This is a genomic window from Amycolatopsis sp. CA-128772 (assembly GCF_002904295.1).
Taxonomy (GTDB): Bacteria; Actinomycetota; Actinomycetes; order Mycobacteriales; family Pseudonocardiaceae; genus Amycolatopsis.
Genome location: NZ_PPHG01000084.1, coordinates 1 through 55,144, shown reverse-complemented (window position 1 = coordinate 55,144; position 55,144 = coordinate 1). Strand labels below are relative to the sequence as shown.

Below are 55,144 nucleotides of genomic sequence, written 5' to 3'. Positions count from 1 at the left end.
GGGCCTCGGCGGCATCGGTGCCGAGGACCACCTTCTGCTCCGGGGCCAGCAGCTTGCCATCGCCCAGGATCTCGCGAGCTCCCCGCGTGTGCTCCGGCGTGGTCAGGTACGGGTGCGCGCCCGCCGTCCGGTCGCCGGCCAGCTGGAGGACCTTCGGGCCGAGCGCCGCCAGGGCGCGGCCGGCCACCGGGACGCCCGCCGCGTCCAGGCCGTCGAGGTAGTCGACCAGGGCCGCGTACGGCTTCTTGTACTCCTTGGACGCCTCGGGGTGGCCCGCGCCGACGCCGAGCAGGAAGCGGTCCGGGTACTTGGCCACGATCCGTTCGTACACGCGGGCGATGTCCGCGGGCTCGTCCTGCCAGATGTTCACGATGCCGGTCGCGATGACCAAGCGGTCCGTCGCCGCGAGGAGGTCGTCCACGTAGGCGAGGTCCCCGCTCGGGGACGCCCCGAGCCAGATCGCGCCGTAGCCGAGCTTCTCCGCCTCCGCCGCGAACTGCGCGTCGACGGCCGAGTAGGGCCGCCAGATACCAAGCTTGCCGAGTTCGATAGCCATAGAACACCTCAACACACGAAGTACCGGTTTTCCTCCCGGGTGCCACGACACGGGAAGACTAACGTCGGGAGCATGACCAAGCTGGGCAACACCGACCTCGACGTCTACGGCCTCAACCTCGGCGCCAACGTCTTCGGCTGGACGGCCGACGAGCCGCAGTCGCACGCCGTGCTCGACGCCTACGCCGCGGCCGGCGGCAACTTCGTGGACACCGCCGACCTCTACGGCGGCGGCGGTCGTTCCGAGGAGATCCTCGGCAGCTGGCTGGCCGCGCGCGGCCGGCGGGACGACTTCGTCGTGGCGACCAAGGTCGGCGGCTGGCAGAGCCGGCCGGGGCTGTCGGCGAAGAACATCGAGGCGGCGGCCGAGGACTCGCTGCGGCGCCTGGGGACCGACCACATCGACCTCTACTACGCCCACATCGACGACCGGGACACCCCGCTCGAAGAGACGCTGGGCGCGTTCGACACCCTGGTCCGCGCGGGCAAGGTCCGCTACCTCGGCGCGTCCAACCACACCGCCGAGCGGCTCGCCGAAGCACTGTCCATTTCGGACGAGAACGGGTTCGCGCGGTACGCCGTGCTGCAGCCGCACTACAACCTCGTCGAGCGGGACTACGAGCGCGACCTCGCCCCGATCGTCGCCCGCGAGGGCCTCGCGACCCTCCCGTACTTCGCCCTCGCGAAGGGGTTCCTGACCGGCAAGTACCGCACGAAGGACGAACTCGGCGACAGCCCGCGTGCCGCCCGCGCCGCGTCCTATTTGGACAACGACGGCGAGCGCGTGCTCGCCGCGCTGGACGAAACCGCGCAGGCGCACGGCGTTTCGGTCGCCACGGTGGCGCTCGCCTGGCTGCGGCAGCAGCCGACGGTCGCCGCGCCGATCGCCAGCGCCCGGACGCCCGAGCAGCTCGCCGACCTGACCGCCTCCGTCTCCCTGGAGCTGACTCCGGAAGAAGTAGCGTCACTTTCACGTGAAAGTGACGCTACTTCTGAGTAGCTTACTGCGGGTAAGTTGGGGTACGGTGCCCTCAAGTGACGTCTAGGAGGGCACCGTGGCCAACCCGTTTTCGCTGCTGAGCGGCACCAAGAAGGTCGACGGCAAGGTCGTGCTGATCACCGGCGCGGCCCGCGGCATCGGCGCCGGGCTGGCCGAACGGCTGGCCGCCCGCGGCGCCAAGGTCGCCCTCGTCGGCCTCGAAGCCGACGAGCAGAAGAAGGTCGCCGACCGGATCGGCCCCAACGCGCACGCCTGGGAAGCCGACGTCACCAGCTGGGAGGCCCTCGAAAAAGCGACCACGGGGGTCGTCGAACACTTCGGCGGGATCGACATCGTCATCGCGAACGCCGGCATCGCGACGGCGGGCTTCGTCCGCTCGGTCGACCGGGCCGCGTTCGAGAAGGTGATCGAGGTCGACCTGCTCGGCGTCTGGCGCACGTTCCGCGTCACGCTCCCGCACGTCATCGAGCGCAAGGGCTACCTGCTGGCCATCTCCAGCCTCGCCGCGATCACGCACGCGCCGGGCATGGCGAACTACTCCGCCGCGAAAGCCGGCGTCGAGGCGTTCTCCAACAGCCTCCGCGCCGAGGTCGCCCACCTGGGCGTCAAGGTCGGCGTCGCGCACCCGACGTGGATCCGCACCGACCTGGTCGAGAGCGCCGACGCGCACCCGGTGTTCGGCAAGCTCCGCGCGTCGATGCCCGGCCTGATCGGCAAGACCTACCCGCTCGACGTCGCCCTGGACGACCTCGAGGCCGGCATCCTCAAGCGCGCCCGGACCATCCACGTGCCGCGCTGGGTCGGCGGGCTCAAGCTGTTCCGCGCCTTCCTGCCGCCGGTGATCGAAATCGGCTCCCGCAGCCGGGTACCTTCGGCGGACAAGGCCGCGCTGGCCGACATCGAGGCGCGCGGCGCGTTCGAGTCGGCGGTCACCGGCCACGGCGGCCGGGCCGCCACCAAGGGGTGAAGATGTCCCGTCGCGACCAGATCCGGATGACCGAGGACGAAGTCCGCGCGTACCTCGCGGGCCAGAAGGTCATCAACGTCGCCAGCGTCGGCCCGAACGGCCGCCCGCACCTCGCGCCGCTCTGGTACTTCCCGCACGAGGACGGCGTCGCAACCTGGACCTACGGCACGTCGCAGAAGGCGAAGAACTTCCGTCGCCTGCCGGAGGCGACCGTGCTCGTCGAGGACGGCGACAGCTACGAAAAGCTCCGCGGCGTCTCGTTCGAGGCCGCCGTCGAGCTCGTCGAGGACGTCGACGAGGTCACCCGGATGGGCACCGCGCTGATGCAGCGGTACTCCGGCGCCAAGCCGGGTGACCCGGCGCCGGCCGAGCTCCAGGCCTTCATCGCAGGTCAGGCCGCCAAACGCGTCGGGCTGATCTTCCGCCCGACCAAGGTCGTCAGCTGGGACCACGGCAAGCTCGGCGGGACGTACTGATCAGTAGCCGGTACTTCCAAGTAACTGTTACCTGAGGTAACGTCATCTGGGCAGCAACTCGACGCAGCGGAGGCCGACAGATGACCGAGCGGTTCAAGGTCGTGATCGTGGGCACCGGGTTCTCCGGGCTCGGCCAGGCGATCCAGCTCGAAAAGGCCGGCATCCGGGACTACGTGATCCTGGAGAAGGCCACCGAGGTGGGCGGCACCTGGCGCGACAACTCCTACCCCGGGTGCGCGTGCGACGTCCAGTCGCACATGTACTCGTTCTCGTACGAGCAGAACCCGGACTGGTCGCGGTCGTTCTCGCCGCAGCCGGAAATCTTCGGCTACCTCAAGGGGGTCGCGGACAAGTACCGGTTGCGCGAGAAGATCCGCTTCGGTGTCGAGCTGACCGGCGCCCACTGGGACGAGCGCGAGCGCCGCTGGACGGCGACGACGAAGGACGGCCGCGAGTTCGTCGCGCAGTTCCTCGTCTCCGGCGTCGGCGGCCTGCACATCCCGCAGGTCCCCGAGCTGCCCGGGATCGACGCGTTCGAGGGCCAGACCTGGCACTCGGCGCGGTGGAACCACGAGTACGACCTGCGCGGCAAGCGGGTCGCCGTGGTCGGGACCGGCGCCAGCGCCGTCCAGTTCGTCCCGAAGATCGCCCCCGACGTCGCCGAGCTGACGCTGTTCCAGCGCACGCCGCCGTGGATCATGCCCAAGCCCGACCACGCGATGCCGTCGTGGGCGCAGACGCTGTTCAAGCGCGTCCCGGGCACCCAGCGCCTCTACCGCAACGCGCTGTACTGGCTGCTCGAAGCGCGGGCCATCGGCTTCAACGGCCACCCGGCGATCATGAAGGCCGGCGAGCTGATCGCCAAGCGCAACATCGCGAAGGGCATCAAGGACCGCGCGCTGCGCAAGAAGGTCACGCCGGACTACACGATGGGCTGCAAGCGCGTCCTGATCTCCAACGACTACTACCCGGCGCTGGGCCGGCCGAACGTCGACGTCGTCACCGACGGCATCCAGCAGGTCAAGGCCCACTCGATCGTCGACTCGGCCGGCGTCGAGCACGAGGTCGACGCGATCGTCTACGGCACCGGCTTCAAGGTGACCGACGCGCTGGAGTACCTCGACATCACCGGCGTCGACGGCCGCAACCTCGCCAAGGAGTGGGCGACCGAGGGCATGCGGACGCACAAGGGCATCACGGTGTCCGGTTTCCCGAACCTGTTCTTCCTGCTCGGGCCGAACACCGCGCTGGGCCACAACTCGGTGGTGTTCATGATCGAGTCGCAGGCGCGGTACGTCGTCGACGCCATCAAGCTCGCCGACTCGCGCGGCGCCGCGGCACTCGACGTCCGGCCGGGCGTGCAGGACGAGTTCCAGCGGGAGATCCAGGACAAACTGGTCAAGGGCGTCTGGACCCAGGGCGGCTGCAAGAGCTGGTACCTCGACGCCCAGGGCGTGAACCGGACGATCTGGCCGGGCTTCACCTGGCGCTACTGGCTGGAGACCCGCAAGGTGGACCCGGCGGACTACGAGCTGTCCGGCCGCTCCTGAGCCCGCGGAGCAGCCTCGCGGCGCGGCGGCCCCTCTCGATGCGGCGGGCGTGGGGTGCGCCGGTTGTCGACCCCGACCTGCCGGGGTGGCGGCCGGGCGCGCACGTCGACCTCGTGCTGCCGTCCGGTCCGGCCAGCAGGGTTTCTTCAGAACGTGCGCGGTGCCGACGGCCGATCCATGCGGGTCTGCGTCGACCGCGGCACCACCGTGCTCGACCTATGACTCCGCAGGCAGCCAGGCGCCGATCACCGGCTTGAACTCGCGGATGCTCCGCTCGGCGACGACCCCCTCCAGGAAGTACGGGTCCTGGTCGATCGTCTCCTTGAGGTGCGCCTCGTCGTCGGCCTGGTACAGCGTGACACCGCCGGTCCCGTCGCCGAGCGGGCCGGCGACCGCGACGCGGCCCTCCTCGGCCAGCCTGCTCAGGAACTCGCGGTGCCGCGGGCGGACGTCCGGCATCTTCTCCTGGACGTAGGTGATTTCGACGAGGAACCAGGCCATGTGGATCTCCGGGGTCGGCGCGGGCGGGACGAACCCGACGCTACCCGTGTCACGGTTCTGTACCAGCATCCGATCTGTGGCACCGGCATCCGAACCCGATAGGCTGGGCACGCGTCAGTACCTGTGTGAGCGCTGTGAATACCGTGAACCTGCTGACGCGGCACACCGTGCAAACCGGGGTCGAGAACAGGCAGGGGTTCATGCTCGAGGGCAATGCGGAACGCAGCGTCGAGGCCACCCTCGGCCACCTGCGGGTCATGGACGGTCCGGCCCCGGCGCAGGCGCCGACACCGCTGACCCTCGAAGATCTCTACCGCCAGCACCGCATGCGGCTGGTCCGGCTGGCGATTCTGCTGGTCGACGAGCCCGCGACCGCGGAAGACGTCGTCCAGGAGGCCTTCACCGGCCTGCACCGCAACTGGGGCCGGCTCCGGGACGCCGCGGCGGCCGTCGGCTACCTGCGCACCGCCGTGGTCAACGGGTCGCGCAGCGTGCTGCGCCGCCGCAAGACCGCCCGCGAATACGTGCCGCCGCACGCCGTCAACGCGCGGTCCGCCGAGAGCCTGGCGATGCTCTCCAGCGAGCACCAGGCCGTGGTCAGCGCGCTCTCCAAGCTGCCGCCTCGCCAGCGCGAAGTGCTGGTGCTGCGGTACTACGGCGGGCTGAGCGAAGCCGAAATCTCTGAGGCCGCAGGTATTTCCAAGGGTACCGTCAAATCGACCGCCAGCCGGGCGCTCGAGGCACTCCAGAAGGCCATGCAGACCCCACAGTGACCCGGGTGGACCATTCCGATCACTGAGTCGTATCACCATGCTTGGTCCAGACCAATATATGCTGGGGGGCGTGAGAGGCGCCGGAGATTTCGTGATCATGGGCGGCCGGGTCGCAACCCCGGACCGTTTACTCGACGACGGCTGGGTGGCCGTCTCCGACGGGCGGATCGCCGGCGTGGGTTCCGGGACCCCGCCGTCGGGCGAACACGTCGACGTCGGGGGGGCACTGGTCGTGCCCGGGTTCATCGACACCCACTGCCACGGCGGGGGAGGTGCTTCGTTCACCTCCCTCGATCCCGAGGAACTCGTGACGGCGGTGCGGGCGCACCGCCGTCACGGCACCACCACCATGCTCGCCAGCCTGGTCTCCGACCCGGTGGACATCCTGCGTGAGCAGGTCGCCGCGCTGCGCGAGCTCGTCCAGGACGGCGAAGTCGCGGGCATCCACCTGGAGGGCCCGTTCATCTCGAAGGCCCGCTGCGGCGCGCACGATCCGGAAACCCTGCTCGAACCGGACACCGGCACGGTCGAAAAGCTGCTGCGCGCGGGCCAGGGTGCGATCCGGATGGTCACCATCGCGCCGGAGCTGTACGGCGGCGTGAAGGCGGTCCGCCAGCTGGCCGAGTCCGGCGTCATCGCCGCCATCGGGCACACCGACGGCGTCGAGGAGCAGCTGCGGCCGGCGATCGACGCGGGCGCATCGGTGGCGACCCACCTGTTCAACGGCATGCGCCCGCTGCACCACCGCGAGCCCGGCCCGATCGGCGCGCTGCTGGACGACGAGCGCATCACCATCGAGCTCATCTGCGACCTGGTGCACCTGCACCCGACCGTGGTCCGCCTGGCGGCGAAGCACGCGGGCCGCAACCGGACGGTCCTGATCACCGACGCGATGTCGGCGACGGACGCCGCGGACGGCCGCTACACGCTGGGCCGCCTCGAGGTCGACGTGCACGACGGCGTCGCCACCCTCGCGGACAACGGCTCGCTGGCCGGCAGCACCCTGACGATGGACACTGCCTTCCGCAATCTGGTCGGGGGTGCGAAACTCGGCGTTCTCGACGCGGTGCACGCGACGTCGCAACGGCCCGCGGAGCTGCTCGGCATCGCCGACCGCACGGGGATGCTGTGCTCCGGCTACCAGGCCGACATCGTGGTCCTCGACCAGGACCTGCGGCCGGCGAAGGTGCTGCGCCGGGGAGAATGGGTCGCCGAGGTGGGAACGGCTACCGTGAGCACGTAGTTTCGACGACCGGACGGGCGGAGATGAGCGAGCCGAAGGACCCCGAGCAGCTGCTGGCGGACGCCCTTCGCGCGCAAGCCGTCTTCGCCCCGCAGGCGTCGCCGCCGGCACCGGCTTCGCCCCCGGTGCCCGACGCCGAGCCGGCCACGGACGCCGTCCCGACCAGCGCGATCAACGAGCTGCCGTCGGCGTACGGGCTGCTCTCGGGCGCCGGCGCGGACTCCCTGGAGCGCGAGCGGGCGGCCCTCGACGCGGCTTCGGAGGCCCCCACGGCGTACTCGCCACCGCCTCCGCGCCAGTCGGCGCAGCTGCCCGCGTACTGGATCCTGATGCTGGCGGTGCTGCTGGGACTGGCGGCGGGGTCCGTGGTGGGTCTGCTGACGCTGGTCTGAGACGGGTCTCAGTAACGACTCAGGGTGACCCTGTACCGTTTTCCAGGTGATTCTCGCCCAGAGCACGGTCAACACGATGTCGCTGCTGCCGTCATGGCTGGACCCGCAGCACCTGCTGAGCGGCCTGACGACGCCGGTCATCGCGGTCCTGTGCTTGATCATCTTCATCGAGAGCAGCATCTTCCCGGTGCTGCCGGGTGACTCCCTGCTGTTCACGGCGGGCCTGTTCATCGCCAACGGCACGCTCGACGCGCCGCTGTGGCTGGTCTGCGTGCTGGTGACGGTCGCGGCCCTGCTCGGCAACGTGGTCGGCTACTACCTCGGCTACTTCGCGGGGCCGAAGCTGTTCAACCGGCCGGACTCCAAGTTCTTCAAGCGTGAGTACGTCGACAAGACCCACGAGTTCCTGGAGAAGCACGGCCCGAAAGCCGTGGTGCTGGCCCGGTTCGTCCCGTTCGTCCGCACGTTCATCACGTGGATCGCGGGCATCGGCCGCATGGACCCGAAGCGCTACTTCACGTACACGGTGATCGGCGGCATCCTCTGGGCAGCGGGCATCACGATCCTCGGTTCCCTGCTGGGCAACATCGGCTTCATCCGCAACAACGTCGACGCGATCTTCGTGCTGATCGTGCTGGTGTCGGTGGTCCCGATCGGCCTGGAGTTCCTGAAGTCGCGGCGGGAGAAGAAGGCGCTCGCAAAGGCGGACCCCGAGGTCACGCAGCGGATCCCGCGCATCAAGGACTAAGCGTTCACACCCGGGCTGTCGGTCGGCAGCCCGATCGCTTCGGCCGCGGCCAGCAGGCGCTTGTCGTAGGTGACGAACGACGTGAGCTGCCTGCCGAGCACAGCGTGCGCGGTAGCGAGGTGGACGGCGTCGAGCGAGCTCAGACCCGGCGACGGGTACGCAGCGGCGGTCCGGCGGACCACGTCGTCGATCTCGTACTTGGCCACCCGGGCCAGCACCGCCGGGACGTCGGTCACCAAGGCGGGTCGCTACGCAGGAGAGCCCGCGACACCTCGACTTCGACCAGTGCCGCGCTCTCGGCCTCGTGCCGGACCAGCTTCACCAGGGCGGCCGTGTCCAGGTAGATCATCAGTACCGTTCGTCGTCGCGAAGCTCGCGAACCAGTTCCCCGGCTTCGAGGTCGGGCCGCACGGGCCCGTGCGGGCGCGGCATCGGCCCGTTCACCGAGGCCGGGTGCAGCTTTCCCGAAGCGATCAAAGCCGAGACCGGACTCGGCTGCGCGGGGACGATCCGGGCGATCACCGTGCCGCGTTCGGTGATTTCGACCTCCTCGCCGGCCTTCACCCTGGCCAGCACGCCGGCGGTGTCCTGGTCCAGCTCGCGCACAGCGACTTGGTTCACGCACCCAGCGTGGTACGAGGGTGTAGTACCAATTAGGTCATCGAGAACATCGACCCCGGGTTGAACAGGTTCTCCGGGTCCAGCGCCTGCTTGATCTGCCGGTGCACCCGCATCCCCACCGGGCCGATCTCCCGGGCCAGCCATTCCCGCTTGATCTTCCCGACCCCGTGCTCGCCCGTCACCGTCCCGCCCAGGGACAGGCCCACCTCGAGGATCTCGTCGAACGCCCGCTGGGCCCGGGCGAACTCGTCCGGGTCGTCCGGCTGGTAGACGATCGTCGGGTGCATGTTGCCGTCGCCCGCGTGGCCCACCACCGCGATGCGCAGCCCTACCTCCGCGCTGATCTTCTCGCAGCCGCGGATCAGCTCCGCGATCCTCGTGCGCGGGACGCACACGTCGTCCGTCAGCCACAGGCCATACGTCTCCAGCGCCGTCAGGACCACCCGGCGGGCCTGCAGGAGCATCCGGCCCTCCTCGAGGTCCTCCGTCGTGTACGCCAGGTCCGCTCCGCAGTCCACGCAGATCCGCTCCAGCGCCGCCAGCTCGCGGCGGGCCACTTCGCCGCCCGCGTCGGACTGGCCCAGCAGGAGGGCCTGGCAGTCCGATCCCGCGCCCAGGTCCGTCTTCAGGTACGTCTCCGACGCCTTGATCGATGACGCGTCCATGATCTCCAGCAGGGACGGCACCAGCCCCTCGCGCACCACCCGCGCGACCGCCTCGCCCGCCGCCTCCGTGGTGCTGAAGCCCGCGACCAGCGTGGCCGGCGCCTGGGGCAGCGGCTTGAGCTGGACCGTGGCCTGGGTGATCACCCCGAGCGTGCCCTCGCTGCCCACGAACAGGCGGGCCAGGTCGTAGCCCGCCACGCCCTTCACCGTGCGGCGGCCCGTCTTCAGCAACGACCCGTCGGCCAGGACGACCTCCAGGCCGAGCACCGAATCCGTCGTCACGCCGTACTTCACGCAGCAGAGGCCGCCCGCGTTGGTCGACAGGTTGCCGCCGATCGTGCACCAGTCGTAGCTCGACGGGTCCGGAGGGTAGAACAGGCCGTGCTTCTCCACCGCGGTGCGGAAGTCCAGGTTGACCACCCCGGGCTGGACGACGGCCAGGCGGTTGCCCGGGTCGATCTCGACGATCTCGTTCAGCTTGGTCAGCGACAGCGTGACGCAGCCGTCGATCGCGTTGGCCGCGCCGGACAGGCCGCTGCCCGCCCCGCGCGGCACGATCGGCACCTTGGCCTCGGCGCACGCCTTGACCACCGCCTGCACCTGCTCGACGTTCGCCGGCAGGACCACGGCGAGCGGCGTGCCCGACGGCGCCAGCGGCATCATGTCGCGTGCGTAGGAGGCGGTGACGTCGGTGTCGGTGAGCACGGCGTTCTTGCCGAGCAGGTCGCGCAGCCGGGTGACCAGGGCTTCGTTGCTCATGGCCTCATCGTAAGCCCGCACAGTCCGCAGTGCGGAAAGTTTGTTTCGAATCCGGCCGGATCGGAGCAGCGTCAGCGGACCAGGCCGAGGAGCTTCTCGATCCGGATGGTCAGCAGCACCCGCTGGTCGGTGACCATGGCCTCGCGGTACTCCGCCCAGTCCGGGTGCTCGCCCGCCGCGCGCCGGTAGTAGTCGACGAGGGCCTCGACGGTCTCGTCGTCGCGTGCCGCGGCCGGCGGGGTGAGCGACGCCTGCCCTTCCGCGACGACGTAGCTCCAGCCGTCCTCGCTCCCGACGTGGAACGTCACCCGCGGGTCCCGGCGCATGTTCTTCGCCTTCGCCCGGGTTTCGGTGATCGACGCGGTGATCGTGTTCGTCTCCGGGTCGTACAGGTGGGTGATGGTCGACAGCTGGGGCCGACCGTCGCGGCGGATGGTGGCCAGGACGCCGTGGCGGTGCGCGGCGAGGAAATCCTTGAACGCTGTGTCGTCGGTCATACCCCTTGCAACCGGCGCCGGCCGGCTTTGTTCCGGGAGCAGCCTGGAGGAAATCTGCTTGCATACGGCAACTAAAGTGTGTTGTGCCACATCACGAGGTACTCCGCTTGCAGAACAGCTGATAAAGGCACATCCTTGCCTGAGGCAACTAGTTGCAGCCACCAACCAACGCCTTGAAGGACTCCCATGGCACCGAACAGCTCCGCCACCCGGCCCACGGCCGAGCTGGACCTGGCCGACCAGCTCGGGCACGAGCTCGTCCGCCTCGTCCGGCTGATCAACAAGGCGAAGTCGCAGGTCGCCAAGCAGGGGCCGGACGGCATCGAACGGGCGGCGTACGCGATCCTCTTCACCCTCATCCACGAGGGCCCGCAGCGCACCAGCCGGCTCGCCGAGTCGCTCCACTCGGAGATCTCGACGATCAGCAGGCAGTCGAGCTCGCTCGTCCAGCACGGCCTGGTCGAGCGCCAGGCCGACCCGGAAGACGGCCGGGCCTGCCTGCTCGCGCCGACGACCGAGGGCATGCGGGTGTTCGAAGAGAACCGCAAGCAGCGCAACCAGTGGCTGGCCGAAGTGCTCGGGGACTGGACGGACGGGGAAATCCAGACCCTGAACCGGCTCTTCGCCCGGCTCAACACAGGTATCGAGAACCACTCTCCACAGCTGGCCGACGCGCACGCGTCCGCCGGTGCACCGGCCAAGGGGGCCAACGCATGAGTTCCACCACCGAAGCTCCGGCCCAGCCCGAGGTGGGTCAACCACCCCGGCTGAGCCACCGCCAGATCGTCACGATCCTGAGCGGCCTGATGTGCGGCATGTTCCTGGCCGCGCTCGACCAGACGATCGTGGGCACCTCGATCGTCAAGATCGCCAACGACCTGCACGGCTTCGACCTGCAGGCGTGGGCGACCACGGCGTACCTGATCACCTCGACGATCGTCACGCCGATCTACGGCAAGCTGTCCGACATCTACGGGCGCAAGCCGTTCTACCTCGCCGCGATCGGCATCTTCGTCGCCGGTTCGCTGGCCTCCACCTTCGCGCAGTCGATGTACGAGCTGGCCGCGTTCCGCGCGGTGCAGGGTCTCGGCGCCGGCGGCCTGATGTCGCTGGCCATGACCATCCTCGGCGACATCGTGCCGCCGCGTGAGCGCGCGAAGTACCAGGGTTACATCCTGGCCGTGTTCGGCCTGTCGACCGTGCTCGGCCCGGTGCTGGGCGGCCTGTTCGCCGGCATCGACTCCCTCGGCGGCATCACCGGCTGGCGCTGGGTCTTCCTGATCAACGTCCCGATCGGCATCCTCGCGCTGTTCGTCGTGGCGAAGGTGCTGAACGTGCCGCACCAGCGGCACGAGCACAAGATCGACTGGTGGGGCGCGCTGACGCTGGTCGTCGCCGTCGTGCCGTTCCTCGTCGTCGCCGAGCAGGGCCAGAAGTGGGGCTGGGGCGACCAGAAGTCCATCTGGTGCTACGTCATCGGCGGCGTCGGCGTGATCGCGTTCATCGTGGTCGAGAGGCTGATGAAGGACGCCGCACTGATCCCGCTGCGGCTGTTCAAGAACTCGACGTTCACCGTGGCGATCATCGGCGGTGTCATCGTCGGTGTCGCGATGTTCGGCGCGATCACCATGATCCCGCAGTTCATGCAGGTCGTGCAGGGTTACACGCCGACCGAGTCCGGGCTGCTGATGCTGCCGCTGATGGCGGGCATCATGCTCAGCTCGATCGTCTCCGGCCGGATCACCGGGAAGACCGGTCGCTACAAGGTCTTTCCGATCGTGGGCACCCTCATGATCGCCGCCGGCGCGTTCTTCTTCGCGCAGGTCGACTACAACTCGGCGCTGTGGCACCCGCTGGTCGCGGCCGCCATCATCGGCCTCGGCCTCGGCCAGTGCATGCAGACGCTGATCATCGCGGTGCAGAACGCCGGCCCGCGCAGCGACATGGGCGTCTCGACCGCGTCGGCGACGTTCTTCCGCCAGATCGGTGGTACCGCCGGTGTCGCGATCTTCCTGACCGTCCTGTTCAACACCCTGCTGCCGAACATCACGAAGGCGTTCGGCGGGCAGCTGCCGGCCGGCGCCGGCGCGGGCATCGGCAACCTGTCCGAGAACACCAGCGGCATCCAGAACCTGCCCGAGGCGATCCGGACCCCGGTGCTGATCGGCTTCACCGAGTCGATCACCACGGTGTTCTACATCGCGGGTGCGGTGGCCCTGCTGGCCACGGTGGTGCTCCTGTTCATGAAGGAGATCCCGCTGACCAACGCGGCCCCGGCCGCGGCGGCCATGGAGGGCGGCGAGGCGCTGCTCGAGGCCGACGACCACGCGGACGAGCCGACCGAGATCGTCGAGCCGGTGCGCCCGGTCGACCGCGAGCCTGTGCTCGTGGGCAGCGGCGGCAAGCACGCGCTGAGCACCAACGGGCACGGTGACTACCAGGCCGTTTCGGGCGCGCTGCCGATCACGAACTCCGTCGGCCAGGCCGAGCTCGACGTGCCCGTCGGCGCGGGTGGCGTGCCGGTGACCGGCCACATCCGCCGCCAGGACGGCAGCCACGTCGCCGGTGCGGCGCTGACCCTGATCGACCAGCGCGGCCGCCAGGTCGCGCGGGCCACCGGGGCGGCCGACGGCAGCTACTCGGTGCCCAGCCAGGGCCCGGGCGCGTACGTGCTCATCGTGTCCGCGCACGGCCACCAGCCGCAGGCGTCCAGCGTCGTGATCAGCAACGGGCCGGCGACGGTCGACGTCACGCTCACCGGGTCCGGCGAGCTGACCGGCACCGTGCGGGCGGCCGCCACCGGCGCCCCGCTGCCGAACGTGACGGTGACGCTGACCGACGGCCGCGGCGAGGTGAACGGCGCGTCCATCACGACCACCGACGGCACCTACGCGTTCGTCGGGGTCGGCGCCGGGGCGTACACCCTGGTCGCCAGCGGACCGGGCTACCGGCCCGTCGCGCTGACGCTCACCGTGCCCGACAGCGGCGTGCTGCGCCACGACGTCGAGCTGGCCAGCTCGGTGCTGCTGTCCGGCACCGCGCGGACCGAGGGCGACCGGATCGTGCCGGACGCGCGGATCACCGTGCTCGACGCCGAAGGCAACGTGGCCGCGGTCGCGCGGACCGACGGCGAAGGCCGGTACGTGGTCAGCGACCTGCCCGCGGGCGCGTACACCGTGGTCGCGAGCGGCTACCCGCCGGCGACCAGCCAGGTGGAGCTGACCGGCGGCGAGGCGGACCACGACGTCCGGCTGAGCTACGACCAGGCCCTCGACGAGCTGGTCGACCGGTCATGACCGGTCTGCGCGCCACCCTTCGCACGGCCGAGGGCTGGGTGGTGGAGCACGCGGTGCTGACCGTCACCGACCCGGCCGGGCGGCAGGTCGCCCGGCAGGCGGCCGACGTCCGCGGCGAGGTCGTCACCGACGGGCTCGCGCCGGGCGTCTACACCGCCGTCGTCACGGCGGCCGGGTACAGCCCGGTCGCCCGGACGGCGCAGATCGCCTCGGACGGCAGCGGCTCGCTCGGCGACGTCGTGCTGGCCCCGGTCGCCGAGGCGATCGAGCTGCCGCCCGCCGGGCCGTGGGTGATCGACCCGATCCACTCGTCGGTGGTCGCGACCGCCCGGCACCTGGGCATCGCGAGCATCAAGGCGCGGTTCCCGGACGTCTCGGGCCGGATCGTGATCGGCCGCCCGGCCGAGCGGTCGTCGGTGCACGCCGAGATCAAGGCGGCGAGCATCGAAACCGGCATCAAGATGCGCGACGACCACCTGCGCTCGCCGGACTTCCTCGACGTCGACGTGCACCCGGTGATCACGTTCACCAGCACCGGGCTGCGCCAGCGCGGCGTGGACTCGTGGACGCTGCTGGGTGAGCTGACGCTGCACGGCGAGCGCCGCGAGATCGAGCTCGAGCTGACCTACGGCGGCTGGGGCCCGGACCCGTGGGGCGGCGTGCGCGTCGCGTTCCACGCCGAGACGACGCTGCACCGGAACGACTTCGCGATCAACTACAACGCGATGGTCCGCGCCGGGGTGGCGGCGGTCGGCACGACCGTGAAGGTCGAGCTGGACGTCGAAGCGGTGCAGGGCGAGACGCTGCCGCAGTTCTGAGTTTCCGTGTGGAAGGCCCCCTCACCGCTGGGTGAGGGGGCCTTCACCATTCGTGAGAGCTGAAACTTCCGGAGCGCGCGATTTGACCGTTCGCCGCGGACCGTTCACCTGAGCCACGTAGGCTCGCGGGGTGAACGTCGTGAGCATCGAGGCCGCGGGCGTCGGCGTGAGCTGGCTGGACACCGCCGGGCCGCTGCTCGTCTGGGTGATCGTGCTGAGCTTCGTGCTGGTCGAATGCGCGCTGATCATCGGGCTGTTCCTGCCCGGTGACTCGCTCCTGTTCGGGGCGGGCGTGGTGCTGGCGCAGCACGGTTCGGACGCCAACGCGTGGTTCCTGTCGGGAGCCGCGCTGATCGTCGCCGTGCTCGGCAACCAGATCGGCTACTACATCGGCCGCACCAGCGGGACGAAGCTGATCGCGCGGCGCGACGGCAAGGTGCTCAACCGGCAGGCCCTGGAGCGCGCGCAGCGGTTCCTGGACCGCCGGGGGTTCTTCGCGATCGTGGCGGCCCGCTGGATCCCGTGGATCCGCACGCTGGCCCCGCTGATCGCGGGCGCGGCCCGGATGGACCCGCGCCGGTTCATGGTGGCGACGGCGCTGGGCGGCCTGCTGTGGGTGCCGACGCTGGTGCTGCTCGGCTACTACGGCGCCGGCCTGCTGGACACCCTGCCGTGGCTGAAGACGGCGGCGCTGTGGGCCAGCATCGCGTTCTTCGTGATCGGGACCGGGTACGGCGTGCTGCGCTACCGCCAGGAGATGCGCCGCCCGGTGGACGAACGCGACGACGCCCGCGCCTGAGCGCTCAGAGCTGCGGGTCGGTCCAGATCTCGAGCTGGATGCCGTCCGGGTCGCGGAAGACGATCACGCGCGAGCCTTCGAACGTGCGTGACGGCGCGACCGGCACGTAGGAGACGCCGAACTCCTCGAGCCGGCTCTCCCATTCCGCCAGCTCGGCGGCCGAGTGCACGCGGAAGGCGACGTGGTCCAGACCGGTCCGGCGTTCGTCGAACCCGCGCCGCCCGGTGTCCGCGTGCTGCACCAGTACGACGGAGAACTCGTCGCCGGCCGAGCGCAGCACGACCTTGCGCAGACCCGTGTCCGGCTCTTCGCGCCGGGTGACCTCCTCGAGGTCGAGGACTCGCACGTACCACGGCACGCTGCGGTCCACGTCGGTCACGGTGAGCGCGAGGTGGTGCACGGACATGAGTTTGGCCATGGCTTCCGAAGCCGTCCTTTCGCGTGGCGGCTTCCCAGAGTTGCACAGCGTTCGACGCGCAAAACGCGAGTGACCAAGTTCCCCGTCCGATCGTGATCTCGCCGTCTCCGGCCGTCCCAGCAGGCGGACAAATCACACGGAATGCGACCGCCTTCTCACCTGGGGTCACGGATACGATCCAGCACGGCCAGCCGTCCCTCCCGGTGGATGCGCCGGGTCGTCACCCGGTCCGGGTAACAGCGCGTGAACATGTTCGTGAAGTGCGTCCCGTAGTGGATCCGCTCGTCGCCACCCGCCAGCGGCCGGACCGTGGTGCCGAACGACGGCTCGTGGAAGTACGCCAGCGTGTACCGCTCGCGGGTGGCGAGGCGGACCTTGTGCGGCGTCGACAGGAGACGGCCGCCGGTGAGGAACTGCAGGATGTCGCCGGGAAAGACGGTGAACACCCCCGCCTCGGGCTCGACGAAGTGCCACGGCTCGTCGTCCTGGTACATCCCGGCCGTGCTCTCCGCCGGCAGCCAGTTGCGGTTGCGGTGTTCGCCGGGCACGGGCGGCCGGACGAAGAGCCCGCCGACGTCGTCCTGGGCGGCGATCACGAGCAGTCCGTAGTCGGTGTGCGCGCCGATCCCGCGTTCGGTGGTCGCGGACCGGGCGGGGAACCGCAGCACGCGCATGTGGTGCCAGCCTTCGCGGGTGAGCCGGGTCAGCCGGTCGATCTCGACGCCGAGGCCGAGCGCGACGAGCTGCAGCAGCCGCTCGCCGATCCCGCCGACCTCGCGGAGGTGGGCGGTCATCGCCGTCCGGTAGCCCTCGTCCGGCCACGGCACCGGGCCGTGGCACGGCCAGTTGCCGGTCACCCGGGGATCGCCGAACGGGATGTCCGGGCAGACGGTGAAGATTTCGGAGAAGTCGGCCTCGCCCGCGGTCACCTCTTCACCCGAGGCGATGTACCCGCTGTAGGTCAGATCACTGACGAACTTGACCTTTTCCGGCAGTGACCGGGCGAAGAACCGGCGGCTTGCGGCGAGGGCTTCCCGGGTGATCCGGTCCTGCTCGGCCGTGGCCGCCACCTGGAAGATCCCGTCGACCTCCCAGGTGCGGACCAGCTGGCGGCCCAGGATCCGGTCGACGGTCCGCCCGCCCACCGAATCGGGCAGCTCGAACGTGCGCATGACTTGTCCACCTTTCGCGCGGTAGCGGGAACGCACCCCACACGAAAGCCGGGAAACGCCGGTTCACAAGGATCAGCGGCCGCCGCCGACCTCCAGCACCGCCCCGGTCGTGAACGACGACGCCGGGGAAAGCAGGAACAGCACCGCTTCGGCGATCTCCGCCGGCTGCCCGGCCCGGCCCAGCGGGATCTGCGGCGCGTACTTCGCCATCCGGTCCGGCAGGCCGGCGGCCGCGTGCAGCCCGGTGTGGACCATGCCGGGCCGGACGGAGTTGACGCGGATCCCGTCCACGGCGACCTCCTGCGCGAGCCCGAAGGTCAGCGTGTCGACGGCGGCCTTCGACGCGGCGTAGTGCACCCACTCCCCGGCCGAGCCGGTGCGGGCGGCCGTCGAGGAGATGTTGACGATGGCGCCGCCGTCACCGCCGTGGCGCGTGGACATCCGGCGGACCGCCTCCCGGCAGCACAGGAACACCCCGGTGACGTTGACGTCGAAGGTGCGCCGGACGACGTCGACGTCGTAGTCCTCCAGCCGGCCGGGGGTGTTGCCGACGGTGGCCGCGTTGTTGACCAGCGCGGTCACCGGACCCAGCTCGGCGGCCGCGTCGAACAGCGCGCGGACGTCGTCCTCCCCGGAGACGTCGGCGCGGAAGGCCAGCGCCTGCCGGCCTTGTGCGCGCACCTGTCCGGCGACCTCTTCGGCGGGCTCCGGGTCGCCGGAGTAGTTCACGACGACGTCGTACCCGCGGGCGGCGGCCAGCGTGCAGATGGCCGCGCCGATCCCGCGGCTGCCGCCGGTGACGACGAGCGTCAAATCGCGAAGTTCGCCAGCGGCAGGTTCTCCAGCACCAGGTCGGCGCGGTCGCGCGTCTGCGAGATCAGGTCGGCGTTGCGCTGGTCCGACCCGAGCGCGCGCTGCTTCGCCTCGACCAGCGACCGGCCGTAGCGGCGGTGGCGCGACACGAGCCGCTCGATGCGCTCGGGCTCGTCCGGCGCGAGGAACCAGGCCTCGGTGAGCAGGGGCCGGATCGCGCTCCACGGGTCGTCCGGGAGCAGCAGGTAGTTGCCCTCGGTGATGACGAGCTGGACTTCCGGGGGCACCGCGACGGCGCCGGCGATCGGCTCCTCGATCTCGCGGCGGAACTCCGGCGCGTACACCGTTTCGCGACCTTCGGCGAGGCGGCGGATCAGGTGGTAGTAGCCCGCGGCGTCGAACGTGTCCGGGGCGCCCTTGCGCTCGGTGCGGCCCAGCCGGCGCAGCTCGACCTGCGCCAGGTGGAAACCGTCCATGCCGACCACCGCCGCGCGCGAGCCGAGCGCGTTGGCCAGCGCCCAGGCGAGCGTGGTCTTGCCGGACGCGGGCGAGCCCACGATGCCGAGCACGTTGCGCTGCCCGCGCACGGTCAGGCCCTCGGCCCGGGCCAGCAGGTCGTCGAACGCCGTCATGTCCTGTTCCTTCCTGCGATCGCGGTCGTCCACGACCGCGGTCCCACATGCCGCACCCGTTCGGCGGCCACCTCGTTGGCGAAGCGGATCCAGTCCGGCACCGTCCGTTCGCGGGCCACGGCCACGGCGAGCGCGCCGTGCCAGACGTCGCCCGCCCCTAGTGTGTCCCGCGCGTGCACCGCGGGCACAGGCACCTCACCCGAGCCGCCGTCCGCAGTGGACCAGCGCACCGGATCGGGTCCCGCGGTGGTCATCACGGTCGGGACGCCCCGCTGGTGGAGGCCGGGGGCCGACGCGGTGAAGTGCGCGGAGCACGCGGCCACGTCGACCAGCGGCAGCAGCTCGTCGAGCACCGGCTTCCAGCTGCCGGCGTCGAGCACGACCGGCGCCTTCTTTTCTCGCGCAACCGCCAACGCAAGCTCCGGATAGTGCCCGTCCACCAAAATGACATCAGCTGCCAGAACCGGCACTTTCACGTGAAAGTGCCGCCCTCCGGCGTTGCGGGAGACGACCGTGCGCTCGCCGTCGCGGGCGCGGACGGTGGCCGCACTGACCGGGGGCGGGTCGGGTAGTTCGGGAGCCAGGTCGATCAGCCGCACGCCGTGGGCCTCGAGGTCGGCGCGGGCGAGGGCCGCCAGCGGGTGTGCACCGAGGACGGTCAGCAGGGTCGCCTCGGCGCCGAGCGCGGCCGCCGTCACCGCGGCGTTCGTCGCGGGCCCACCCGCGGCGACGTCCACCTGCAGCGACTGCACCTTCTCGCCCGGCGCCGGAAGCTCCTCGACCCGCTGGACCAGGTCCACCGTGCACAGTCCCGCCAGCAGCACCTTCACTCCGGCCCGAGGCACTCTTTCCCGCCGAGGGCCCATTCAGCTGAGCCCGGCCACGTGGGTCGCGGCGGCCGCTTCTTCGACCTCACCGTTCTCGTTGAGCCGCAGGGCCCCGGTGAGCAGGCCGACGACCTGGTTCATCGAGTGCGTCTTCGGCGAGACGACCGCGACGCGCTTGCCGAGGCGGTGCACGTGGATGCGGTCGGCGATGTCGAAGACGTGCGGCATGTTGTGGCTGATCAGCACCACCGGCAGGCCGCGGTCGCGGATCCGGCCGATCAGGTCGAGCACCTTGCCGGACTCGGCGACACCCAAAGCGGCGGTCGGCTCGTCCATGATCACGGCCTTGGTGCCGAACGCCGCCGCGCGGGCAACGGCGACACCCTGGCGCTGGCCGCCGGAGAGCGTCTCGACGGGCTGGGAGATCGACTTGATGTTGATGCCCAGCTCGTCGAGGATCCGCTGCGCCTCGGCCCGCATGGCCGCGGTGTCGAGCTTGCGGAACAGCCCGAGCGGCCCCTTGAGCCGTTTTTCCCGGCCCAGGAACATGTTCGACGCGATGTCGAGCGCGGGCGCGACGGCGAGGTCCTGGTACACCGTCTCGATGCCGTAGTGCCGGGCGTCCAACGGGGACTTGAAGTGGACGGTGTGACCGTCCACTTCGATCTCACCCTCGTCCGGGACCACCGCGCCGGACAGGGCTTTGATGAGCGAGGACTTCCCGGCGCCGTTGTCGCCGACCACGGCGAGCACCTCGCCGGGCAGCAGGTCGAAGTCGGCGCCGTCGATGGCGGTCACCCGGCCATAGCGCTTCACCAGCCCACGGGCCTGCAGGATCGGTTCGGTCATGACTGCTGCTGCCTCCTCGCGATCCGGTCCACCACGACGGCGGCGATGAGCAGGGCGCCGGTGGCGAGGTCCTGGTAGTTGCCGTCGACGTTCATCTGCGTCAGCCCCGACCGCAGCACCGCGACGACCAGCGCGCCCATCAGCGTCCCGAGCACCGAGCCGCGGCCGCCGAAGAGGCTCGTGCCGCCGAGGACGACGGCGGTGATCGAGTCGAGGTTGCCGAGCTGGAACTGGTTCGGGTCGGCGTTCGGCGTCCGGCCGAGTGCCTGCCACGCGGCGATGCCGAAGGTCAGCCCGGCCACGATGTACACCGACAGCACGGTGCGGTTGACCTTGATGCCGGACAGCCGCGCGGACTCCGGCGCGTTGCCGACGGCGTAGACGTGCTTGCCCCACGCGGTTTTCGTCAGCGCGTACCAGACGCCGAGGTACATCAGCAGCGCCAGCGTCATGCCGTAGGTGATCGGGATGCCGCCGAAGAGGTAACGCTTGGTGCCGAGCCACTGCAGCACCCCGTCGGTCACCGGCACGGCCTGGCCGCCGGCGATCAGCTTCGACACCGCGGTCAGCATGGTGAACGTGCCGAGCGTGATGATGAACGCGGGCAGCTTGATCCGCGTCGCGAGCCCGCCGATGAAGATGCCGACGATGATCGTCAGCACGACGCCGGCGAGCAGCGCGACGAAACCGTTCGTCCCGGCCGCGGCGAGTTTCGCCATGATCAGCGTCGCGACGACCATCGACGCGGCGTTGGACAGGTCGATGCCCGCGATGAGGATGACGAGCGTCTGTCCCAACGCGAGCGTCCCGACGACCAGGGACTGCTGGACCACGGTGGACAGGTTGTCGAGGTCGAAGAACGTGTCCGTGGCCAGCGAGAACACCACGATCGCGACGACCAGCGCGAGCGCCGGGCCGACCGCGGGGGCGCGGAGGAGGAAGTCGCCGAGGGATTCACGATCCTTCGCGGACACTGCGGTCGCGGTGGTCATTTCTGTCCTCCCCAGCAGTTCTGCAGGCCCCAGGCCGAGTCGTGGCTCTCGATGCCGGGCAGGGGCTTGTCGGTGATCACGGCGGACCCGGTGTTCACGAAGCCGGACGGCTTCTTGCCGGTCTTCGCGTACTCGACGGCGGCGAGCACACCCTGCTCGGCCATCTTCTTCGGGAACTGCATGACGGTGGCGGCGAACTGGCCGTCCTTGACGTTCTGGACGCCTTCGCAGCCGCCGTCGATCGAGCCCATGACGATCTGCCCGGTGAGCCCACGCGCCTTGAGCGCGGCGTACGCGCCGCGGCCCATCGGCTCGTTCATCGAATAGACGGCGTTGATGTCGGTGCTGCGCTGCAGCAGGTTCTCCATGCCCTGCTGGGCGAGGCTCTGGTCGCCGTTGGCCGCGGTGTGGCCCTTGATCTCCGGCGAGCCGTCGGTCAGCCCGATGCCCTTGAGGAACCCGCCGTGCCGCTGGGTGTCGACCGTGCTGCCCGCCGTGCCGTCGACCATCAGCAGCTTGGGCGGGGTGCCGGCCAGCGCGGCCTTGACGTAGGCGCCCTGCTGTTCGCCGGCCGCGAAGTTGTCGGTGGCGAAGGTGGCGTCGACGGCGTCGGCCGGTTCGGTGGCGGTGTCGAGGGCGATGACCAGGACCCCGGCGTCGCGGGCGTCCTTGATCGCCTTGAGCACGCCGGTGGACGAGCTCGGCGTGATCAGAATGGTGTTCGCGCCCTGCTGACGGAGGTTTTCGATGGCGCGGACCTGGCCGTCGTTGTCCCCGTCGAACTGGCCGGCGAGCGCGCTGAAGTCGGCGCCGTTGGCCTGCGCGGCCGCTCTCGCGGCGTTGCGGAGCTCCACGAAGTAGGGGTTGGTGTCGGTCTTGGTGACCAGGCCGACCTTCGCCTTGCCGCTCCCGCCGGTGTTCGTGTTGCCGCCCCAGTGGCGTTCGACCGTGCACCCGGTCGTCGCGGCGAGGACGGCGGCCAGAAACACCGCGGTGAGACTTCGCTGTCTCATGGGTTCCCACTCTGTCTTTCGCAGACTCTGCTGGTTCGAGGCTTGCCGATGGACGGGAAGGTAGACAGACTGCTCCGTGCACGCAAGCGTTTGCGCAAACGCTTGCCGGAAAGGATCGGTATGGCCCAGTCGAAGGCTTCACGGCCGACCCAGCGGGACATCGCCGAGCTCGCGGGCGTGTCGATCACGACCGTTTCGCACGTGGTGAACGGGACGCGCGCGGTCGCCGAGGACACCAAGGCGGCGGTGCTGCGGGCGATCGAGGCGACCGGCTACACCGGCGACGCGATCGCGCGTTCGCTGGTCACGGGCGGGACGCGGTCGATCGGGATGGCGATCTCACTGGTGGCCAACCCGTACTTCGCGACGCTGATGCAGGCGATCGAGCGGGAGGCGTCGGCGCACGGCTACACCGTCCTGCTGGCCGACACGCACGACCACGCGGACACGGAGCGTGACACCGTGCGGGCGCTGCGCTCCCGTCGCGTCGACGGCCTGCTCATCACCCCGGCCCCCGGCGACGGCCCGGTGATCGGCGAGCTGGTGTCCCTCGACGTACCGACGGTGCTGATCGACCGGCTGTCCACGCGCACCGACGTCGACCAGGTGGGTTCGGAGAACATCCAGGCGACGTCGGCGCTGACCGCGCACCTGGCGACGCTCGGGCACCGGCGGATCGGGATGATCAGCGGCGTGCCCGGGTTGTCGACGAGCGAGGAGCGCGTGCTCGGCTACCGGCTGGGGCTCGGGCGGTCCGGGCTCACGTGGTCGTCCGACCTCGTGGCCTGCGGAAACTCCTCGCGCGAGGGGGGCGCGCTGGCGTTGAGCACGCTGCTGGCGCTGCCCGAGCCGCCGACGGCGCTGGTCGTCGGCAACGACAGCATGATGGTCGGGGTGCTGCACGAGGCGCGCCGGCGCGGGCTGCGGATCGGGCGCGACCTGCCGGTGGTGGTCTACGACGAGGTCGAGTGGGCGGACCTGGTCGACCCGCCGCTGACGACGATGGCCCAGCCGATCGAGGAGATCGGCCGCCAGGCGGTCCGGCTGCTGCTGGCCCGGATCAACGACCCGGCCCGCAAGGCCGAGACGGTCCGGCTGCCACCCACTCTGCGTCACCGTGAGTCGTGCGGCTGCCCGCCGGTTCACTCACTTCGGTGATTCTGCGGCGAGGACGCCGTCCTGCGGCCGTTCAGCGGATACCGTTCCGCTGAGCGTCTGCGAGGGCTTATGACCGCACTTTCGCCGGAGCTCCGGTTGTGGGACCCCCCGGTCACCTACCGGATCGGCGTCGCGATGGGTGTTTCCGCCAACCCGTATTCGGAGGAGCTGCTGCGCGCGATCCGCGCGGCCGCGGCGCAGGCGGGCTGCGACGTCGTACTGGCCGACACCGGCGACACCGTGAGCGAAGAGGCCACAGTGGTCCGCGCGCTGCGGGCGGACCTGGTGGACGGCGTGCTGCTGGTCCCCTCGGCCGGCGACGAAGCGGTGATCAACGGCCTGGTCCGGATGGGCGTACCGACGGTCCTGCTGGACCACGTGGCGGCGCGCAACGACGTCGACCAGGTGGGCACGGAGAACGTGCACGCGGTAGCGTCCCTGGTCCGCCACCTGACCGACCGCCGCCACCGCAAGATCGGCTTGGTTTCGGGTGACGAGGGCCTGGAGGTCAGCCGCGAGCGCGTGCGCGGGTACCGCCTGGGCCTGGAGCAGGCGGGTTTGCGGTTCAACCGCGAGCTGGTGGAGAGCGGCTTTTCGAACGCGGGCGGCGCAACCCGGGCCACGGCCAAGCTCCTGGACGGCTGGCCCTCCCCGACGGCCCTGGTGGTGGCGGACGAGTCGATGCTGGTGGGCGTCCAGTACGAGGCCCACCGAAGGGGCATCAGGATCGGTTCGGAGCTGGCGGTGGTGGGCTACGGCGACATGGATTGGGCCCGTCGCGTGAGCCCGGCGGTGACAACACTGGTCCAGCCGGTCGCGGACCTGGGGAGCCGGGCGGTGCAGTTGCTGATGTCCCGCATGGCCGACCCGGACCGGCCCGCGGAGTCGGTGTGGCTGACGCCGAGATTCCTGCACGGCGCTTCCTGCGGGTGCTGACCTAACCCAGCGTCGCCGCGGCTTCGAGGAGCATCCAGCCGCCCACCTGGACCGACATGTCACGTTCCGGGGCGTCCTCCGGCAACGGCCACGGCGCCGGACGATCCCAATACGCGCTGAACAACGGCCCCTCCGCCACGTCCACCGCACCTGACCAGCAAGCCTCCGCCGACGTCAGCACCAGCGACCGGGCCACCGCCGCCTCCGGGTCCGGCAAAACACGAGCCGCCAAGGCCAGGTAGCGGGCCAGGATCGCCGCGAACAGCCCGCCGTCGCCGCCGCCCTGGCCGCGGATCACACCTTCCGGTGCGCAGTGCTCCGCCACCGTGCGCACCGTACGAGCAGCGTCGTCCATTAAGGACAACTCAAGGCAAGCCCCGAGATAAACCCCTTGGCAGTACGTATAAATGTGCTTGACCAGCTCACCCGTATCCGCGCGGATCCCGTCCCAGACCAAACCGGACGCCGGATCGACCAAAGTGGACGTCAGCCACGAAGTCAGCTCGCGAGCGCGGGGCAGGTTTCCGGACCGGGCGTGGAAGATCGCCGCCGGGCCGTTGGCCGGGGCGTTCTTGAAGTCGTCTCCGCGGCGCCACCAGATGCCGCCGCCCGCCGCCGACGTCCAGCCCGACAGCAGCTGCGTGTCGATCGCCGCCAGCGCCGGACCCACGTCAATCCCCAATGACGATACCCGTTGCAGGGCAAGGCCGAGCCACGCGATGTCGTCGTAGTAGTCGTTCGTCCAGCGGCCGAAGTTGCGCAGCCGCACCGACCGCACGAAGGACCGGATCAAGGCCAGGCGCGAAGCCGAAGGAAAACGCAGCTGCGCGTCGACCAGTGTGTCCAGCAGGTGAGCCTGCCACCAGTAGTTCCAGTGCCAGTGCACCCGCTGGTCCACCGCCGCCGGCCAGCGGCTGCGGCCCAGCACTGTTGCGGGCAGGCCCCACACCCGGCGCAGGTGCCGCGCGGTCACCGCGTGTTCCGCGGCCGAAACGTCCATGTCGCAATCGTGCCTTGCCCATCCACATACCGCTCGGTATGTTCGGTGGTCATGACGACCGCCCACGTCACCTGCCCGCTGTGCGAAGCCACCTGCGGTCTCGAAGTGACGCTCGACGCGAACCAGCAGGTCACGCGGGTCAAAGGTGACGAGCAGGACGTCTTCTCGCGCGGGTACATCTGCCCCAAGGGCGCGTCCCTCGGCGCGCTGCACCACGACCCCGACCGGCTGACCGCCCCGCTGCTCAAGCGTGACGGCGAGTTCGTCGAGGTCAGCTGGCAGGAGGCGTACGACGAGATCGCCCGCCGCCTCCCGCCGATCCTCGAGCAGCACGGCCGGGACGCCGTCGCCGTGTACGCGGGCAACCCCGGCGTGCACAACATCGCGCTCACGCTCTACGGCCGCGTGCTCTACAAAGCCCTGGGCACCAAGAACTTCTACAGCGCGACGTCGGTCGACCAGCTGCCGAAGCACTACTCCGCCGGCACCATGTTCGGCGACCCGCTCGCCATCCCGGTGCCCGACCTCGACCGGACGCGGCACCTGCTGATCCTCGGCGCCAACCCGCTCGTCTCGAACGGCAGCCTGATGACCGCGCCGGACATCCGCGGCCGGCTGCGCGCGATCCGCGAGCGCGGCGGCAAGATCGTCGTCGTCGACCCGCGCCGCACCCGCACCGCCGCGTTCGCCGACGAGCACCACGCCATCCGGCCCGGCACCGACGCGCTCCTGTTGTTCGCGCTGGTCAACGTCCTGTTCGCGGAGAACCGCGTCGACCCCGGCCGCCTGACCGAGCACCTCAACGGCCTCGACGACGTCCGCGCGCTGGCGGAGCCGTTCACCCCGGAGGCCGTCGCCCCGCGCACCGGCATCGGCGCCGAAGAGATCCGCCGGATGGCGCGGGAGCTGACCTCGGACAACGCCGTGGTCTACGGCCGGATCGGCACCACCACCCAGGCGTTCGGCACCATCGCGAGCTGGCTGGTCGACGTCCTCAACGTGCTCACCGGCCATCTCGACACGCCGGGCGGCGCGATGTTCCCGCTGGCCGCGTGCCAGCCCACCGGGAACCGGCGCCCCTTCGCGGTCGGACGCTGGCGCAGCCGCGTGCGCGGCCTGCCCGAGGTCGTCGGCGAACTGCCGGTCGCGACCCTCGCCGACGAGATCGAAACCCCGGGCGAAGGGCAGGTCCGCGCGCTGATCACGGTCAGCGGCAATCCCTGCCTGAGCACGCCGAACGCCGGCCGGCTGGCCGCGGCGCTGGACAACCTCGACTTCATGATCTCCGTCGACGTCTACCTCAACGAGACGTCCCGCCACGCCGACGTCATCCTGCCCGGGCCGTCGCCGCTCGAGCGCCCGCACTTCGACCTGGCCTTCTACCAGCTGTCGATCCGCAACGTCGCCAACTGGACGCCCGCCACGCTGCCGTCGGCGCTGCCGCAGGAGTGGGAGACCATGCTGCGGCTGACCGGCATCGTCGCCGGTCAGGGCCCGGAGGCCGACGTCGCGGCGCTCGACGACTTCGTCGCCGCCGACGTCGCCCGCCGCGCCGGGCTCGAAGTCACCCACGACCGGACCGGGCCCGCGCGCCTGGTCGACCTGATGCTGCGCGCGGGGCCGTACGACGTCACGCTCGCCGACCTCGAAGCCGCGCCGCACGGCGTGGACTTCGGGCCGCTGCAGCCGCGGATCCCCGAGGTGCTGTGCACCGCGTCCGGCCGGATCGAGCTGGCACCCGAGCCGGTCGTCGCCGACGTCCCCCGGTTGCGGGACGAACTCGCGAAAGCGGCGGACGACGGCCTGGTGCTGATCGGGCGGCGGCACCTGAGCTCGAACAACTCGTGGATGCACAACCTCGAACCGCTGGTCCGCGGCGGCAACCGCTGCACGGCCCAGGTGCACCCCGAAGACGCCGCCCGGCTCGGCCTCACCGACGGCGCCCTCGCGTCGGTGACGTCCCGCGCGGGCAAGCTCGAAGTCCCGGTCGAGGTCACCGACGAGGTCCGCCCGGGCGTGAAGCATCCCGCACGGCTGGGGTCACGACGTCGACGGCTCGCGGACGCGGGTGGCGCGCGCGAACCCCGGCGTCAACTCGAACCTGGTCGCCGACGAGACGCTGCTGGACGTTCCGTCCGGAACGTCGGTGTTGAACGGCATCCCGGTCGAGGTCGCACCCATCTGACCCTTGACGCCGCCGCGAGCCGTCGGGGATTCTCGACCCGGCATGTTTACGTGAACATCGGAGTTCGCATGGCTCGCCTTCGGCACTGCCTCCTCGCTCTTCTGCTCGTTCCCCTGGTCACCGTCCCGCAGAGCGCCTCGGCGGCCACCACCGCCTTCCGCGGCGTCAACTGGGCCGACGCCCGCGACAACTACGTGGACGGGTGGGTGATCCCGACCGGCCTCACCTCGGGAGACAGCTACGCGAGCGTCCGCAGCAAGGCCGACGGCATCATCGGCGGCTTCCAGCAGAAGCTGGGCGCGAACACCGTGCGGCTGCCGATCAACCCGCAGAGCGTCAACTCGGACTGGTGGGGCCGGTACAAGGGCGCGGCCGACTCGGCGCTGGCGCACGGCATGAAGGTCATCTTCGGGTACTGGGAAGCGAACAAGGACGGGTTCGTCGACGACGTGTCCGCGTGGAACACCATGTGGGACAAGGTAACCGCCGACTACGGCGGCAACGGCAGTGTCTACTTCGAACCGATGAACGAGCCGTTCGGCTACAGCCTGAACGCCTGGGTGTCGCTCTGCTCGACGTGGCTGGCCCGGCACTCGGACGTCCCGCGCGGCCGGGTGCTGATCAGCGGCACCGGCTACAACGACAACGTGACGGGTGTCGGCGCGGCGAGCGCGTTGGACGGCACGCTGCTGTCCCTGCACTTCTACGGCTTCTGGGCCTCGGACACGACCCGCTCGGCGTGGACGACGAACCTCAGCAACCGGCTCGGGTCGTACTCCGGCCGCACGGTCATCGACGAGGCCGGCGCCCCGATGACGACCGGCCTGAACTACTCGGCCGGGCACCAGGACGGCAACAACTTCACCGCGTACTTCGCCGCCACGACGGACTTGGCGCGGTCGCGGCAGCTGGGCGTCGTCTACTGGCCGGGCCTGCGCTCGGGCGACACGTACTCGATCACGCGGCAGAGCGGCAGCGGCCTGGAGACGAACAACGCGACGGGCGTGGCGCAGCTGCGCTGGGGCTGGGGCCTGTAGGTCACCAGGCGCGGCCGAGGTCGGCGTGCTGCCGGATCCAGGCGTGCATGACGATCCCGGCCGCGACCCCGGCGTTGATCGAGCGGGTCGTGCCGAACTGCGCGATCGAGACCACCAGCGACGCGGCTTCCTGTGCCCCCGCGGAAAGCCCGGGCCCTTCCTGCCCGAACAGCAGCACGCACTCGCGCGGGATCTCGGCCGTCTCGACCGGCTGCGACCCGGGCGTGTTGTCCACGGCGACGACGGCCAGACCCTGTTCGGCCGCGAAGGCGACCAGCCCGTCGACGTCGTCGTGGTGGCGCAGGTGCTGGTAGCGGTCGGTGACCATGGCGCCACGCCGGTTCCAGCGCCGTCGGCCGACGATGTGCACCTCGGCCGCGGCGAACGCGTTGGCCGTCCGGACCACGGTGCCGATGTTGTGGTCGTGCTGGAAGTTCTCGATGGCGACGTGGAACGGGTGCCGCCGGCTGTCCACATCGGACACGATGGCCTCGCGGCGCCAGTAGCGGTAGGCGTCGACGACGTTGCGGCGGTCGCCGTCCCGCAGCAGCTCGGGGTCGTAGCGCTCGTCGGCGGGCCACTCACCCGGCCACGGGCCGACGCCGACCTCTTCATGGCTGACCCACTCGGTGGGCCCGGGCACGGTGTTCACCCGGCGATTGTCGCCTAGCCCAGGTGGACCGGACGCACGTGGGTTTCCTCGTCGTGGCGGTGGCGCCAGCGGTGGTAGACGCCGACGTAGGAGTACGCGACCAGCACGATCGCGATGATCCCGATGGTCGGCAGCCAGGACTGCGGGAAGACCGTGCCGTAGAGGTAGTAGGAGTTGAACCCGCCGGGCAGGTCACCGAGGCCCTGCTGGTGGCGGAAGAAGTTCTCCAGCGCGGTAAGCGGGCACGGCACGGGCGTCACGTTGACCAGCACGCCCCACGCCGCGGCGAACATGTGGATGAAGATCAGCTTCGGCCAGCGCCAGGCGACAAAGCCCCCCAGCCCGATGAGCACCAGGGCCAGAATGTGCACCACGACGGTCACGTCGGCCAGGAACTTCGCCATCGCACCCCCTCCACCGATCCCCCGACCAGCGACTTTACTCCGCCAGCGGGGTTCGTCCGCCCCTATTGAATGCCCAGGAACGTGATGTTCAACCCTGCGGAGCAACTCGTTCACCTCGGCGGTGACGGAGGCGTTACGCCCGGTGGGAATTCCGGCGGCCGTTTCGCGGGGTACTGCGTTGGTTCCTCGTGGGGGTACTGATCGGGCGCACCGTCCGGTTTCTTCCGGTTCGGGTCGTACGGTTCGGGCGGGGGCGGCTCCTCCATGCCCCCGACGGTACGCCCTGGTCAGCGCACCCGTACCCCGGATTTCGCGGTCAGCCGAATTTCCAGCCGCACCGGGAGGTCATCGACTTCCAGGGCCTGCCGCAGCCGCGGCAGGGCGTGCTCGGCGATCCGGCGCCGGAGCCCGTCGGGCTGACTGGTGGTGACGACGAGGGTCAGGGCGGGGGTGTCACGCGACCCCGACAGCCAGGCCGACGCGGTGTGGACGCCGGGATAGGTCTCGACATCAGCCGCCACGGGCGCGGCGGCGGTCGCGGAGTTCAGGAGGGTGACGCCGGCGTCGCCGCTGGTCCGCCAGGTGGTGGGTTTCGGCCGCCGGAACGCCTGGGCGGCCAGCCAGCGCAGGCAGAGGAGGCCGAGGATGACGGCGGTCGCGATGGCGAGGTAGAAGACCCAGGTGGGCGGCGGTGCGGTGCCGGGGACGAGGGGGGTGGACGGGTCGAAGAGGCGGAGTTTCCCGAGGTTGGTGGCCACGGCGAACCCGCCGGCGGCGAGGAGGATCAGGCCGATCAGGGCGAGGAGGGAGCGGTTCAGGGCGGCCGGCCGGTTCATCGCGGGCCTCCCGGGTGGGGTTCGAACGCCTCGGCCCGGCTCGGCGAGCGGGTGGGCGCCGTAGACGCCCCGCCCGTTCGCATCGCCTCGAGGCGAGTGCGGCAAACCACCCCCGGGCCGCTTTCCATCGGCACCCGCTCGACCGACTCGACCCCACCCGTTCGCATCGCCCCGAGCCGAGCGCTGCCTGCCTCTACCTCGTTCACCGCCGACCTCCTCGTACCCGCACCCGCACCTCCGGTACCTCCGCCAACCCCACCCGGTCCAGCCTCTCCTGCACCGTCGCCCGAACCGCGGCCGCCAACCCGCTCCGGTTCGTCCTGTTGGTCCGGACCTTCACCCGGATCCTCCGGCGCCCCGACCGCACCTTGGCCCCCGCCACCCCGTCGACCGAAGCCGCCGCCGCGCGTAGGGACCTCTCCAACCCGTGGCGGGGCGTGCCCGCGTTGATTTCCGCCGGTTCCCGTGTCAACGCCAGCACCGCCGGCCGCCCGCGGAACAGGGCCGCCGCCAAGAGGGTGCACCCCGCCAGAACCGCTGCCCCGCCCCCGACGAGCACGGGCAGTTCGTTCCAGGAGGTGTCGTGCACCCGGGCCGCGACCGCGTCGTACGACAGCACCGGTCGCTCGCCGAGCAGCCGCTGCACCAGCGCCGTCGTCACCAGCGCGCAGGCCGCCAGCAGCACCAGCGCCGTCAACACCGCCGGCACGCTCCGCCTCGGGCGCCTCACCGGGCACCCCCCACGACCGTGATGTCCACGCGCTCCACGCGGAGCCCGGTCAGGTCCGCCGCCCGCTCGCGCAGGTGGGTCCGGACCCGCTCGGCCGTCGCCGCGATCGGGGCCGGGTACGCGACCGGCAACGAGATGTCCAAAGTGGTCACCAATCCGTCCACTGTGGCCTCCGCCGTCACGTCGCCGTCGATGCCGTCGACCTCGCGGGCGGCACGGGCGGCGATGCGCCGGACCGCTCGCGGGGCCACCGTCGTCACTCCGCGGTCCACCGCTACCTCCGATCGCGGGCCGCGCCCACGAGGGCGGCCACGTCCAGCTTGCCGTCGGCCCAGCGGCCGGCCAGCAGGCCGAGCCCGCCGAGCACCAGCACCGCGACGAAGGCGCCGAACCCGCCGAAAGCCACCGCGAAACCCAGTGCCAGCCCGAAAACCAGCCCGATCAGTGTCCCGCTCATGTCACTGCACCCGGTCCGAGACGGTGGTTTCCTCGTCGTCGCCCGGGATGTGGACGTCGGTGACGTTGATGTTCACCTCGACGACCTGCAGCCCGGTCATCTGCTCGATCGCCGTGATCACGTTGCGCCGCACCGATCGCGCGAGCTCCGCGATGGCGACGCCGTACTCGACGAGCACCTGCAGGTCCACCGCGGCCTGCTTCTCGCCGACCTCAACCGACACGCCCTGGCCGACACTGGCGGACGCGCCGGGGATGCGGTCGCGGATCGCGCTCAGCGCCCGTGCCGTTCCGCCGCCGAGGTCGTGCACGCCACGGACTTCGCGCGCGGCGAGCCCGGCGATCTTCTGCACCACGGTGTCGGCGATCGTCGTGGTGCCCTGCTTGGTGACGAGCGTGCTTTCCTGCTTCTCGGCCGTCACGGTCATGGCTTCCTCCTTGGATGTCCTTGTGGAGCAAGGCTTTTCGCCTTGTTCGTAGCTAAGGACCCGGAGGGCCGGCGACCGTCACTGTGACGTGGGTCTCGCGAACGCCGCCCCGTCGAGGTCGGTGACGACCAACCGCAGCCGCGCGTTCTCCCACGCCGTGCCCACGAGCACCGGGCGCACGGCTTCGGCCGCCCGGTCCAGCAGCGGCGGGATCGGCAGCCGGGTCGCGATGAGGCGGATCAGGACGACCTCGGGGCTCAGGTCCACCGCCGTGCCGTCCCCGCCCACCGACAGCGTCGAGGTCGCCGGGCGAAGGCCGGCCACCTCCGCGAGGGCACCGGCGATCCGCTCGGCGGTCTCGTTCGCGGTCACCGAACCTCCGGCTCGATGTCCATGATGGACACCGACACCTCGTCGACGACCAGCCCGGTCTGCTCGGCCACGAACCGCGTCACCGCGCGCTGCACCGCCCGGCCCACCGCGGCCGCCTGGTCGGCCGCCGCGGTGACGAGGTCGATGTGGACGGTCACCCGGCCGTCCGCGGTGCGGACCCGGACACCGTCCGCCGGCGCCGGGTCGAGGCCCTTCCACCGCTGCCGGGCCGCCCGGGTCCACGCCGTCACCAGGCCGCGCAGGCCCGGTTCTAGCCGCACGACACCCGGCGTGGTGATCGCCGCCCGCGCCGCCACGCTGGCGATCACCGGATCGGCGACGACGAAATCGACGCTCATTTCCCTGGCTCCCCGACAGTGTCGTCCGCAAAAATGTCGTCCACGACCAGGTCGAGCTTCACGAGCGTGAGTCCCACCCGGGCCGCGGCCGCCGCGGTCACCCGCTCCCGCACCTTCGCCAGCGCTTCGCCGCCCGCGGCGATCCGCAGGCTGACCGCGAGGGTCAGTTCGACTTCCACGCCGCCGGGGACGGTCCGCACCCGGCAGCGCCGCGCCCGGACGCCGTCGACGGTGTCCGCCGCGTACCGCAGCACCGCCGCCACCGCCTGCTCGCTCACCTCGACGAACCCGGGTTCCGGGGTCGGCAGCCGCACCATCGAGCCGCGCCGTACCTCCGCGCGCACGGCCGACATGATCCGGCCGAACAGGTCCGGCGACGGCGCGTCCGCCTCGACCACCAGCTCCGACGTCGCCTCGCGCAGCGCCAGCAGGCTCTCGCGCGCGGCCCGGCAGTGCGGGCAGGTCAGTTCGTGTTCGTCGGCCAGCCCGGCGCCGACCGCGTCGAGCCGCTCCCACACCTGCTCGACGTCGCGTTCGCAGGGCAGCTCGTAGTCCGTCATCGCCATGGCTTCATCACCTCCGCCAGCTGGGCCCGGGCGCGCGCGATCCGGCCGCGGACGGCCGTCGCGTTCGCGCCCACGGTTTCGCCGATCTCTTCGTAGGACCGGCCGTGCACTTCCCGCAGCAGCCAGCACGCCCGTTGCTCGGGGGTCAGCTGCGCCAGGGCCGAGTTCAGGGCGGCGAGCTGGCTGCTGACCTGCACGGCCCGCTCCGGCTGCAGGTCGGCCCGCGGCGACTCGGCGGTGTCGAGATCGACGTCGGCCTGCGGCTTGCGCGCGCGGATCGCGTTGAGACAGCGGTTCGTGGTGGCCCGGTAGAGCCAGCCGACGAAGGCGGCGTCCTCGCCGAGCTGGCCGAGCTTGCGCCAGGCGTTGAGGAACACCTCCTGCACGACGTCCTCGGCGTCCCCGCGGTTGGCGAGCATCTTCACGGCGAGCCGGAACATCGGCCCCTGGTAGCGCAGCACGAGCTGCTCGTAGGCGCGGACGTCCCCATCCCGCGCGCGGCCGACGAGGGTCACGTCGTCGAGCGGCGTAGTCGTCGTCACGGCACCTCCTCAGGAGGAGGACACCGGCGGGCGGAAATCGTCACGCACCGATTCTCGGTGACGCCGGTCACCGGGGCGAATCCAGCGATCCGCCCCGGCGGCCGTCAGTTCAGGCCGAGGTCGTCCTGGCCCAGGATGTACCGGTACGCCAGGCCTTCCTTCTCGATGGCCTCCCGCGCGCCCGTGTCGCGGTCGACGACCGTCACCACGCCGACCACGTCCGCGCCCGCTTCGCGCAGGGCTTCGACCGCCGTCAGGACGCTGCCGCCCGTTGTCGACGTGTCCTCCACCGCCAGGACTCGCTGGCCGCGGACCTCCATGCCCTCGATGCGCCGCTGCATGCCGTGCTCCTTGACCGCCTTGCGGACCACGAACGCGTCCAGCACGACGCCGTCGGAGGCCGCCGAGTGCAGCATCGCCAGCGCGACCGGGTCGGCGCCCAGCGTCAGGCCGCCCGCCGCCACGTAGTCCCAGTCCGCCGTCAGCTGGCGGAGGAGCTTGCCGATCAGCGGCGCCGCCGCGTGGTGCAGGGTCGCCCGCCGGAGGTCGATGTAGTAGTCGGCTTCCTTGCCGGACGCCAGGGTCACTTTTCCGTGCACCACGGAAAGATCGGTGACCAGCCTGGCCAGTTCGAGTTTCGCCGCTTGATCCAACCCGGGGTTCGCCACGGCCGAGAGTCTTACACACGGCCGCGTTCACTCACCGATGGATGTGGCGTCGACCGCACGCCCGCGCGTCGCCGCCCAGGCCGGGACCAGGATCGCCACCAGCGCGAGCACCACGGCGACGGCGAGCACCACCAGGTAGATCGCCACCGGGCCCGACGGCAGCAGGGACCCGGTCACCACCAGGCAGAACGGCACGATCGCGCCGGCCGCGACGAGCGTGCCCAGCAGCACCGCGATGGTCGCGATCAAGCCGCCTTCGACGCCCGCCATGCGCAGCACCTGGCCGCGGGTGAAGCCGCTCAGCCGCTGCATCCCGAACTCGCGGCGCCGCCGCGCGGTGGCCATCACCAGCGTGTTCACCACGGAGATGACCGTGTACGCGAGGATCATCCCGACGAGCAGGTAGTTGACCCAGGCGCCGACCTCGTTGCCCTTCGCGTGCGCCGCGATCAGCGTCTCCCGGTCCCCGACGAACACCGGCAGCCCGGTGGTCGCCTCGCGGAGGCGGGCGGTCAGCGTCGCCGCGTCGACGCCGGGAGCGGCGCGGACCATCAGCTGCGGCGCGAGTCCGAGCGTCGTGTGCGGGGCCAGCAGCCCGGCGGGCAGCACGAGCCGTTCGAACCCCGGACGCTGGTCCACCACGGCGGTCACCCGCACGTCCACCGGCGTGCCGTCGCCGAGCCTCAGCGACAACGTGTCGCCGACGTGGTGGCCGAGCGTGGCCGGCACCTCGACCGCGTTCCCGGTCAGCTCGCTGACGCCCAGCGCGGGCCGGCCGTCGTCGTTCTGGCCGGAGTCGAACGGCTTCTCGACGAACACCGTGCTCGTCACGTACTCCGACGCGCCGGCCACGCCCGGCACCGCGCGCACCCGGTCCAGCACCGCCGGGTCGAGCCCGCCTGGCGCGCCCACGACCGCGTCCGCGCGCAGGTCCTCGGTGAAGGCCTGGTTCGCGGCGGCTTCCTGGGTGGTCTGCAGGTAGATGTTGGCGGTCGCGATGCCGACCGCGAGCATGATCGGGGTCACCGCGCCGGCCGCCCGCACCGCGCCGACGCGGGTGTTGCGCAGCGCGACCCGGCCGTTGACGCCGGTCAGCGCCTCCACCGGCCAGCGCAGCAGCGTCGCCATCAGCTTCGTGACGCCGGGGCTGATCGCCGCGAGGCCGAACGCCCACAGCATCACCGCCGGGCCGGCCGTGCTGGCCGCCACCGGGCCGGTCATCACGGCGACCGTCACGATCGCGAGCGCTGTCCCGCCACCGAAGCACAGGATCGCGGTGATCAGCCGGATCGGCGTCAGCCAGCGCCGCTCGACGGCGGCTTCGGCGAGCGCCTCGGTGGGGCGGACCCGCGAAGCGCGTCGGCCGGCCACGAAGGAGGCGGCCACGACGGCCAGCAGCGACGCGCCCGCGGCGACCGTCGCCGGGACCCAGCCCTGCTCGAACTGCAGCACGTCGGGCACCACCTGGTGGTCGGTGAGCTGCCCGAACAGCCAGTGCCCCAGCACCGGGCCGAGCACCACCGCGACGCCGACGGCGAGCAGCCCGACGACGACCGCTTCGCCGAGCACCATCCGCCGCAGCTGGCGCGGGGTCGTGCCGACCGCGCGCAGCAGCGCGAGTTCGCGCTGGCGCTGCTGCGTCGACAGGGTCAGCGTGCCCGCCACGACGAACACCATGACCAGCGCCGACAGCCCGCCGGAGACGGCTGACAGCACGATCAGGTTCTCGCCGCTCTTGCCCGTCTCGGGGAACTCCAGGGCGCCGCGGTCGACGCCGGTCGTCACGACACCGGCGTTGCCGACCGCCGCCGACACCGCGGCGACGTCACCGCCGAAGACGCCGATGGCGTCGAAGCGGCCCGGGTGCCCGGACAGCTTGCCCGCGTCCGAAGGTGCGAAGAACACCGCGGAGCCGCGCATGGCCTGCGGCGCCTCGGCGATCCCGGAAACCCGGTACTGGCCGACCGTGCCGTGCGCGGCGACCGGCAGCGTGTCCCCGACGGCGAGGCCGAGCCCGGCGTCGACGACGACTTCGCCCGGCTTCGGCGCGTCACCCTTCAGCGTGTACGGCGTCAGCACGGCGGAGTCCCAGGCGTGGCCGAGCACGCTCGCGGCGCCGGCCCGCGCGGGGAAGCTGACCTCGCCGACCACGTTCGTGACACCCGAAACCGCGCGCAGGCGATCCGCCACCGCCGCGTCGAGCCGGACGCGCTCGGGCAGGGTCGCGGTCTCGGACTTGTGCTTGTCCTCGGGATCGAGGGTCGCCGGGTCCTCCCGCGGCAGTTCGAACGTCTGCGGCCCGCCGACGACGATCGGCGCCGCGGCCAGCCGCTGCACCGGCGTCTCGGACCGGATGCCGGTTTCCATCAGGCCACCGCACGCCGAGACGACCAGCGCGCCGAAGAACACGGCGACGAACGTCGCCAGGAAGCCGCCCTTGCGCAGGCGGAGGGTCCGCAACGCCAGCTTGATCATCACGCCGCCACCCGGCCCCATTCGCCCAGGTGGGTCATCCGCTCGGCGACGGCTTCCGCGGTCGGCCGCGCGAGCCGCCCGGCGATCCGGCCGTCGGCCAGGAACACGACCTCGTCGGCGTAGGACGCGGCGACCGGGTCGTGCGTCACCATGATCACCGTCTGGCCGCCACCCCGGACGGAGTCGCGCAGCAGGCCGAGCACTTCGGCGGCGGTCCGCGTGTCGAGGGCGCCGGTCGGCTCGTCGGCGAAGAGCACGGCGGGGTCGGTGACCAGGGCGCGGGCGATCGCGACGCGCTGCTGCTGGCCGCCGGACAGCTGCCCGGGCAGGTGCTTGCGGCGCCCGTCGAGCCCGACGTGCGCGATGATCCGTTCCACCCGCCGCTTGTCCGCGCGCTTGCCGGCCAGCTGCAGCGGCAGCACCACGTTCTGCTCGACCGTCAGCGCCGGGAGCAGGTTGAACGCCTGGAAGACGAAGCCGACGCGGTCGCGCCGCAGTTCAGTCAGGTAGGTCTCGTTCTTGCCGTCGAGGTCCTGGCCGTCGAGCACGACCCGGCCGGACGTCGGGCGGTCCAGGCCGGCCGCGCAGTGCAGGAACGTGCTCTTGCCCGACCCGGACGGGCCCATCACCGCGGTGAAGCCGCCGCGCGGGAACGCGATCGAAACCCCGTCCAGCGCGACCACGCCGTCGCCGTACTCCTTGCGCACGGCCTCCAGCCGGACCGCGTCGGCTGCCTCGTGCCACCCAGTTGTCATGGGGAAAACGCTAGAGAGCGCGCCCCCCGACCACCCTGGTGCGCACGTGCGTCTTCGGGGTGGGGACAGCCCTACTCAGGTGCGGCCCTTGCCGCCGAAACCGCCGCCGACCCGGCGCAGCACCGCGCGCGGCAGCAGGCCGCCGAGTGCGACGACGACCTTGTACTGCAGGCTCGGCACGGAGATCACCTTGCCGCGGCGCAGGTCCGCGAGCGCCTCGGTGACCACCTGTTCGACACCCAACCAGGCGATTTTCGGGCCCGGTTTCCCGATGCCGGCGCGCTCGTGGAACTCGGTCGCCGTGAAACCGGGACAGAGCGCCATCATCCGGACACCCTTGGGCAGGGACGCGGCGATGCCTTCGGTGAAGGAGGTGACCCAGTTCTTGCTCGCCGTGTACGTCGAGCCGCGGCCGCTGAAGAACCCCGCCACGCTGCTGACCTGGATGATTTCGCCGTGCCCGCGCTCGATCATGCCGGGCAGGACGGCCCGGGTGAGCCGCAGGACCGCGGTGACGTTGACGTCGAGCTGGCGCTGCAGCGCGTCCGGCGGGATGGTCCAGAAATCGCCGTTGAGCCCGAACCCGGCGTTGTTCACCAGGAGGTCGACCGGCCCGGCGGCGAGCCGCTCCTCGACCGCCGTCCGTCCGTCCACTTCGGACAAATCGGCGGGCAGCACCTCGACCGCCACGCCGTGGCGTTCCCGCAGTTCAGCGGCGTACGACTCCAGCCGCGCGACGTCACGGGCGACGAGCACCAGGTCGTACTTTTCGGCGGCAAGGGTGCGCGCGAACTGTGCGCCGATGCCCGCCGTAGCGCCGGTTATGAGAGCGGTGGTGGTCATGTGGGTGAACATACTCGCTGGTCACGGGCGGACGTGCGTTCGATTCGGCGGGGAAGTATGGTCCGCCGCATGGGTAAGCACACCAGGCGCAAAAGCGGCTATCTGCCCAAGGTCGCCGCCGGTGCGGCGCCTGTCGCGCTGCTCTTCGCGGCCCCCGCGACGGCGCTGGCGATCCCGACTCCGACCCCGGCCGAGGTGACGCTGCCGCTCGACCACCGCGTCGACAGCACCTTCGAGCGGGACGTCTCGACGTCCGGCGACGACGGCTCCTCGGTGGTGCGCGAGACCGTGACCGCGACGCGCGAGGACTTCATCGCGAAGGAAATCGCCGGCGCGGTGCTCGCCAACGACCTCGCGGCGTCCGCGACGGCCGGGCGCGAGGAGTGGCAGACGGAGACGTCGGCGGCGTCGCGGGAGACCGAGACGTTCGCCCGCACCGGCCGGCACACCCTGCGGCTCGGCCAGGTCCGCGCGGTCACCGCGAACAACCAGCGGCTCGGCCAGGGCGAAGCGCGCAACCTGTCGTTTTCGCCCCTCGGCGGCTTCACCGAGCGGCGGGCCGGCCTCGGCGAGGGCACCTCGCACGGGGTCTGGCTGGCCGACGGGGTCGACGTGCTGAGCCAGCACGCCGAGCAGGTCGACACCGGCCTGCACGGCAGCTTCGCCGGCGACCTATGGGGCGCGCTCTCGGTCCGCCGGTCGTCCGGCCAGGCCGTCGACCTCGGCCGGGTGGGCGCGGTCGGGATGACGTCGGAGCAGCACGCGGCCGGTCAGCTCGCCGGCGTCCTCGACCTGGGCCAGCAGCACGAAGCCGGCGGCCAGCTGGGGCCGGCCTGGGGCCTGGTCGCGACGGGCCAGTCGCTCGGCCCGGCCGGGCCGGCCGGCTCGATCCGCGGCGACCTGGGTGTGGACCACGTGGTCCACGCCGAAGGCGGCACGACCTCGGTGCGCGGCACGCTCGACCGGCCGGTGTCGCTCGGCGTGCTCGACCAGCCGGTGCTCGGCCGCTAGCTTTCGCTCGGCGGCGCGTCCACCGGCGGCTGCTGCACCGGCAGCCCGGCCGCCGGGGTGCCCGGAGCGGCGGGCGCGACCGGCGCACCGGCCTCGGACGGCACCGGGGCGCTCGCCTGGTGGCGGCCGGCGTCGTAGTCCTCGTCGAACGGGTCGACGATGTCCGCGATCTCGCCCAGGTCGCGCAGCAGGCGCTCGAGCCGCGACGGGCCGGCGGTCGGCGCCACGCTGGCGAGCACCCACTCGTTCTCCAGCCAGGCCACGCCGACGTCGCCGCCGAGCTGGTCCGCGGCGTCGACGAGCTCCTGGGTGATCACCACGCGGGCGCCGTCGGCGTCGTCCGCGAAGGCGTAGCGCGAGCCGATCGGGCCGAGCATTTCGGGCATGTCGGCGCGCTGGAACGGGACGCTGGAGAGCCACATCTCGATCGGGATCCGGTGCTTCTTGTTGCAGCGCACGGCGACGACGACCGCGGGGATCTGCCCCTCGGTCTCGATGTCGAAGATGAACACCGGGCGGCGGCCGTCGGAGGTGAAGGTGGAACCCGCGACGACGTTCACGGCGGCGTCCGCGCCGAAGTAGCCGATGGCGCCGTTCGACCACTGCTGCGGCAGCCGCTCGTCCTCCTCGACGAACTGCCAGCCGCGCAGCTGCGCCCAGCGCATGCGCTCGCGGTTGCGCGAGCCCTCCTTCGCCCGGTCGGCGGCGAGCAGCCCCAGCCCCGCCACCAGGGCGACGGCCGCGATGACGAACCAGATCCACGCCGGAATACCCACGACGTGCAGGGTATCGCCTGTTACGCCGGAGGGATGATCGCCGGTCCCCGTGTCGCCGGGCCCATTCGGAGCATTTTCCGGCAGCCGGCGGGTCGACAAATCGCCACGAACCACTGTGGACAGCCGTCGTGAGGGGCAAGGCGGGTCAGCACCCGCCTTGCCCCTCACGAGCGGTCAGACCCGGGTGACGGTCAGCGAGTCACCGGCTTCGAGCTCCGGGCTGTCGACGCGCACGGTGTCGCCGTCCCGGACCTCGCCCGACAGCAGCTCCTTCGCCAGCTTGTCGCCGATCGCCGACTGGACCAGCCGCCGCAGCGGGCGGGCGCCGTAGATCGGGTCGAAGCCGTTGAGGGCGAGCCACTCGCGGGCCCCGTCGGTGACGTCCAGGTTCAGCCGCCGCTGGGCCAGCCGCTTGGCCAGCCGGGCGACCTGGATGTCCACAATGGACGTCAGCTGCTCGGTGCCGAGCGAGTGGAACACGACGATGTCGTCGAGCCGGTTGAGGAACTCCGGCTTGAACTGCCGCTGCACCACGTCCAGGACCGCGTCCCGCCGCTGCCGCTCGTCGAGCCCCGGGTCGGCGATGGCCTGCGAGCCGAGGTTCGACGTCAGGATCAGGATGGTGTTGCGGAAGTCCACCGTCCGGCCCTGGCCGTCGGTCAGCCGCCCGTCGTCGAGGACCTGCAGGAGCACGTCGAAGACGTCCGGGTGGGCCTTCTCGACCTCGTCGAGCAGCACCACCGAGTACGGCCGGCGCCGGACGGCCTCGGTCAGCTGGCCGCCCTGGTCGTAGCCGACGTACCCGGGCGGGGCACCGACCAGGCGCGCCACCGAGTGCTTCTCGGCGTACTCGCTCATGTCGATGCGCTGCATCGCGCGCTCGTCGTCGAACAGGAACTCCGCCAGCGCCTTGGCCAGCTCGGTCTTGCCGACGCCGGTCGGGCCGAGGAACAGGAACGAACCGGTCGGCCGGTCGGGGTCGGCGACGCCGGCCCGGCTGCGGCGCACCGCGTCCGAGACGACCTGCACGGCCTCGGCCTGCCCGATGACGCGCCGGCCGAGCTCGTCCTCCATCCGGAGCAGCTTGCCGGTCTCGCCTTCCAGCAGCCGGCCCGCCGGGATGCCGGTCCACGCGCTGACCACGTCCGCGACGTCGTCCGCGCCGACCTCTTCCTTGAGCATGACGTTCTGCTGGCTGGCCTCGCTCGCCGCGGTGGCCGCTTCGAACTCCTTCTCCAGCGCCGGGATCCGGCCGTAGCGCAGCTCGGCGGCCTTGCCGAGGTCACCGTCGCGCTCGGCGCGCTCGGACTCGCCGCGCAGCTGCTCGAGCTGCTCCTTGAGCTCGCGGACGCGCTCGATCGAGCCCTTCTCGTTCTGCCAGCGCGCGGTGAGCGCGGTCAGCGTCTCGCGCTTCTCGGCCAGCTCGGCGCGCAGGTTGTTGAGCCGCTCCTTCGAGGCGGCGTCGCTCTCCTTGGCCAGCGCCATCTCTTCGATCTCCAGCCGGCGCACGGCCCGCTCGACCTCGTCGATCTCCACCGGCCGCGAGTCGATCTCCATGCGCAGCTTGGACGCGGCCTCGTCGACCAGGTCGATGGCCTTGTCCGGCAGGAAGCGCGCGGTGATGTAGCGGTCCGACAGCGTGGCCGCGGCGACCAGCGCGGCGTCCGTGATCCGGACACCGTGGTGCACCTCGTAGCGCTCCTTCAGCCCGCGCAGGATCGCGATGGTGTCCTCCGGCGACGGCTCGCCGACGAGCACCTGCTGGAACCGCCGCTCCAGGGCGGCGTCCTTCTCGATGTGCTGGCGGTACTCGTCGAGCGTGGTCGCGCCGACCATCCGCAGCTCGCCGCGGGCGAGCATCGGCTTGATCATGTTGCCCGCGTCCATCGCGCCCTCGCCGGTCGCACCGGCGCCGACGATGGTGTGCAGCTCGTCGATGAAGGTGATGACCTGGCCCGCGGAGTCGGTGATCTCCTTGAGCACGGCCTTCAGCCGCTCCTCGAACTCGCCGCGGAACTTCGCGCCGGCCACCATCGACCCGAGGTCGAGGGCGACGACGCGCTTGCCGCGCAGCGACTCGGGTACGTCCCCGGCGACGATGCGCTGGGCCAGGCCCTCGACGATGGCCGTCTTGCCGACGCCCGGCTCGCCGATCAGCACCGGGTTGTTCTTCGTGCGCCGCGACAGCACCTGCACGACGCGGCGGATCTCGGTGTCGCGGCCGATGACCGGGTCGAGCTCGCCGCCGCGGGCGCGCTCGGTCAGGTCGACGCCGTACTTCTCCAGCGCCTTGAACGTGCTCTCCGGGTCCTCGCTGGTGATCCGGGCCGAGCCGCGGACCTTGACGAACGCCTCCTGCAGCGCGTCCGGCGTGGCGCCGTGGCGCTTGAGCAGGTCGGCGACCTGCCCGCCTTCGGTGGCCAGCCCGACGAGCAGGTGCTCGGTCGAGACGTACTCGTCGCCCAGCTCGGTGGCCAGCTTCTGGGCGCGCGTCAGCGACTTCACCGCGAACGTGTCGAACTGCGGGCTCGACACGGTCGCGCCGGTCGCGGACGGCAGCGCCGCGATGAGCGGCTCGAGCTCCTTGTGCACCACCCCCGGGTCGGCCCCGACCGCGGTCAGCAGCGGTGCGGTCAGCCCCTCACCCTGGGCCAGCAGGGCGCCCAGCAGGTGGGCGGCCGACACGTGCGGGTTGCCGGCCATGGTGGCCGCCTGCGCCGCGGACGAGATCGCCTGCTGGGTCTTCGTGGTCGGGTTGAAAGCGTCCATCCCTCACCTCATGCTCGGTACTTCGAAAGTCCAGGTGGCAGGCCCTGACCGTGGCCTGACACTATCCCTAACGCAGGAAAACTTGAGTCTGTTCCGCTCAACTTCGTCCGGGGGCCACCGCACTCGCCGGCAGCCGCGAGCCGAGCATCCCCAGTCCGGCCACGGCCACGCCCGCACACACCCCCACCAGCACCCAGGGTAACCAGTCGGCGACCGAGAACAGCGAGACCACCGCGGGCGCCAGCACCTGGGCCACGGTGAACGCGTACTGGTACGCAGCGAGATAACGACCGCGGGCGACCGGTGGTGCCGCGGCTTCGGCGAGAGCCCCCGATCGGGGCCCGAAGACCAGGTCGCCGGCGGCGAACACCAGCGTCGAGGCCAGCAGGTAGGCCACCTGCCAGCCGTCGGGCACCAGCAGGACGCCCAGGCTGACCAGGCACCACACGGAGAACAGCGCCGAACCGGCCCGCATCGCCGCGATCCGCGTCAGCCGGGCGGTGAGCCTCAGCGCGAGCGTGCCGCCGACGCTGGTCACCACGGTGAGCAGGGCGAGGATCGCGCCCGGCAGCCAGGCCGGGCCGTGCAGCCGGTCGAGCACGAACACCGGCGTGCCGATCAGGAAGAAGTCCAGCGACAGCCCGAAGAGCCCGCTGAACAGGATCAACGCCAGGTAGGGCCGGTCGCGCAGCACCCGCACCGAGCGTTCGCGTTCCTGCCGGTGCGGCCGCGCGAGCCGGACGAAGAAGACGAGGATCGACGCGGCCGCGAAGAACGTCAGCGCGTCCACGGCGAGCGCAATGCCGTAACCCGTGTCCCCGAGCCACGTCAGCAGCAGACCCGCCGTCAGCCCGCCGAGGCCGAAGGAGCCGGCCCGCACCATCCCCACCTCGGCGAACGGCCGATCCTTCGGGACGTCGCCGGCGACGTCCGCGATGAGCACGAACAGGGAGCTGTAGAACAGCTGCTGCCCGGCGGACAGCAGGACGGCGGCCGCCATCACCGGGGCCGCGCCGTCGGCGAGCAGGTACGCGCCCACACCGGCGGCCTGCAGCAGCTGGGCGACGACGACCACCGCCCGGGGCCCGACGCGGTCCACGAGCCGTCCGGCGAGCGGCGGGATGACAAGCCCCCCGACGGCACCGAGGGTGACCGCGGTGCCGGCCACGGCCAGCGGCAGCCCGACCACCTGCGTCACGTAGACCAGCGCCAACGGGAGGAACAACCCTGAACCGAAGTTGTCGATCCCCAGCGCGCACAGCAGTGCGACCCGGTCACGCGTCACCCACCGACGTTAACCCTGCGGAATGCCGCTAAGTCAGGACCGAACGGACAGTTTCCGGCGAGCAAAAAGCCACTTCGGGTGGGCCTCTTCGCGCCCGTGTCACTTGTTCGTGTCAGCCAGGCAGGCGGCGCTGCCGAGCGCACGCCGGAGATCGGCGTTCATCTCCGCGAGCCGCCCGGTGAGGTCGGTGACGCGCTCGTCGTCCCAGCCGCCGAGCGCCTTCTCCATGAACTCCAGGTAGTTGACCCGCCAGCGGGCGAGCTCGGCCCGCCCCTTCTCGGACACGCTGACCAGGGACGCCCGGCCGTCCTCGGGCGCGGGACGGCGGTCGACCAGCCCGGCCGCGGAGAGCTGGGTGATCTGCCTGCTCACGACCGAAAGGTCGACGAACCGGCGTTTCGCCAGCTCGGAGGGGCGGGCCTCGCCGTTCTTGGCCAGGTCCGACAGCAGCATCGCGGCCGCGGGGTGCAGGCCGGGTTCGCTCTGCCAGGCTTGCATGATCCAGGCGTGCTGGAGCTGGGAAGCGGTCTTCAGCTCCCGCATGAGCTCGACCCGGACGTCGTCGTCGGTGTCGTCGAAGCCCATCGGAACCTCCCTTAGTTGTGCAATACAAGTTTATTGCCCGACACTTGCTCGGGACAACCATTTTTCCGGTGAGGTCGCCCACGCCTGACCGGGGGCAATACACCCGGTCGGAGCAACAATGCGGGCAAAAGGCCGCCCGGCCGCTACCCTGCGGACGGGCGGTGCGTGCAGCGCCTTCCGGTGACGTTGAGTGACGAGGTGGCAGCAGTGGCGAAGGACCCAGGAGGCGGTCCCCGACCCGTGAACAACCGCACATGACAGCCGACTCCGTCAGCCCGCTCCCGAGGTCTTCGGCTCCGCGCGAGGCCCCCGCGGCGGTCGCCGCGATGGTCCGGCTGATCCGGGACAGCTGGGCGAAGTCGGAGCCGTACATCGCGGACATCTCGCAGTTCTTCTACGGGATGCTGTTCACCCTCGCCCCGACCACCCGCGACTTCTTCCCGATCAACATGGAGATCCAGCGCGGCCGGCTGGTGCGCGCGCTGGTGCACATCGTGCAGATGGTCGACCGGCCCGACGACCTCGCGCCGTTCCTGCGCCAGCTGGGCCGCGACCACCGCAAGTTCGGCGTGGTGCCGCGGCACTACGAAGCGGTCGGCACCGCGCTGCTGGCGTCGCTGAAGAACCACCTCGGCCGGGAGTGGACGCCCGAGGTCGAACGGGCCTGGGCCGAGGCGTTCACCATCGCCGCGCGGGCCATGCAGGACGCCGCCGCGGCGGACACGAACCCGCCGTCGTGGTCGGCCACCGTGGTCGAGCACCGGCGGCTGACCTGGGACCTCGCCCTGGTGCGGCTGGTGCCGGACCAGCCCGTGCCCTACCACCCGGGCCAGTACGTGAGCGTCGAAGTGCCGCAGCGGCCGCGGCTGTGGCGGTACCTCTCGCCGGCGAACGCGCCGCGCGAGGACGGCGGCATCGAGTTCCACGTCCGCGCGATCGACGGCGGCTGGGTGTCCCGCGCCATCGTCAGCCACACGCAGCCCGGGGACGTCTGGCGACTCGGCCCGCCGCTGGGCCGGCTGACGGTCGCCCGGGAGTCGTCGCGGGGCGTCCTGATGGTCGCCGGCGGCACGGGCGTCGCGCCGCTGCGGGCGATCCTCGACCACCTCGCACTGTGGGGCGAGAACCCGAGAACGCACCTGTTCTACGGCGGGCCGGCGCGTGAGGACCTCTACGACCTCGAAGAGCTGCGCGCGCTCGCGGCCACCAACCCGTGGCTGAGCGTCACGCCGGTGGTGGAGCGCGGCGGCGACGTCCCGGGGTTCGAGCAGGGCACGCTGGCCGAGGCCGTCACGCGGTACGGCTCCTGGCCCGGCCACGACATCTTCGTTTCCGGCTCGCCGGCGATGATCCGCGCGACGGTGTCGCGGATGCTGGTCGCGGGCAGCGCGCTGGACCAGATCCAGTACGACCCGTTCACGATCGACTAGCGCGCCGCGCACGGGTCGCCGCGGCTCGCAATTTCGTTACGCCCCGGGAATCAGCAACGGGTAACGGATTTATCTGACGGCGTGATCATTTTTACGCTATGCCAGGCGGGGTTGACGGCGCGTGGCCGAATTGCTCCGTTCGAGCGGGAACGCGCGTAATCACGCGCATCTGCACGGGAATTCGCCTACAGTCGGGAACCCTCGGGGGCGGCACCGCACAGCGACGCCGGGTGCACGGCGTGAAAAAAGCCTTTGCAGGACTGGAGATTACCGTTCCCGATGAGTGCTGAATCCGTGAAGATCTCCGCCATGCCCGAGCCCCCCCCGTTTCGGCTGCGGAAGGTCGTGAACTGGCCCGGTTGATTCGTGAAAGCTTTGCGGAGATCGAACCGAAAGCCGACGAACTGGCGCAGTACTTCTACGGCGCGTTGTTCGTGGTCGCGCCCGACTGCCGCGAGCTGTTCCCGGTCACCATGACGACCCAGCGCAGCCGCCTGCTGCGCGCGCTCGTGTACGTGGTGCAGATGGTCGACCGGCCCGACGAGCTGGTCACCTTCCTCGGCCAGCTGGGCCGCGACCACCGGAAGTTCGCCGTCGTCTCGCGCCACTACGACGCCGTCGGCGTCGCGCTGATCGCCGCGCTGAAACGGTTCCTCAAGGAAAAATGGACCCCCGAAGTCGAATCCGCGTGGACCGCGGCCTACGGGCTCATCGCCAAGACGATGCGAGAAGCCGCCCAGGCGGAGACCGGGCCGGCCGCGTGGTCGGCGACCGTGCTGGAGCACCGGAAGCTCGCCCGCGACGTCGCGCTGGTGAAGGTGCGCACCGAGGGCCTGCTGCCGTACCGCTCGGGCGGGTACGTCAGCGTGGAAGTGCCGCAGCGGCCGCGGTTCTGGCGGTACCTGTCCCCGGCGAACGCACCCCGCGGCGACGGCCAGCTCACCTTCCACGTGCGCGCGGTGCCCGGCGGCTGGGTCAGCGGCAGCATCGTCAACCACACCCGGCCCGGCGACGTCTGGCGCCTCGGGCCGTCGATGGGCGTGCTGAACGTGCGCCCGACCACCACCAAGCGGCGGCTGCTGATGATCGGCGGCGGCACCGGCATCACGCCCCTGCTGGCGATCCTCGACGACCTTTCGCGCTGGAAGCGCAACCCGCCCGTGCACCTGTTCTTCGGCGGCAAGCGGCCGGAAGACCTGTACGCGCTGGACGAGCTCCGCCGGCTGGCGGCGACGTCGAAGTGGCTGACGGTCACCCCGGTCACCGAGGAGGGCGCGCTGGCCGGCGGCGACCGCGGCACGCTCGCCCACGCCGTGACCCAGCGCGGCTCGTGGCGCCACCACGACGTCCTCGTTTCCGGTTCGCCGCCGATGATCCAGGCAACCGTCGCGAAGCTGCTGGCCAAGGGGATCGAGCTGGAACGAATATCGTACGACCCGTTCACGCTGGACTGAGGTTTGTCCGGAATGCGCTGAGGAACTCTCAGCGGCCCGCGCCGGACCGGGGGATTCTCGCTATCTTCACCGATATGGAGATGACTATTCCGGTTTCGGACGGCACCATCGGCGGCTACCTGGCGGAACCCTCCGGCGCGGGACCGCACCCGGGCGTGGTGCTGATCCACGACGTGTTCGGGCTGAGCCAGGACACGAAGAACATCACCGACCGCTTCGCCCGCGAGGGATATCTCGCCCTCAGCCCGGACCTGTATTCGCGCGGGGGTATGCGCCGCTGCGTGCGCCGGGTGTTTTCGGACATGTTCGCCAACCAGGGCCGGGCGTTCGACGACATCGAGGCGTCCCGCGCCCTGCTGGCCGGCCGGGCGGACTGCTCGGGCCGGGTCGGCATTGCGGGCTTCTGCATGGGCGGCGGCTTCGCGCTCGTCGCGGCGTCGCGCGGCTTCGAGGCGTCCGCGCCCTACTACGGGCAGCTGCCGAAGAACCTGTCCGTCCTGGACGACGCCTGCCCGGTCGTCGCCAGCTTCGGCAAGAAGGACTTCGGCCTGCGCGGCGCCGCGGCCAAGCTGGAGACGGCCCTCACCCAGCGTGGCGTCCCGCACGACGTCAAGGAGTACCCGGACGCGAGCCACGGGTTCGCCAACAAGATCGACACCGCGGCGCCGGTGAACCTGCTGCTCAAGGTGGTCGGGTTCACCTACCACCACGAATCGGCGGAGGACGCTTGGCGCCGAGTGACGTCTTTCTTCGGCGAACACCTGCAGCAGCCGGCCCGACCTTCGCACTGAGCCGGACGGAGCAGCGAATTCGTCGAACGGCGGTAGTTCGTTGACCGTTGTGGCCGAATCGCCTTATGGTCTAGACCACATCTTCCCCGGATGTGCTCGTTCGTCCTTCCTCCGGAACGACGCAGTTCCCCTTCGAGGAGCCGAAATGACCCTGAAACGAAAGCTCTTCGCGGCCGCGGCCGGTGCACTCCTCGCACCGGTGCTGGTCGTCGTCCTCCCCGCCACCGGCGCGAGTGCCCACGGCTACGTGTCGGATCCGCCCAGCCGGCAGGCCAACTGCGCGGCCGGGAAGGTCCCCAACTGCGGCGAGATCGTCTACGAACCGCAGAGCGTCGAAGGCCCGAAGGGGCTGCGCAGCTGCAACGGCGGGCTGTCCCAGTTCGCCGAGCTGACCGACGAGTCGAAGCCGTGGCCCGCGAAGTCGGTGGGCACCACGGTGACGTTCAACTGGGTCTTCACCGCACGGCACTCGACGTCCAGCTACGAGTACTACGTCGGCAACACCCGCGTCGCGCTGTTCAACGGCAACAACCAGCAGCCGCCGTCGACGCTGTCGCACACGGTGAACCTGGCCGGCTACTCGGGCCGGATCAAGGTGCTGGCCATCTGGAACATCTCGGACACGGCCAACGCGTTCTACAGCTGCATCGACCTGCAGGTCGGCGGGGGTGGCGGCACCACCACGCCGCCGACCACCACACCGCCGACCACGACGACGCCGCCCACCACGACGACCACCCGGCCGCCCACCACGACGACCACCCCGCCCTCCAGCGGAACGTGGTCGGCGGGCACGGCGTACAAGGCGGGCGACGTCGTGACGTACAACGGCGCGAGCTACCGCTGCCTCCAGCCGCACACGGCGATCGCGGGCTGGGAGCCGCCGAACACCCCGGCGCTGTGGCAGCGCCAGTGAGGTTGGTCCTGGCCGTCGTCGCGCTGCTGCTGACCGGATGCGGCAGCGGCGCGACGGCGGCCGCCCCGCAGTACAACGCCGCCGACGTGATGTTCCTGCAGATGCTGATCCCCCAGAACGAGCAGGGCGTCGAGCTCGTCCGCCTGGCTTCGGCCCGCCCGGTTCCGGCGGAGCTCAAGGAGCTGGCGAAGGCGATCGAGGTGACGCAGCAGACCGAGGTCGCGGACATGCGGCGCTGGCTCCACGAGTGGAACCAGCCGGAGACGATGGACACGAACCCCCAGGCCCACGCGGGCCACGGGGGCATGAAGATGACGTCCCCGGACCTGGTGGGCGCGCTCCGGGCGGCGTCGGACACCGAGTTCACCCGCCGGTTCCTGGACGTCCTGACGGGCCAGCAGCAGGGCGCGGTCGAGCTGGCCCAGACGGAGAACGGGACGGCCGGCGGCGTCAACGCCCAGGCCCGCGACCTGGCCCGGCGGGTGATCGAGTCCCGGACGGCCGAGGTCAAGCAGCTGCTGAACGTCAAGACGTGACCCGCGGCGGTGAGCAGCCGGGAGGGACTGCTCACGCACGAGGGCAGTGACCCGCGGCGGTGAGCAGCCGGGAGGGACTGCTCACGCACGAGGGCCTCCCCGGTCGCCCGGGGAGGCCCTCGTCGCACGGTCGTCGTCAGCGGCGCTTGGGCCGCCAGACCACCAGCGCCGTCTGCTGGTTGAGCGGCACCAGGTCCCGGCGGTAGGACGCGTGCGCCGCCGCTGTCGCCTGCTCCGCGGCCACGTACGCCGCGGTCAGTTCCTCGGTCAGCTCGGTGATCCGGGCCCTTAGCGCGTCGACCTGGTTCTCCAGCTCGATGATGCGCTTGATGCCCGCCAGGTTGACGCCGTCTTCCTGCGACAGCCGCTGGACCTCGCGCAGCAGCGCGATGTCCCGCATCGAGTAGCGCCGCCCGCCGCCCGGGGTGCGGCCCGGGGAGACCAGGCCCTGCCGGTCGTACGTGCGCAACGTCTGCGCGTGCATCCCGGCGAGCTGGGCCGCCACCGAGATGACGAACACCGGGGTCTCCTCGTCCCCTTCCTGGGGAATCCCGCCGAACACCACACTCACCTACCTTGCAGCAGCTCGGTGATCTCGGGCCGGGGGTCGTGCCCGGCCATCGCCTCGGCGTACGCCTGCAGTGCGTCGCGCGCCTTGTCGTCCAGTTTGGCGGGAATCGCCGCCTGGAGGGTGACGAGCAGGTCACCTTGCGAACCGTCGCGCTTGGCGATGCCCTTGCCGCGCACGCGCAGCACCCGTCCGCTCGCCGTGCCCGGCGGCACCTTGAGCGAGACCTTGGCCTCCAGCGTCGGCACCGTGATCGTGGTGCCGAGCGTCAGCTCGGTGAAGTCCACCGGCACGGTGATCGTCAGGTCGAGCCCCTTGCGCCCGAACAGCGCGTGCGGGGCCACGTGCACCCGGACGTACAGGTCGCCGGCCTGCGCCCCGCCCCGGCCCGGCTCGCCCTGGCCGGCCAGCCGGATGCGCTGGTCGTCGTCGACGCCCGGCGGGATCCGGACGGTCAGCGTGCGGGTCCGCGTGCTGATGCCTTCGCCGCCGCACTCGGGGCACGGGTCGTCGATGATCGTCCCGCGGCCGCGGCAGTCGCGGCACGGCTCCGAGAACGCGAACGCGCCCTGGCTGCGGCTGACCAGCCCCGACCCGGAACAGGTCGGGCAGGTCCGCGGCGACGTGCCCGGCCGCGCACCGTTGCCGCTGCACGTCGCACAGGTCGCCGGGCTCGACAGCCGCAGCGGCAGGGTCGCGCCCTTGACCGCCTCGGTGAAGTCGATCCGGACGTCCGTCTCGACGTCGGCCCCGCGCTGCGGCCGGTTCGCCGTCGCGCCCGTCGCCGTCCGCCCGCGGCCGAACAGCCCGCCGAGGATGTCGCCGAGCCCGCCGAAACCGCCCTGCTGACCGGCGCCGGCCTGGCCGAAGATGTCGCCCATGTCGAAGCTGCCGGTGCCGGTTCCGCCGCCGGGGAAGTTGAACCCGCCGGCGCCGCCGAACAGGCGCCGCGCCTCGTCGTACTCCTTGCGCTTGCTCGCGTCGGAGAGCACGCCGTACGCCTCGGAGACCGCCTTGAACTTCTGCTCCGCCTGCGCGTTGCCGGCGTTCGCGTCCGGGTGGTTCTCCTTGGCCAGCTTCCGGTAGGCCTTCTTGATTTCGTCCGCGGTGGCGTCGGAGGAGACGCCCAGTTCACGGTAGAAGTCCTTGCCGATCCATTCCCGTGCACTCATCGGGCGTCTCCTCCTTCCACTTGGTTCCTCTTACTGCTGCTGCTCATCGACTCCGCCGCCGAGTGGCAGCTCGCCACCCACGGACGGGTCCCCCGGGGTCGCGCCGGGCTCGTGGTCGGTCACGCCGACCAGCGCCGCCCGCAGTACGCGGTCCCCGAACCGGTACCCGCGGCGCATGACCACGGTGACCGTCGGGCCCGCCACGTCCGGCGAGGTGTTGTGCTGCACGGCCTCGTGCACGCTCGGGTCGAAGGGCTCGCCCTCGGCGCCGAACGACTCGAGGCCCGCGCGCTGCAGGCCGCTGATCAGCTTGTCGCCGACGGCCTTGAACGCGCCGGTGAGGTCACCGTGCTGCTCGGCCCGCTCGAGGTCGTCGAGCAGCGGCAGCAGGTCGTTCACCACGGTCGCCTTCGCGCCGATGACGACCGCCTCGCGGTCACGCTCGACCCGCTTGCGGTAGTTGGCGTACTCGGCCTGCAGGCGCTGGAGGTCGGCGGTGCGCTCGGCCAGCTCCTTCTCCACGTCGGAGACGACCGACACCGCGTCGTCCATGATCGTGTCGCCGAGCGAGGGGCCCGCGTGCTCCACGGGCGCCTCCTCCGGCTCCGGCGCGGCGTGGGCCGGACCGGGCGGGCGGACCTGCCCGGTCTGGGGGTCCACCCGACGTCGGTCCCGCACGACCACCGGCTCCTCGGGGCCGCGGCCCTGGTTCTCGGATTCGTCGTAGCTGTGGGTCACTTCTTTTCGTCCTCTTCGACGATCTCGGCGTCCACCACGTCATCGGCCTTGGCCTGGCCGCCGGCCGCACCGGCGTCCCCGGCCGCACCCGCACCCGCGCCACCGGCCGCACCGGCCGCCGCGTCGGCGTTCGCGTTGGCGTACAGGGCGGTGCCCAGCTCCTGAGAAGCGGCGTTCAGCTTCTCGATCGACTCACGGATCTTGGTCGAGTCGGTGCCCTTGAGCGCCTCGTTCGACTCGTCGATCGCGGACTTGACCTTGGCCTTGAGGTCCTCGGGCAGCTTGTCGTCGTTGTCCTTGAGGAACTTCTCGGTCTGGTAGACCAGCGTCTCCGCCTGGTTGCGGGTCTCGGCCTCTTCGCGCCGGGTCTTGTCCTCCTCAGCGTGCGCCTCGGCGTCCTTGACCATGCGCTCGATGTCGTCCTTCGGCAGCGCGGAGCCACCGGTGATCGTCATCGACTGTTCCTTGTTCGTGCCCAGGTCCTTCGCGGTCACGTGCACGATGCCGTTGGCGTCGATGTCGAAGGTGACCTCGATCTGCGGCACGCCGCGCGGCGCCGGCGGGAGACCGGTCAGCTCGAACATGCCGAGCTTCTTGTTGTGCGCGGCGATCTCGCGCTCACCCTGGAACACCTGGATCTGCACCGACGGCTGGTTGTCGTCCGCGGTGGAGAAGATCTCCGAGCGCTTGGTCGGGATCGTGGTGTTGCGCTCGATGAGCTTGGTGAAGACGCCACCCTTGGTCTCGATGCCGAGCGACAGCGGCGTGACGTCCAGCAGCAGGACGTCCTTGACCTCGCCCTTGAGGACACCGGCCTGCAGCGCCGCGCCGACCGCGACGACCTCGTCCGGGTTCACGCCCTTGTTCGGCTCGCGGCCGCCGGTCAGCTCCTTGACCAGGTCCGACACGGCCGGCATGCGGGTGGAACCACCGACGAGCACGACGTGGTCGATGTCGCCGACGGCGATGCCCGCGTCCCGGATGACGTTGTTGAACGGGTTCCGGGTGCGCTCGAGCAGGTCCGCGGTGATCTTCTGGAACTCGGCGCGCGAGAGCGTCTCGTCGAGGAACAGCGGGTTCTTGTCCGCGTCCACGGTGATGTACGGCAGGTTGATGCTGGCCGAGTTCGAGCTGGACAGCTCGATCTTCGCCTTCTCCGCCGCCTCGCGGATGCGCTGCAGCGCCATCTTGTCCTTGGTCAGGTCGATGCCGTTCGTGGCCTTGAACTTGTCGACCAGCCACTTGACGATGCGCTCGTCCCAGTCGTCACCACCGAGGTGGTTGTCACCGGAGGTCGCGCGGACCTCGACGACGCCCTCGCCGATTTCCAGCAGCGAGACGTCGAAGGTGCCACCACCGAGGTCGAAGACCAGGATGGTCTGCTCTTTTTCGCCCTTGTCCAGGCCGTACGCCAGCGCGGCGGCGGTCGGCTCGTTGACGATGCGGAGCACGTTCAGGCCGGCGATCTGCCCGGCCTCCTTGGTGGCCTGCCGCTGGGCGTCCTCGAAGTAGGCGGGGACGGTGATGACGGCGTCGGTGATCGTCTCGCCCAGGTACGCCTCGGCGTCGCGCTTCAGCTTCATCAGCACGCGGGCGCTGATTTCCTGGGAGGTGTAGTTCTTCCCGTCGATCTCGGTCTTCCAGTCGGTGCCGATGTGCCGCTTCACGGACCGGATGGTCCGGTCGACGTTCGTCACGGCCTGGTTCTTCGCCGGCTGACCGGTCAGCACTTCACCGTTCTTGGCGAAGGCGACGATCGAAGGGGTGGTCCGGGAGCCTTCCGAGTTGGCGATGACCGTCGGCTCGCCGCCCTCAAGGACGGCGACGACCGAGTTGGTCGTGCCGAGGTCGATGCCGACCGCTCGCGCCATGGTGCTTCCTCCTGTGTACGGCTGCTATGTTCGTGACCTGCAGGTTCGTTCTCGCCTTGAGCGAGCCCCTGGCAAGTTTTATCGGGCCTTCGCACACCTCGTCAAGCCGGACTTGAGTCGACTGCGCTCAACCTCTGTACCCAGCCTAACGAGGCGGTCGGGCTTCTTGTTCCCGGGCCGGGCGGCCGAGAAGGGTCCGAGTCGGTGTGACGCCCCTCACCCGGGGGTTCGGTCGTGGGCGACCCGGCCGCGACCAGGGGCGCAGGCGCCGCGGGCACGCTGCTTGGCCGGGATCGGCAGCCGCCGCGGGCACGCCGCTTGGCCGGGATCTACAGCCGCCGCGGGCACGCCGCCCCGGCCGCGATCGGCAGCCGCCGCCGGCACACCGCCCGACCACGATCGGCCGCCGCCGCGGACCGTGGCGCCAGTGCCGCCCCGAGCCCACTCGCGCCCGCCCCCTGCCC

The 55,144-nt window shown here is 71.0% G+C and carries 59 protein-coding genes and 1 pseudogene (1 of these 60 cut by a window edge); 22 read left to right on the top strand and 38 right to left on the bottom strand.

Annotated features, from left to right (window positions below):
• Positions 1–556: the 5' portion of an LLM class F420-dependent oxidoreductase gene (locus tag C2L59_RS36305; RefSeq protein ID WP_103354057.1), read on the bottom strand. Its footprint begins 266 nt before the window's first position; only the first 556 of its 822 coding nucleotides appear in the window; it begins with the start codon at positions 554–556; the stop codon falls past the left edge of the window.
• Positions 557–628: 72 nt separating this feature from the next.
• Between C2L59_RS36305 and C2L59_RS36300 the strand changes: the two genes are divergently transcribed.
• The 4 genes from C2L59_RS36300 (at position 629) to C2L59_RS36285 (ending at position 4,548) form a co-directional block, all read left to right on the top strand.
• A complete protein-coding gene (locus C2L59_RS36300; protein WP_103354056.1) occupies positions 629–1,555 on the top strand; it encodes an aldo/keto reductase in 927 nt (308 codons plus the stop codon).
• A 55-nt stretch (positions 1,556–1,610) separates the two neighbouring features.
• The gene (locus tag C2L59_RS36295; RefSeq protein WP_103354055.1) at positions 1,611–2,522 is read left to right on the top strand and encodes an SDR family oxidoreductase; all 912 of its coding nucleotides are present in this window, start codon (positions 1,611–1,613) and stop codon (positions 2,520–2,522) included.
• A 2-nt stretch (positions 2,523–2,524) separates the two neighbouring features.
• A complete protein-coding gene (locus C2L59_RS36290) occupies positions 2,525–2,998 on the top strand; it encodes a pyridoxamine 5'-phosphate oxidase family protein (RefSeq protein WP_103354054.1) in 474 nt (157 codons plus the stop codon).
• Positions 2,999–3,078: 80 nt separating this feature from the next.
• Entirely contained in the window at positions 3,079–4,548 is a 1,470-nt protein-coding gene (locus tag C2L59_RS36285; RefSeq protein WP_103354053.1) for an NAD(P)/FAD-dependent oxidoreductase, read from the top strand.
• A gap of 216 nt (positions 4,549–4,764) precedes the next feature.
• Here C2L59_RS36285 and C2L59_RS36280 read toward each other — a convergent pair whose 3' ends face one another.
• Positions 4,765–5,049 carry a YciI family protein gene (locus C2L59_RS36280; RefSeq protein WP_103354086.1) on the bottom strand — a complete coding sequence of 95 codons (285 nt, stop codon included), beginning with the start codon at positions 5,047–5,049 and terminating at the stop codon, positions 4,765–4,767.
• A gap of 200 nt (positions 5,050–5,249) precedes the next feature.
• Here C2L59_RS36280 and C2L59_RS36275 point away from each other — a divergent pair, with 200 nt between their 5' ends.
• The 4 genes from C2L59_RS36275 to C2L59_RS36260 all read left to right on the top strand — a co-directional run bounded on the left by C2L59_RS36275 (position 5,250) and on the right by C2L59_RS36260 (position 8,205).
• A complete protein-coding gene (locus C2L59_RS36275; RefSeq protein WP_199199432.1) occupies positions 5,250–5,822 on the top strand; it encodes a SigE family RNA polymerase sigma factor in 573 nt (190 codons plus the stop codon).
• Positions 5,823–5,913: 91 nt separating this feature from the next.
• Positions 5,914–7,065: an N-acetylglucosamine-6-phosphate deacetylase gene (gene nagA, locus C2L59_RS36270; protein ID WP_103354051.1), complete on the top strand. Its 1,152-nt coding sequence runs from the start codon at positions 5,914–5,916 to the stop codon at positions 7,063–7,065.
• Between the two features lie 23 nt (positions 7,066–7,088).
• Positions 7,089–7,457 carry a hypothetical protein gene (locus C2L59_RS36265; RefSeq protein WP_103354050.1) on the top strand — a complete coding sequence of 123 codons (369 nt, stop codon included), beginning with the start codon at positions 7,089–7,091 and terminating at the stop codon, positions 7,455–7,457.
• Positions 7,458–7,503: 46 nt separating this feature from the next.
• Entirely contained in the window at positions 7,504–8,205 is a 702-nt protein-coding gene (locus C2L59_RS36260) for a DedA family protein (protein ID WP_103354049.1), read from the top strand.
• Here C2L59_RS36260 and C2L59_RS36255 read toward each other — a convergent pair.
• From C2L59_RS36255 to C2L59_RS36240, 4 genes are all read right to left on the bottom strand, one after another.
• Complete coding sequence (locus tag C2L59_RS36255; RefSeq protein ID WP_233223865.1) at positions 8,202–8,441, bottom strand: hypothetical protein; 240 nt, start codon at positions 8,439–8,441, stop codon at positions 8,202–8,204. The genes C2L59_RS36260 and C2L59_RS36255 overlap by 4 nt on opposite strands.
• A gap of 112 nt (positions 8,442–8,553) precedes the next feature.
• Complete coding sequence (locus C2L59_RS36250) at positions 8,554–8,826, bottom strand: type II toxin-antitoxin system Phd/YefM family antitoxin (protein WP_233223864.1); 273 nt, start codon at positions 8,824–8,826, stop codon at positions 8,554–8,556.
• Positions 8,827–8,858: 32 nt separating this feature from the next.
• Positions 8,859–10,250 carry an FAD-binding oxidoreductase gene (locus tag C2L59_RS36245; RefSeq protein WP_199199429.1) on the bottom strand — a complete coding sequence of 464 codons (1,392 nt, stop codon included), beginning with the start codon at positions 10,248–10,250 and terminating at the stop codon, positions 8,859–8,861.
• 71 nt (positions 10,251–10,321) lie between these two features.
• Positions 10,322–10,747: a PPOX class F420-dependent oxidoreductase gene (locus C2L59_RS36240; RefSeq protein WP_103354047.1), complete on the bottom strand. Its 426-nt coding sequence runs from the start codon at positions 10,745–10,747 to the stop codon at positions 10,322–10,324.
• Between the two features lie 186 nt (positions 10,748–10,933).
• On the opposite strand from C2L59_RS36240, the gene C2L59_RS36235 reads away from it, so the two are divergent.
• From C2L59_RS36235 to C2L59_RS36220, 4 genes are all read left to right on the top strand, one after another.
• A complete protein-coding gene (locus C2L59_RS36235) occupies positions 10,934–11,464 on the top strand; it encodes a MarR family winged helix-turn-helix transcriptional regulator (RefSeq protein ID WP_103354046.1) in 531 nt (176 codons plus the stop codon).
• A complete protein-coding gene (locus tag C2L59_RS36230; protein ID WP_103354045.1) occupies positions 11,461–14,043 on the top strand; it encodes an MFS transporter in 2,583 nt (860 codons plus the stop codon). The genes C2L59_RS36235 and C2L59_RS36230 overlap by 4 nt, the downstream gene beginning before the upstream one ends.
• Complete coding sequence (locus C2L59_RS36225; protein WP_103354044.1) at positions 14,040–14,861, top strand: YceI family protein; 822 nt, start codon at positions 14,040–14,042, stop codon at positions 14,859–14,861. Before C2L59_RS36230 ends, C2L59_RS36225 begins: the two co-directional genes overlap by 4 nt.
• Before the next feature lie 130 nt (positions 14,862–14,991).
• Complete coding sequence (locus C2L59_RS36220; RefSeq protein WP_103354043.1) at positions 14,992–15,660, top strand: DedA family protein; 669 nt, start codon at positions 14,992–14,994, stop codon at positions 15,658–15,660.
• A gap of 4 nt (positions 15,661–15,664) precedes the next feature.
• Here the strand turns inward: C2L59_RS36220 and C2L59_RS36215 are convergent, their stop codons facing one another.
• The 8 genes from C2L59_RS36215 to C2L59_RS36180 form a co-directional block, all read right to left on the bottom strand.
• Positions 15,665–16,078: a VOC family protein gene (locus C2L59_RS36215; protein ID WP_103354042.1), complete on the bottom strand. Its 414-nt coding sequence runs from the start codon at positions 16,076–16,078 to the stop codon at positions 15,665–15,667.
• 155 nt (positions 16,079–16,233) lie between these two features.
• Positions 16,234–17,250: an isopenicillin N synthase family oxygenase gene (locus tag C2L59_RS36210; RefSeq protein ID WP_103354041.1), complete on the bottom strand. Its 1,017-nt coding sequence runs from the start codon at positions 17,248–17,250 to the stop codon at positions 16,234–16,236.
• Between the two features lie 72 nt (positions 17,251–17,322).
• The gene (locus tag C2L59_RS36205; RefSeq protein ID WP_103354040.1) at positions 17,323–18,063 is read right to left on the bottom strand and encodes an SDR family oxidoreductase; all 741 of its coding nucleotides are present in this window, start codon (positions 18,061–18,063) and stop codon (positions 17,323–17,325) included.
• The gene (locus tag C2L59_RS36200) at positions 18,060–18,695 is read right to left on the bottom strand and encodes a nucleoside/nucleotide kinase family protein (RefSeq protein ID WP_103354039.1); all 636 of its coding nucleotides are present in this window, start codon (positions 18,693–18,695) and stop codon (positions 18,060–18,062) included. Before C2L59_RS36200 ends, C2L59_RS36205 begins: the two co-directional genes overlap by 4 nt.
• A complete protein-coding gene (locus C2L59_RS36195; protein ID WP_103354084.1) occupies positions 18,692–19,519 on the bottom strand; it encodes a PfkB family carbohydrate kinase in 828 nt (275 codons plus the stop codon). Before C2L59_RS36195 ends, C2L59_RS36200 begins: the two co-directional genes overlap by 4 nt.
• Positions 19,520–19,561: 42 nt before the next feature.
• The gene (locus C2L59_RS36190; RefSeq protein ID WP_103354038.1) at positions 19,562–20,371 is read right to left on the bottom strand and encodes an ATP-binding cassette domain-containing protein; all 810 of its coding nucleotides are present in this window, start codon (positions 20,369–20,371) and stop codon (positions 19,562–19,564) included.
• Positions 20,368–21,363 (bottom strand): ABC transporter permease, encoded by a 996-nt coding sequence (locus tag C2L59_RS36185; RefSeq protein ID WP_199199428.1) that lies wholly within the window; start codon positions 21,361–21,363, stop codon positions 20,368–20,370. The genes C2L59_RS36190 and C2L59_RS36185 overlap by 4 nt, the downstream gene beginning before the upstream one ends.
• Complete coding sequence (locus C2L59_RS36180) at positions 21,360–22,376, bottom strand: substrate-binding domain-containing protein (protein ID WP_103354037.1); 1,017 nt, start codon at positions 22,374–22,376, stop codon at positions 21,360–21,362. Before C2L59_RS36180 ends, C2L59_RS36185 begins: the two co-directional genes overlap by 4 nt.
• A gap of 120 nt (positions 22,377–22,496) precedes the next feature.
• Between C2L59_RS36180 and C2L59_RS36175 the strand changes: the two genes are divergently transcribed.
• Positions 22,497–23,534, top strand: coding sequence for a LacI family DNA-binding transcriptional regulator (locus tag C2L59_RS36175; protein WP_103354036.1), 1,038 nt, complete (start codon positions 22,497–22,499; stop codon positions 23,532–23,534).
• A 69-nt stretch (positions 23,535–23,603) separates the two neighbouring features.
• Positions 23,604–24,470, top strand: a complete 867-nt coding sequence (locus C2L59_RS36170) for a LacI family DNA-binding transcriptional regulator (protein WP_103354035.1) — start codon at positions 23,604–23,606, stop codon at positions 24,468–24,470.
• A gap of 1 nt (position 24,471) precedes the next feature.
• Here the strand turns inward: C2L59_RS36170 and C2L59_RS36165 are convergent, their stop codons facing one another.
• The gene (locus tag C2L59_RS36165; RefSeq protein ID WP_103354034.1) at positions 24,472–25,470 is read right to left on the bottom strand and encodes a glycoside hydrolase family 76 protein; all 999 of its coding nucleotides are present in this window, start codon (positions 25,468–25,470) and stop codon (positions 24,472–24,474) included.
• Between the two features lie 51 nt (positions 25,471–25,521).
• On the opposite strand from C2L59_RS36165, the pseudogene C2L59_RS36160 reads away from it, so the two are divergent.
• A pseudogene (locus tag C2L59_RS36160) lies at positions 25,522–27,655 on the top strand (molybdopterin-dependent oxidoreductase).
• A gap of 68 nt (positions 27,656–27,723) precedes the next feature.
• A complete protein-coding gene (locus tag C2L59_RS36155; protein WP_103354033.1) occupies positions 27,724–28,692 on the top strand; it encodes a cellulase family glycosylhydrolase in 969 nt (322 codons plus the stop codon).
• 1 nt (position 28,693) lies between these two features.
• On the opposite strand, the gene C2L59_RS36150 is transcribed toward C2L59_RS36155, so the two are convergent.
• From C2L59_RS36150 to C2L59_RS36080, 15 genes are all read right to left on the bottom strand, one after another.
• Complete coding sequence (locus C2L59_RS36150; RefSeq protein WP_103354032.1) at positions 28,694–29,344, bottom strand: RNA methyltransferase; 651 nt, start codon at positions 29,342–29,344, stop codon at positions 28,694–28,696.
• Between the two features lie 14 nt (positions 29,345–29,358).
• The gene (locus C2L59_RS36145) at positions 29,359–29,748 is read right to left on the bottom strand and encodes a DUF2784 domain-containing protein (RefSeq protein ID WP_103354031.1); all 390 of its coding nucleotides are present in this window, start codon (positions 29,746–29,748) and stop codon (positions 29,359–29,361) included.
• 287 nt (positions 29,749–30,035) lie between these two features.
• Positions 30,036–30,584, bottom strand: coding sequence for an alkaline shock response membrane anchor protein AmaP (locus tag C2L59_RS36140; protein ID WP_103354030.1), 549 nt, complete (start codon positions 30,582–30,584; stop codon positions 30,036–30,038).
• 202 nt (positions 30,585–30,786) lie between these two features.
• On the bottom strand, positions 30,787–31,284 hold the full coding sequence (locus C2L59_RS36135; protein WP_233223863.1) for a DUF6286 domain-containing protein: 498 nt from the start codon (positions 31,282–31,284) through the stop codon (positions 30,787–30,789).
• Positions 31,285–31,310: 26 nt separating this feature from the next.
• Complete coding sequence (locus C2L59_RS36130; RefSeq protein ID WP_233223861.1) at positions 31,311–31,586, bottom strand: Asp23/Gls24 family envelope stress response protein; 276 nt, start codon at positions 31,584–31,586, stop codon at positions 31,311–31,313.
• Between the two features lie 2 nt (positions 31,587–31,588).
• A complete protein-coding gene (locus C2L59_RS36125) occupies positions 31,589–31,771 on the bottom strand; it encodes a hypothetical protein (RefSeq protein WP_103354029.1) in 183 nt (60 codons plus the stop codon).
• 1 nt (position 31,772) lies between these two features.
• Positions 31,773–32,198, bottom strand: a complete 426-nt coding sequence (locus C2L59_RS36120; RefSeq protein ID WP_103354028.1) for an Asp23/Gls24 family envelope stress response protein — start codon at positions 32,196–32,198, stop codon at positions 31,773–31,775.
• A 78-nt stretch (positions 32,199–32,276) separates the two neighbouring features.
• Entirely contained in the window at positions 32,277–32,570 is a 294-nt protein-coding gene (locus C2L59_RS36115) for a hypothetical protein (protein ID WP_103354027.1), read from the bottom strand.
• Entirely contained in the window at positions 32,567–32,929 is a 363-nt protein-coding gene (locus C2L59_RS36110) for an Asp23/Gls24 family envelope stress response protein (RefSeq protein WP_103354026.1), read from the bottom strand. Before C2L59_RS36110 ends, C2L59_RS36115 begins: the two co-directional genes overlap by 4 nt.
• Entirely contained in the window at positions 32,926–33,495 is a 570-nt protein-coding gene (locus C2L59_RS36105; RefSeq protein WP_103354025.1) for a hypothetical protein, read from the bottom strand. Before C2L59_RS36105 ends, C2L59_RS36110 begins: the two co-directional genes overlap by 4 nt.
• Positions 33,486–34,037 carry an RNA polymerase sigma factor gene (locus tag C2L59_RS36100; RefSeq protein WP_103354024.1) on the bottom strand — a complete coding sequence of 184 codons (552 nt, stop codon included), beginning with the start codon at positions 34,035–34,037 and terminating at the stop codon, positions 33,486–33,488. Before C2L59_RS36100 ends, C2L59_RS36105 begins: the two co-directional genes overlap by 10 nt.
• 104 nt (positions 34,038–34,141) lie before the next feature.
• Complete coding sequence (gene pyrE / locus C2L59_RS36095) at positions 34,142–34,705, bottom strand: orotate phosphoribosyltransferase (protein ID WP_103354023.1); 564 nt, start codon at positions 34,703–34,705, stop codon at positions 34,142–34,144.
• A 27-nt stretch (positions 34,706–34,732) separates the two neighbouring features.
• The gene (locus C2L59_RS36090) at positions 34,733–37,180 is read right to left on the bottom strand and encodes an FtsX-like permease family protein (protein ID WP_103354080.1); all 2,448 of its coding nucleotides are present in this window, start codon (positions 37,178–37,180) and stop codon (positions 34,733–34,735) included.
• Positions 37,180–37,935, bottom strand: coding sequence for an ABC transporter ATP-binding protein (locus C2L59_RS36085; protein ID WP_199199427.1), 756 nt, complete (start codon positions 37,933–37,935; stop codon positions 37,180–37,182). Before C2L59_RS36085 ends, C2L59_RS36090 begins: the two co-directional genes overlap by 1 nt.
• A gap of 75 nt (positions 37,936–38,010) precedes the next feature.
• Complete coding sequence (locus C2L59_RS36080) at positions 38,011–38,778, bottom strand: SDR family oxidoreductase (RefSeq protein WP_199199426.1); 768 nt, start codon at positions 38,776–38,778, stop codon at positions 38,011–38,013.
• Between the two features lie 69 nt (positions 38,779–38,847).
• Between C2L59_RS36080 and C2L59_RS36075 the strand changes: the two genes are divergently transcribed.
• Positions 38,848–39,789: a hypothetical protein gene (locus tag C2L59_RS36075; RefSeq protein ID WP_103354079.1), complete on the top strand. Its 942-nt coding sequence runs from the start codon at positions 38,848–38,850 to the stop codon at positions 39,787–39,789.
• Here C2L59_RS36075 and C2L59_RS36070 read toward each other — a convergent pair.
• From C2L59_RS36070 to C2L59_RS36055, 4 genes are all read right to left on the bottom strand, one after another.
• On the bottom strand, positions 39,786–40,565 hold the full coding sequence (locus C2L59_RS36070) for a hypothetical protein (RefSeq protein ID WP_103354020.1): 780 nt from the start codon (positions 40,563–40,565) through the stop codon (positions 39,786–39,788). The two genes, C2L59_RS36075 and C2L59_RS36070, sit on opposite strands and share 4 nt — an antisense overlap.
• Before the next feature lie 174 nt (positions 40,566–40,739).
• Positions 40,740–43,334 (bottom strand): ATP-dependent chaperone ClpB, encoded by a 2,595-nt coding sequence (gene clpB, locus C2L59_RS36065; protein ID WP_103354019.1) that lies wholly within the window; start codon positions 43,332–43,334, stop codon positions 40,740–40,742.
• 97 nt (positions 43,335–43,431) lie between these two features.
• Positions 43,432–44,619 carry an MFS transporter gene (locus tag C2L59_RS36060; protein WP_103354018.1) on the bottom strand — a complete coding sequence of 396 codons (1,188 nt, stop codon included), beginning with the start codon at positions 44,617–44,619 and terminating at the stop codon, positions 43,432–43,434.
• Positions 44,620–44,718: 99 nt separating this feature from the next.
• Positions 44,719–45,204: a MarR family winged helix-turn-helix transcriptional regulator gene (locus C2L59_RS36055; protein ID WP_103354017.1), complete on the bottom strand. Its 486-nt coding sequence runs from the start codon at positions 45,202–45,204 to the stop codon at positions 44,719–44,721.
• A gap of 254 nt (positions 45,205–45,458) precedes the next feature.
• Between C2L59_RS36055 and C2L59_RS36050 the strand changes: the two genes are divergently transcribed.
• From C2L59_RS36050 to C2L59_RS36030, 5 genes are all read left to right on the top strand, one after another.
• Positions 45,459–46,634 carry a globin domain-containing protein gene (locus C2L59_RS36050; RefSeq protein ID WP_199199425.1) on the top strand — a complete coding sequence of 392 codons (1,176 nt, stop codon included), beginning with the start codon at positions 45,459–45,461 and terminating at the stop codon, positions 46,632–46,634.
• A gap of 350 nt (positions 46,635–46,984) precedes the next feature.
• Positions 46,985–48,088 (top strand): globin domain-containing protein, encoded by a 1,104-nt coding sequence (locus C2L59_RS36045; RefSeq protein WP_103354016.1) that lies wholly within the window; start codon positions 46,985–46,987, stop codon positions 48,086–48,088.
• A 74-nt stretch (positions 48,089–48,162) separates the two neighbouring features.
• Entirely contained in the window at positions 48,163–48,879 is a 717-nt protein-coding gene (locus C2L59_RS36040) for a dienelactone hydrolase family protein (protein ID WP_103354015.1), read from the top strand.
• A 145-nt stretch (positions 48,880–49,024) separates the two neighbouring features.
• Positions 49,025–49,795 (top strand): lytic polysaccharide monooxygenase, encoded by a 771-nt coding sequence (locus C2L59_RS36035; protein ID WP_103354014.1) that lies wholly within the window; start codon positions 49,025–49,027, stop codon positions 49,793–49,795.
• Positions 49,792–50,331, top strand: a complete 540-nt coding sequence (locus tag C2L59_RS36030; RefSeq protein WP_233223858.1) for a DUF305 domain-containing protein — start codon at positions 49,792–49,794, stop codon at positions 50,329–50,331. The genes C2L59_RS36035 and C2L59_RS36030 overlap by 4 nt, the downstream gene beginning before the upstream one ends.
• A gap of 136 nt (positions 50,332–50,467) precedes the next feature.
• On the opposite strand, the gene C2L59_RS36025 is transcribed toward C2L59_RS36030, so the two are convergent.
• Genes C2L59_RS36025 through dnaK form a run of 4 tightly spaced genes read right to left on the bottom strand, consistent with a single transcriptional unit; the run spans position 50,468 to position 54,680 of the window.
• Positions 50,468–50,893: a heat shock protein transcriptional repressor HspR gene (locus C2L59_RS36025; RefSeq protein ID WP_014467870.1), complete on the bottom strand. Its 426-nt coding sequence runs from the start codon at positions 50,891–50,893 to the stop codon at positions 50,468–50,470.
• Positions 50,894–50,898: 5 nt separating this feature from the next.
• Positions 50,899–52,071: a molecular chaperone DnaJ gene (gene dnaJ / locus C2L59_RS36020; protein ID WP_103354012.1), complete on the bottom strand. Its 1,173-nt coding sequence runs from the start codon at positions 52,069–52,071 to the stop codon at positions 50,899–50,901.
• 30 nt (positions 52,072–52,101) lie between these two features.
• On the bottom strand, positions 52,102–52,809 hold the full coding sequence (gene grpE, locus C2L59_RS36015; RefSeq protein WP_103354011.1) for a nucleotide exchange factor GrpE: 708 nt from the start codon (positions 52,807–52,809) through the stop codon (positions 52,102–52,104).
• Positions 52,806–54,680, bottom strand: coding sequence for a molecular chaperone DnaK (gene dnaK / locus C2L59_RS36010; protein ID WP_103354010.1), 1,875 nt, complete (start codon positions 54,678–54,680; stop codon positions 52,806–52,808). Before dnaK ends, grpE begins: the two co-directional genes overlap by 4 nt.
• Positions 54,681–55,144: the final 464 nt, after the last annotated feature.

Bases quoted from the DNA above. Each gene is read 5' to 3' on its own strand.
- C2L59_RS36170 (WP_103354035.1), top strand. From the start codon at position 23,604: ATGACCGCACTTTCGCCGGAGCTCCGGTTGTGGGACCCCCCGGTCACC.
- C2L59_RS36235 (WP_103354046.1), top strand. From the start codon at position 10,934: ATGGCACCGAACAGCTCCGCCACCCGGCCCACGGCCGAGCTGGACCTG.
- C2L59_RS36125 (WP_103354029.1), bottom strand. From the start codon at position 31,771: ATGAGCGGGACACTGATCGGGCTGGTTTTCGGGCTGGCACTGGGTTTC.
- C2L59_RS36105 (WP_103354025.1), bottom strand. From the start codon at position 33,495: ATGGCGATGACGGACTACGAGCTGCCCTGCGAACGCGACGTCGAGCAG.
- C2L59_RS36285 (WP_103354053.1), top strand. From the start codon at position 3,079: ATGACCGAGCGGTTCAAGGTCGTGATCGTGGGCACCGGGTTCTCCGGG.
- C2L59_RS36275 (WP_199199432.1), top strand. From the start codon at position 5,250: ATGCTCGAGGGCAATGCGGAACGCAGCGTCGAGGCCACCCTCGGCCAC.
- C2L59_RS36050 (WP_199199425.1), top strand. From the start codon at position 45,459: ATGACAGCCGACTCCGTCAGCCCGCTCCCGAGGTCTTCGGCTCCGCGC.
- C2L59_RS36145 (WP_103354031.1), bottom strand. From the start codon at position 29,748: ATGGCGAAGTTCCTGGCCGACGTGACCGTCGTGGTGCACATTCTGGCC.
- C2L59_RS36055 (WP_103354017.1), bottom strand. From the start codon at position 45,204: ATGGGCTTCGACGACACCGACGACGACGTCCGGGTCGAGCTCATGCGG.
- C2L59_RS36240 (WP_103354047.1), bottom strand. From the start codon at position 10,747: ATGACCGACGACACAGCGTTCAAGGATTTCCTCGCCGCGCACCGCCAC.
- C2L59_RS36090 (WP_103354080.1), bottom strand. From the start codon at position 37,180: ATGATCAAGCTGGCGTTGCGGACCCTCCGCCTGCGCAAGGGCGGCTTC.
- C2L59_RS36225 (WP_103354044.1), top strand. From the start codon at position 14,040: ATGACCGGTCTGCGCGCCACCCTTCGCACGGCCGAGGGCTGGGTGGTG.
- C2L59_RS36185 (WP_199199428.1), bottom strand. From the start codon at position 21,363: ATGACCACCGCGACCGCAGTGTCCGCGAAGGATCGTGAATCCCTCGGC.
- C2L59_RS36230 (WP_103354045.1), top strand. From the start codon at position 11,461: ATGAGTTCCACCACCGAAGCTCCGGCCCAGCCCGAGGTGGGTCAACCA.
- C2L59_RS36110 (WP_103354026.1), bottom strand. From the start codon at position 32,929: ATGAGCGTCGATTTCGTCGTCGCCGATCCGGTGATCGCCAGCGTGGCG.
- C2L59_RS36040 (WP_103354015.1), top strand. From the start codon at position 48,163: ATGGAGATGACTATTCCGGTTTCGGACGGCACCATCGGCGGCTACCTG.
- C2L59_RS36035 (WP_103354014.1), top strand. From the start codon at position 49,025: ATGACCCTGAAACGAAAGCTCTTCGCGGCCGCGGCCGGTGCACTCCTC.
- C2L59_RS36280 (WP_103354086.1), bottom strand. From the start codon at position 5,049: ATGGCCTGGTTCCTCGTCGAAATCACCTACGTCCAGGAGAAGATGCCG.
- C2L59_RS36215 (WP_103354042.1), bottom strand. From the start codon at position 16,078: ATGGCCAAACTCATGTCCGTGCACCACCTCGCGCTCACCGTGACCGAC.
- C2L59_RS36190 (WP_103354038.1), bottom strand. From the start codon at position 20,371: ATGACCGAACCGATCCTGCAGGCCCGTGGGCTGGTGAAGCGCTATGGC.
- C2L59_RS36300 (WP_103354056.1), top strand. From the start codon at position 629: ATGACCAAGCTGGGCAACACCGACCTCGACGTCTACGGCCTCAACCTC.
- dnaJ (WP_103354012.1), bottom strand. From the start codon at position 52,071: ATGAGTGCACGGGAATGGATCGGCAAGGACTTCTACCGTGAACTGGGC.
- C2L59_RS36210 (WP_103354041.1), bottom strand. From the start codon at position 17,250: ATGCGCACGTTCGAGCTGCCCGATTCGGTGGGCGGGCGGACCGTCGAC.
- C2L59_RS36290 (WP_103354054.1), top strand. From the start codon at position 2,525: ATGTCCCGTCGCGACCAGATCCGGATGACCGAGGACGAAGTCCGCGCG.
- C2L59_RS36075 (WP_103354079.1), top strand. From the start codon at position 38,848: ATGGGTAAGCACACCAGGCGCAAAAGCGGCTATCTGCCCAAGGTCGCC.
- C2L59_RS36180 (WP_103354037.1), bottom strand. From the start codon at position 22,376: ATGAGACAGCGAAGTCTCACCGCGGTGTTTCTGGCCGCCGTCCTCGCC.
- C2L59_RS36155 (WP_103354033.1), top strand. From the start codon at position 27,724: ATGGCTCGCCTTCGGCACTGCCTCCTCGCTCTTCTGCTCGTTCCCCTG.
- C2L59_RS36245 (WP_199199429.1), bottom strand. From the start codon at position 10,250: ATGAGCAACGAAGCCCTGGTCACCCGGCTGCGCGACCTGCTCGGCAAG.
- clpB (WP_103354019.1), bottom strand. From the start codon at position 43,334: ATGGACGCTTTCAACCCGACCACGAAGACCCAGCAGGCGATCTCGTCC.
- C2L59_RS36140 (WP_103354030.1), bottom strand. From the start codon at position 30,584: ATGAACCGGCCGGCCGCCCTGAACCGCTCCCTCCTCGCCCTGATCGGC.
- C2L59_RS36085 (WP_199199427.1), bottom strand. From the start codon at position 37,935: ATGACAACTGGGTGGCACGAGGCAGCCGACGCGGTCCGGCTGGAGGCC.
- C2L59_RS36080 (WP_199199426.1), bottom strand. From the start codon at position 38,778: ATGACCACCACCGCTCTCATAACCGGCGCTACGGCGGGCATCGGCGCA.
- C2L59_RS36175 (WP_103354036.1), top strand. From the start codon at position 22,497: ATGGCCCAGTCGAAGGCTTCACGGCCGACCCAGCGGGACATCGCCGAG.
- dnaK (WP_103354010.1), bottom strand. From the start codon at position 54,680: ATGGCGCGAGCGGTCGGCATCGACCTCGGCACGACCAACTCGGTCGTC.
- C2L59_RS36200 (WP_103354039.1), bottom strand. From the start codon at position 18,695: ATGACGGCGTTCGACGACCTGCTGGCCCGGGCCGAGGGCCTGACCGTG.
- C2L59_RS36265 (WP_103354050.1), top strand. From the start codon at position 7,089: ATGAGCGAGCCGAAGGACCCCGAGCAGCTGCTGGCGGACGCCCTTCGC.
- C2L59_RS36120 (WP_103354028.1), bottom strand. From the start codon at position 32,198: ATGACCGTGACGGCCGAGAAGCAGGAAAGCACGCTCGTCACCAAGCAG.
- C2L59_RS36165 (WP_103354034.1), bottom strand. From the start codon at position 25,470: ATGGACGTTTCGGCCGCGGAACACGCGGTGACCGCGCGGCACCTGCGC.